The following is a 57,671-nucleotide window of genomic DNA, read 5'->3' on the forward strand; positions in this document are numbered from 1 at the left end:
AGGAGGAGACGCTCACCTGTGACCTGAACCAGGCGCGGCGATGGTATCGCTCCTACGCGGAAGAGGAAGAGGACATCGTGTGGGTCGCCGAGCAGAGGCTCGGCTGGGTCATGATGTTCACCGTGTCCGGATTGTTCCCGTGGCGGGCCCTTGAGTCGCTCCCGCAGCCGGGCGGCCGGGCCTATCATCTGCACTACTACGCGGGCGAAATCAGCGAACCTGCCTATGTCAATGGGGGCGAGTGGGAGGACATCCCCACGGAACACTGGGACCGCCCCATGGAGGAGGGAGCGGGCCTCGTCGGTTCCTCTAGCATCGCCCAAGAGATGAACTTCTACCTCGCCGCGCTGGCGTACACGACTGGCAGGTTCATCGACGGCTCCTGGTTCACCACGCCGGGGTTGCTCTGTCGTATTCCGGAAGGGGCGTGGCCGCGTGAGTGACCAGTGGGAGCTCCTGCTCGGCGCGGGACTGGGACGCGGATTTGCCGGCACCTGGGTCGAGTCGGGCGATGCCGATAGTGTGGCCGCTCTGCTCGGCGCGGATCTCGCCTCCCGCCAGGACTGCGACCTCGCCACCGCCATGGCCTGCTACCGGCCGATGGCCTTCACCGAACGCATATGGACCGGCCCGCACTCCGACGGCTGGACTCACGTCCTGACCATCAGCGGCCCACCCCCGGTGACCACGGGCCTGACGGAGGCGGGCCTGCGTTTCCTCCAGATCCGCACCTTGGACGGCTACGTCTACGATCTCTTCTACGGTGATGGCGTCACGACCGGCTGGGTGACCCAGCGGTGGTACGGGGAGATCATCGCTGAACCCGGCTCAATGATCGAGCCCTATGTCCGGGAGGTCGGCCCTCCCTCGGTCATCCCGGAGGTGGTGCGCTTCCGGCCCGAGGTCACCGAGCCCGAGAACCACGGGCGGGTCTGCCTGGAGGCCTATCTTTTCCTCGCCGGACGCATGAGCGGCCGATTCATCGACCGTGAGTGGTTGGGCGAGAAGAGGGCACTCTACACCGTCCTGCTCAGCGGGTGAATGACGATCCAAGGAAACCGAGAACCGAGATATGTCAGACCTGTCTGGCAGGCTCCAGGCATGGAGATGACACTGCAGCTGACGATCGACTGCGCCGACCCGCGGAGACTGGTGGCGTTCTGGAGCGAGGCTCTGGGATACGTGCCCGAGCCTCCGCCGGGGGGACATGCCACGTGGCGGGATTATTGGGCGGATATGGGGGTGCCTGAAGAGGAACTGTCCGCCGGCGCTGGCGACAGTCCGGAGTCGATCATCGACCCCATCGGGCAGGGGCCGCGGGTGTGGTTCCAGCAGGTTCCAGAACCCAAGGTCGCCAAGAACCGGGTGCACCTCGATCTGAAGGTGGGCGGCGGGCGCGACGTCCCATTGGCGATTCGCACGCAGCGGGTCACAACTGTGGTGGAACGGCTGACCACGGCTGGTGCCGCCGTGCTGCGGATCATGGATGAGCCGGACATGGAGTACTACGCCGTGGTGCTGCAGGACCCAGAGGGCAACGAGTTCTGTGTTGTCTAGGATTCGTGGCGCCCGTGTAGGCCCTGCCGCCTGCGGGGATGAAGGTCTATCGGAGTCGCCCGACAGGCCCGGACTGAACTCTAGTCTTCGCCGAGGTAGGCCTTGCGGACCTGGTCGTTGCCGAGCAGGGCCTGCCCATGGTCTTCGAGCACGATCCGGCCGGTCTCCAGCACATAGCCGCGGTCGGCGAGGGTGAGCGCGGCCTGGGCGTTCTGCTCGACCAGCAGGATCGTGGTGCCGGCCGCCTTGAGTTCGGCGACGGTTTCCATGATCTTCTGCATCATGATGGGGGACAGGCCCATGGACGGCTCGTCGAGCATGAGCAACTCGGGTTGGCTCATCAGCGCCCGGCCCATGGCCAGCATCTGCTGCTCGCCGCCAGAAAGCGTGCCGGCGGCCTGTTTGCGGCGCTCGCCGAGCACCGGGAACAGGTCGTAGGCCCGCTGGATGTCACGCCCGACCCCCGCGCCGTCACGGCGCAGGTAGGCGCCGAGCAGCAGGTTCTCCTCGATCGTCATGCGGGGGAAGATGTGCCGGCCCTCCGGTGAGTGCGCGAGCCCCAGTTCGACGATCTTGTGCGCTGGGGTGCCGTCGATCCGCCGGCCCTTGAACCTGATCTGCCCGCCGGCGGGCTTGAGCAGTCCGGACAGGGTCCGCAGCGTGGTGGTCTTGCCTGCGCCGTTGCCGCCGATCAGCGTGACGACCTGACCCTGCTCGACCCGGAAGCTGATCCCCTTGACAGCCAGGATGGTGCCGTAGGCGACCCGAAGGTCGTCCACCTCGAGCATCGCGGTCATGCCTGCTGCTCCGATCCAGCCGGTGTGCCGATGTAGGCGGCGATCACTCGCTCGTCGTGCTGCACCTGTGCCGGGCTTCCCTCAATCAGCTTGCGGCCCTGGACGAGCACGGCGACCCGGTCGCACAGCGTGAAGATGAACCGCATGTCGTGCTCGATCACCACCACGGCCAGGCCGCGGTCCCGGATCTTGAACACCAGGTCCTTCGTCTGCGCGGTTTCCAAGGGGTTCATTCCGGCGGTGGGCTCGTCCAGCAGCAGCAGGCCGGGGTCGCTGGCCAGGGCCCGGGCGATCTCCAGTCGCCGCTGGTCGCCGTAGGGCAGGTTGCGGGCCAGGTCGTCCGCCGCGTCGGCCAGGCCGACGAAGTCGAGCAGTTCCCGGGCCTGGGCCTCGGTCTCCCGCTCCTCCCGCCGGTACTTCGGGCCGCGCACCAGCGCCGAGAGCGCCCCGACGGTGGTACGGCAGTGCCGGCCGACCTTCACGTTCTCCACCACGGTCATGTTGGGGAACAACCGGATGTTCTGGAAGGTGCGGGCGACGCCGGCCTTGGTGACCAGGTCCGGCCTGCCCGACAGCGGCGTCCCACGGTAGATCACCTGGCCGGCCGTGGGCACGTACATGCCGGTCAGGCAGTTGAAGAACGTCGTCTTGCCCGCGCCGTTCGGGCCGATCAGCCCGACGATCTCCTGCTCGCCGACCGTGAAGTCGACGCCGTCGACCGCGGTCAGCCCGCCGAAGCGCATCGTCACCCCGGACACCCGCAGCACCGGCTTGTGGGGCGTGTCCCCGACGGTCGCCGTCATCGCGCCCCCTCCGCCCGGGCCTCCCGGCCGAGCTCCTCGGAGATCTCCTCCTCGTGGAACTCCGCCTTCCGGCGCTTGTTCGCGATCACGCCCTCCGGCCGGAACCGCATCACCAGCACCAGCGTCACACCGAAGATCAGCAACTTGTTGTCCTGGAAGAACCGGAACTTCTCCGGCAGCAGCAACAGCACCACGGACCCCAGCAGCGCCCCGGTGACCGTGCCCATTCCGCCGAGCACCACGGCGGCGACCAGGAACGCCGAGTTGAGGAACTGGTAGGAGTCGGGGGTGATGGAGGAGATGGCGTGCGCCTGGATCGTCCCGGCCATCCCCGCCAGCGTCGCGCCCAGGGCGAAGGCCAGCAGCTTCAACCGGAACGTGTTGATGCCCGCGGCCTGCGCGGCCACCTCGTCCTCGCGGATCGCCAGCCAGGCCCGGCCGAGCCGGGAGTTGTTCATCCGCGAGAACACCAGGATCACGAACGCCATCAGCACCAGTTCGAGGAAGAAGTAGTTCGCGAAATATCCCAGGTTCATGCCGAAGACCGTGTGGGACTGGCCGAAGTCGATCCCGAGGAACTTCAGGTCCGGGATCCCCGGGATGCCGTTCGGGCCGTTGGTCACCTGCGGGCCGGTGCTGCCGTCGAGGTTGTTCACCGTGATCCGGAAGATCTCGCCGAAGCCGAGCGTCACGATCGCCAGATAGTCGCCGCGTACCCGCAGCGTCGGCGTGCCGATGAGCACTCCGACGATCGCGGTGATCACCGCGCCGATCACCACCGTGACCGCGAAGGGCGGATTCCAGCCGATCGTGCTCGCCGCCGCCCCGGACAGCAGCGCCCCCACGTAGGCGCCCACGCCGAGGAACGCCACGTAGCCCAGGTCCAGCAGCCCGGCCAGGCCCACCACGATGTTCAGCCCGATCGCCGTCGTGGCGAAGATCCCGACGTTGACCATCACGTTCAGCCAGTGGTTGTCCGAGCCCTGGGTGAACGGGAACGCCGCGGCGACGAGGAACGCCGCGGTGACCGTCACCCCCCGGTGCCGCGTCCCCACCTCGGAGATCCATGAGACCAGTCCCAGCCGCCAGGCCGCCGTCAGGGCGCCGCCCAGGGCGACCAGGAAGCACAGGAAGATCTCCCACTCGGGGATCGCGAGCGCCTCCACGAAGGCGGCCAGCGCGAGGCCGAGCACCAGGGCGATGATCAGGAACTCCACCCAGTCCGGCAGGCGGTACGACCACACCGCCGGGCGGTCGTCCGGCAGCAACCGGCCGGCCACGACGAACACCGCGGCGGCCAGCAGGGCTGCCCAGCCGCCCCACTCGACGTTGATCAGCCCGCCCAGCTCGACGCCGATCGCGAGGACCGTGAACGCCGTGACCAGGAAAACACCTGACGCGAGCACGCGTACCGCGCCTCCGGCGCCGCCCGGTGCCAGCACCCGGCGCAGGGGACTGACCTCGAGCAGCAGCAGCACGATCGCGACCAGCGCCAGCACGAGCACGTAGACCTGCGCCCCGCCGGGATAACCGTAAATCGTCAGATTCCCGGGAAACGCGCTGCCGTACGACCAGGCCAGGAAGGTCGACGCGAGGCTCAGAACAGCACCCAGCAGCGCCGCCGCACGGGCCGTCGTGGCCGGTACGCGCCCCCGGGCCCTCTCGATCAGCCGCCGCCGCGCGGTGGTCACTCCGCTGCCGCTCATGCCCGGTCCGCCACTCGCTCACCCAGCAGCCCCTGCGGCCGGAACACCAGCACCAAGATCAGCAGTGCGAAGGCCCACACGTCCTTCCACGCCCCGCCGCCGAACTGGCCGGGGATGTACTGCACCGCCATCACCTCGACGATGCCCAGTGCGAATCCGCCCACCACGGCGCCCTGGATGTTGCCGATGCCGCCGAGCACCGCGGCGGTGAACGCCTTCAACCCGGCGATGAACCCCATCCGGAAGTCGATCTGTCCCAGGTACAGCCCCTGCGCCATCCCGGCCACCGCCGCCAACGCCGCCCCCAGCAGGAACGACATCACGATCACCCGGTCGATGTTGATCCCCATCAGCCGGGCGGTGTCCGGGTCCTGCGCGGTCGCCTGCATCGCCCGCCCCATGCGGCTCCGCCGTACGAACAGGGTCAAAGCCACCATGCAGATCACCGAAACGAGCACCACCACGACCGAGGCGCGGTCCACGCTCGCGCCGAACCCGATCGGGATCGGCGACCCGGTGATCAACTGCGGAAAGGCCAGCTTCGAGCGGGCATCGGGGTAGTAGAGCCGCACCGCTTCCTGCAGCGCGATCGACACCCCGATCGCCGTGATCAGCGGGGCCAGCCGCGGCGCGTTCCGCAGCGGCCGGTACGCGAACCGCTCCATCGCCACCGCCACCGCCACCGCGGCGATCATGCCGCCGAGCAGCATCAACGGCAGTGCGATCCACAGGCTCGTCCCGTCCGGCAGGATGTACCGGTACACCGTGAACGCGCCGAACGCGCCGATCATGAAGATCTCGCCGTGTGCGAAGTTGATCAACTGGATGATGCCGTAGACCATGGTGTAGCCCAACGCGATGAGGGCGTACATGGCACCGAGCACCACTCCGTTGGCCAACTGCTGCACGAACTGGGTGAGCACCCGAACCTCCGAGGACCCGTCACCACACCTGACGGACTACTTGAAGGTGTCGGTGTGGGCGGGGGCCCACTTGTCACCGTCGACCTTGTAGACCGTGAGGATCTTCGTGGTGTTGTCGCCGAACTCGTCGAACGCCACGTGCCCGGAGGTGCCCTCGAAGGAGATGTTCTGCACCGCCTGGATCGTCGCCTCGCGCACGTCCTTGTTGATCTCCGTCGCGTCCTTCAGCGACACCTTGAGCCCGTTGATGATGGCGTTCGCCGCGTCGAACGCGTAGGCGCCGTACGCGGAGTACGACTCGCTGAACCCGGCCTTGTCGTAGGCCTCCACGAACGCCTTGGCCGAGTCCAGCGACTCCACCGGCGCGCCCACACTCGTGCCGAAGTCGCCGACGGAGGTGTCGCCGCCGAGTTCGATGTACTTGGGGTCGACGATGCCGTCGCCGCCCATCAGCGCGACGTTAAGCCCGCGTGCCTTCATCTGCCGGCTCAGCGGACCGGCCTGGGGATACTCCCCGCCGTAGTAGAGCAGGTCCGGCTTGGCCGCGGCGACCTTGGCGATCACCGACGAGTAGTCCGTGTCATCCGGGTTGATCGTCTGCTCAGAGACGACTTCGCCGCCGAGCGCCTTGAACTCCTTGGTGAACTGCGCCACCAGGCCGACGCCGTACGTCTTCTTGTCGTTGATCGTCGCGATCTTCTTGATGCCCAGCGTGTTGTAGACGTAACGCGCGCCGAACGGTCCCTGGATCGCGTCGGTGGTGCAGGTGCGGAAGTAGTTGTGGTACGGCCGCTTCGGATTGTCCAGGTCCTCGCCCATGGTCAGCGCCGGACCGGTGTTGCCGGGCGACACCTGGACGATGCTCGCCTTGTCGAGCACCGGCATCACGTTCTGGGCCACGCTCGAGTTGTACGTGCCGACCACTCCGGCGACCGCCGTGTCGTCCGCCAGCGTGCTGGCCGCCTGCTGGCCCACCTGCGGGGTCGCCTGGTCGTCCTCCGCGCGCAGTTCGATCTTCCAGCCGGGGATGGCGTTCTGCTCGTTCGCCTGGCGGATCGCCAGATCGACCGAGTTGCGGATGCCCAGCCCGATCGCCGACAGGTTGCCGGTCAACGGGGCGATCACCCCGATCTTCACGACCTTCTGGTCACCGCCGGACCCGCTCCCGGTCTCGTCGGCCCGAGTCCCGCAGGCCGCCAGCGCCAAGGCGCCGACAACGAGCAGAGCACCACCTTTGACAACCGAGCGCCGACGCACCATGTCCTCCGGAAGTTCGATAGGGGAAAGGGAAAATCGCGACACGATGCCGAGGACGCTACTCGCGATGTCGGCCGACCTCGCGAGATCGTTCTAAACCGTTACTCTTGCGTTATTCCGCGCGATCGAGCACCTGTCCGTTGGGCGTAGGGTCTATCCGAAGGGGGTTCAGGTGCCGCGCGTCCGGGAGGTGGAGGTCTTCAGGATGACCCTGCCGTACGGCAGGCGTCCGGAGACCACGCTGGTCAAGCTCACGGACTACGGCGGCATGACCGGCTGGGGCGAGGTCGTCGGGCCCGCACCGCATGTGGAGCGGTCGCTTCCCGCGCTGATCGGCGTCGACTGGGAACACCCGGCCGAGCTCGGCCAGATCCCCGGCGGCTCGGCCGGCGACATGGCGTGCTGGGACCTGTGGGGCCGGATGAACGGCGTCCCGCTGGCGCACGCCCTCGGCGGAAGCCGTACCTCCCTCATCGGGACCGTGCGGCTGGCCGCCGACCGCTCGGTCGAAAGCATGATCGCACGGGTGAACCGGCACGTCTGCGCGGGCTACGGCCATGTGACGCTCGACATCCACCCGGGCTGGGACGTCGAACCGCTCCGGGCGGTCCGCGCCGCCTATCCCGGTCTGGCCATCGCCGTCGACGGGCGCGGCGCCTACGCCGGGATCAGCCAACTCGAGGCGCTGGACGCCTACGGCATCGTCGCCATCGAGCGGCCGTTCAAGGATCTGCTGACCAGCGCCGACCTGCAGGACCGGGTGGCCGCCGCGGTGGCGGTCGAGGTCGGTTCCGTGACCGAACTGGACGAGGCGGTCGGTCTGAACGCCGGTCGCGCGCTGCTGCTGCGTCCCGCGCTGCTCGGCTCGCTCGGCGCCGTACGGCTCGTGCACGACCACGCGGTCGCCGCCGGATGGGACATCATCTGCGCGGGCGGGCACGGCGCCGGTCTCGCCCGGGCCGCCACCGTCGCGGTGGCGAGCATGCCGGGCTGCTCGATGCCGAGCGACGTCGCCGAGCCGCCGCGGAGCGCCCAGGTCGTCCTCCCGCCCGTCGACGCCTCGGGCGGCGTCGTCGCCGTGCCGCTCACGCAGCCGGGCCTCGGCCACACCGTGGACGAGACGCGGGTACGGCGCCTGGCCCGCGAATCCTTCCGCGTTTAGGACACGACCTAGACGCCGCAGCCGTCGGAGATCGGGGCGGTGGTGGACGGGGCCGCGGAGAACGGCGCACGCCACCTGGGGGCGGGGCGGGCCTCGATCGCCTTGGCGGTGAGCTCGCGGATGCGGTCCCAGTCGGGATGGGCCGTGCTGATCATTGGCGGCATGAACTGCAGGCTCGTCACCCCGGCCTGCTTCACCTTCCAGGCGAGCGGCACCAGGTGCTCCAGCATGGGCCGGGGGATGTCGGTACGGACGACCCCCCGGGCGGCCGCGGCGATCCGGGTGAAACGTCGCAGCACGGTCGCCGGATCGGCCTGGGCGAGCAGCGCGTTGAACACGCAGCGCTGCCTGCGCATGCGGGCGAAGTCGTCGCTGTAGGTGCGGGACCGGGCGTACCACATCGCCTCGGCGCCGCTGAGCCGCCGGGTGCCCGCCGGGAGCACGCCCTCGTCGTACCGGCCGAACACGATGTCGTGGTCGACGGTGAGCACGAGGCCGCCGAGCGCATCGATGATCTTCGCGAACCCCCAGATGTTGACCAGCGCGTACCAGTCGATCGGGATGCCGAGTGTGTACGCCACGGTCTGCTTCAGCGTCTCGGCCCCCATGCCGCGGCGTCCGCCGAACAGCTCGGGGTGATCCTCCGCGTACTGCCACACCGAGAACAGCAGGTCCTCACGCCAGCCGGGTTTGGACTCGGGGAGCTCGAAACCGTAGGGGAAGCGCCGCTCCATCGGGCTGCCCGGGGGGAAACGGACGTGCTCCAGGTTCCTCGGCAGGCCCAGCAGCACGGTCCTGCCGGTGTGGACGTCCACGCTCGCCACGTTGATGCTGTCGGTCCGCATGCCGATCCGGTCGCGGCCCCAGTCTCCGCCGAGCAGGAGCACGTTGATCCGTCCCCGGCCCACCCAGGGATCGCCGGGCCGGCCCGGTCCGGTGTCCGACGCGCCGAAGACCGAGTCGAGCGTCTGCTGGGAGACGGCCAGATATCGGGCGGCGAGCGCGAACGGCGCCGCCATGGCCACCGCAAGCGCCCCCGCGATCAGCCCGGTGGCGATCTGCCCCGGGTACGGCAGCCGCCCCGGCCGCAGCACGAAATATGAATGAATGATCAGGGAGAACCACGCGACGGCGACGGCCCCCGCGACCGCGGCGATCTGACTCAACCAGTTGAGCGCCCGCCCGGCCAGCCCCGCGTCCGCGCCGGCGGCCACCAGGACCATACAGGTGACGGTGGACAGATAGGTGAGGAGCAGCACCGTCCCGGTGCGCCGCCACCCGGCCCGCAGGTGCGCGGCCCCCGGCAGCACGGCCGACAGCGCCACCCAGCCGATCAGCGCGGCGCCCCGCCCCGCCTCCTCAGTCGTTTCTCGCCCCTCAGTCGTTTCTCGCCTCGTGGACACGCCTCCATCGAAGCGGTCACGCCGGGGGAAAGCCCGGCTCGCTGAGCCGGGCGGGAGACTCGATACCGCCATTTGACGCTCACCAGGGAATGGCGAACAGCCCGAAGTAGGCGGCCGTGACCAGCAGCAGCGCGGTGCCGCCGAGCACACCCGCCAGCACGCAGCGCTGCCAGAGCGTCGGCTCCCACCCGGCGCGCAGCGCGGTCATGACGGCCGCCGCCGCCGTCACCTCCTGCACCAGCATCACCACGGCGAGCAGCCGTACGACCAGCCACCCGGCCTGCACGGCGGGCCACGCGCCGGCCTGGTTGACCGAGAACAGCACGATCAGCGTGATGAAGGCGATGACCGCGGCCAGCTCGCCCAGCCCGACCCAGGCCATCCGGCGCAGCCGCCGCCGGATGGCGGGCCACCTCTCGAGGTCCGTCTGGAGCCGGGGATCGCGGGCCCGAAGGCGGACGACCATCTCGGTGACCGGGGCGGCGACGTAGCCGACTGCGGCCAGGCAGAGGGTCAGCCACAGAATGGTGGTGTGGCCGTACCAGGGCGCGGACGGCACGTCGCTGGCCTCGAACCGCTGGACCGGTGTCGCCCCGGCCAGCGCCACCGCGGGTTCGGCCGTGCCGGGCAGGTCCCTGATCCAGTTGGCGAGCGTCGGCAGGTACGCGGGCGCGTACGGCCCGCCGCCGATCCGCATGGCGTGATCGGCGCGGGCGAGGAAGCGGATCGTGTAATCGGCGTTGCCGCCGTCCCGGAGGGCGTTGACGAGCGTGTCGGTGCTCTCCACGAACGGGATGGACGGGTCGTCGGTGCCGTACAGGGCCAGGACGGGCTGCCTGATCCCGCGCAGCGCGGGGACCCCGTCGTGGCGGAGGAACTCGAAGCCCACCCCGCCCATCGCGCGGGTGAGCAGGTCGCGCACGCCGGGCGGGGCGTGCAGGCGCAGCAGCTGCTCGTTCAGCGCCCAGGCGACCTGCCGCATCGGCGAGACGTTCGGCGAGGACACCAGGACGACGAAGGCCGCCTCCCCGGTGCCGGCGGCGATCGGCACGACCCAGCCGCCCTCGCTCACCCCCCATAACCCCGCCCTGGCGGGATCGACGTCGGGCCGCTGCCGCAGCACCCGCAGCATGCGCAGGGCGTCGTCGGCGAGCAGTGAGAAGTCGCGGTGCGGGAAGGAGTAGCCCACTGTGCGCTTGTCGTAGGCGAGGGTCACGATGCCCGCCCTGGCCAGCCACTCGGCCTGCTGGTCGAACTCCGAGCCGTTGCCCGACCCCGAGCCCTGCACGAAGACCATCGCGGGGTGTCTGCCGGACGTCAGCGGATATCTGATGACGGCCTTCAGCGTCTCGTCGCGGGCCGGCACCATGACCGTCCGGGTGTTGATCGGCGCGGTCGCGGCGACGGGCCGGGTCTCGTTCGCGGGCTGCGGCGGAAGGGAGTGGAAGCTCTCCGAGGCGGCCAGCGGGGCGGGGTCGAACGTCGGGGGCGAGAGCAGGTAGCCCAGAGTGGCCAGTATCAGCATCAGGATGCCGGCGATCATCCCAATCGTCCCCCGGCCGACGTTCATGAGCCCGCTCCCGGTACGACTTCGATACCGAGTCCAGATTAAGTCATTACTCGATTTCGGGCGTGGGTATATTTTCCGACCGTCGGGGCGACGGGAATGCCACGAACCTGTTAGCTTCCTGCGACATGCGTGTCTTGCACAGCTCCGACTGGCATCTGGGCAGGTCCTTCCATCGGGAGAGCCTGCTGGACGCTCAGACCGCGTTCGTCGACCACCTCGTCCGGACCGTACGAGACGAGCGGGTGGACGTCGTGGTGGTGGCCGGCGATGTGTACGACCGGGCGCTGCCGCCGGTGGACGCGGTGGCGCTGTGCGACGAGGCGCTGGCCCGGCTGAAGGAGCTGGGCGTGCACACCGTGCTGATCAGCGGCAACCACGACTCGGCCGTACGGCTCGGCTTCGGCTCCGCCCTCATGGAACGGGTGCACCTGCGCACCGACCCCGACAGGGCCGGGGAGCCGGTGCTCATCGACGACGTGGCGTTCTTCGGCATCCCCTATCTCGAGCCCGAACTGGTGAAGGACCGATGGGAGTTGGCCGAGCGCAGCCACACCGCCGCCATCCGCCATGCCATGGACAGGGTCCGCGCCCATCCGGCCCGGCGTAAGGTCGTGCTCGCCCACGCCTTCGTCACCGGCGGGCAGGCGAGCGACAGCGAGCGGGACATCAGCGTCGGCGGGGTGTCCCACGTGCCGCTGAACGCGTTCGACGGCATCGACTACGCGGCGCTCGGCCACCTGCACGGCCGGCAGACGATGAGCGAGACCGTCCGCTACTCCGGGTCCCCGATCGCCTACTCGTTCTCCGAGGCCGGTCACGTGAAAGGCTCCTGGCTGGTCGACCTTCCGGCGGAGGGCGCCGCGCGCGCGGAGTTCGTCCCCGCGCCCGTCCCGCGCCCGGTCGGCACGCTGCGAGGGCACATCGACGACCTGCTGACCGACCGGCGGTACGCCGATCGGGAGGGGCACTGGCTGCAGGTGACGCTGACCGACCCGGTCCGGCCCAGGGAGGCCATGGAACGGTTGCGCCGCCGCTTCCCGCACACCTTGGCGCTCTCCTTCGAGCCCGATGGCCCGTCCGACGCCCCCGCCCGGCCGGTGAGGATCGACGGGCGCGCGGAGATCGACGTGGCGCTCGACTTCGTGCGCGTGGTGCGAGGCGAGCCGGCCGATGAGGCGGAGGCGAGCGTGCTCGCGCAGGCCGTGGAGGCCTGCCGGATCGAGGAGGCGTCATGAGACTGCACCGCCTGCGGCTGACCGCGTTCGGCTCCTTCCCCGGAACCGAGGAGGTCGACTTCGACGCGCTCGGCGAGGCGGGGCTCTTCCTCATCCACGGGCCGACCGGCGCGGGCAAGACCACCGTGCTCGACGCCGTCTGTTTCGCCTTGTACGGCAGGGTGCCCGGGCAGCGGGACAAGGCGCGAACCCTGCGGTGCGACCACGCCCCGCCGGACCGCGGCCCCGCGGTCGTTCTCGACTTCACCATCAGGGGCCGCCGGCTGCGGATCACGCGGTCGCCCGCGTGGATGCGCCCCAAGCTGCGCGGCACCGGCCTCATGGAGGAGAAGGCCAAGACCCTGCTGGAGGAGCACATCGCGGGCGAGTGGACGGCCCGCAGCACCCGCAGCGACGAGGCCGGCCACCTGATCAACGACCTGATGGGCATGACCGCCGAGCAGTTCTGCCAGGTCGTACTGCTCCCGCAGGGCGACTTCGCGCAGTTCCTGCGGGCGAGCGGGGACCGGCGGGCCGAGCTGCTCGAGCGTCTGTTCTCGGTGCGGTTCTTCACCGACCTGGAGAAGTGGCTGGCCGATCACCGCACCGAGACCGGACGCCGGCGGCAGGCGCTCCGGGACGCGGTCGTCTCGGTGACCGACCGCATGCGTGGTGCGTCCGGCGCCGAACTGCTGGCGGCGCTCGATCAGGGGCTCGATCAGGGGCTCGATGCCGCCGATGAGGGTGACGAGGACGCGGCGGCGGGAACCGACCCGGCGGACGACCCGCTCGCGTGGTCCGCCGCGTTGCTCGCGGCGGCGGCCGAGATGGTCACGGCCACCGCGGCCGAGCGGTCCGGGGCGGCCGCCGCGCTGACGGCCGCCCGGTCCCGGCTGGAGGAGGGGCGGGCGCTGGCCGAGCGCCGCCGGCGGCACGCCGCCGCCCTGGCCCGGCGCGACGAACTCGCCGGCGCCGCTCAGGAACGGGCCGACCTGCGGTCGATGCTCGACCAGGCGGCCAGGGCCGACCGGGTGCTCCCGCTGATCCGCCAGGCCGGCCAGCGGGCCGAGGCGGCAGACAAGGCGCGGCGGCTGGCCGGCGACGCGGTCGGTCGCGCGCTTCCCCTCGTCGCCGGCGACTCCCCGACAGACGGCTCCCTTCGAGACCGGGAGCGGGAACGCCGGGCCGAGATGACCAGGCTGGAGCAACTCCTGCCCGATGAGTCGCGGCTGACCACCGTCCGGGCGGATCACGACACGGCCGAGCGCCGTCTGGTGGAGCTGACGGGGCTGGCGGCCGAGGCCGCCGCGCGCCTGGCCGTCCTGCCCGGTGAGCGGGAGCAGGCCGAGACGCGGCTGACGCAGGCCAGGATCGCCGCCGCCCGGCGGGCAGGGCTGGCGGCCGAACGCGACGCGGCCGAACGCGATCTGAAGGAGATCCGCCGCCGGGAGGCCCGCGCCGCCGACCTGGCCGACGCCGGAGCCGCGGCGGCCGCCGCCCTCGCGGCGTTGCCGACGGGCCTGTCCGCCGGGGACCTGTCCGCCGGGGACCTGTCTGCCGGGGACCTGTCTGCTGGGGACCTGTCTGCTGGGGACTGGGCCGCCGCCGACCTGGCCGAGGCGGAGCGGTCGCGCCGCGACGAGCTGGTCAAGCTGGAGGAGCGGGCGGCGGAGGAGACGCGTCTTCGTGAGATCGACGGCCTGCTCGCCGATGCGCGCCGCGAGGCCGAAGCGGCGGCCGAGCGGGAGGCCGCGGCGCTCGCCGGGCTGGCCGAGTCGCCCGCGGTGCTGCACGAGACCGAGGCCCGCCTGGGTGAGGCGCGGTCGGCCGCCGCCCGGGTGCCCGGCCTGCGGGCCGCCTGCGACAGGGCACGGGAGAGGTTCGAGTCGGCACAGGCCAGAGACACGCTGATGGCGGACCTGGCGGAGGCACAGGCGGCACGCCGGGCGGCGGTCGACGCGGCCCAGCAGGCGCGAGACGCGCTCCAGGACGTACGTCGCGCCCGCATCGACGGCATGGCGGCGGAGCTCGCCCGCGAACTGGTGCCCGGCAGTCCCTGTGTGGTCTGCGGATCCAGCGAGCACCCCGCCCCCGCCGCGCCGGCGGACTTCGCACCCACGGCCGAAGACGAGCAGAACGCGCAGGACGCGTTCGAGGCCGCCCGGCAGCACAGGGAGGCGGCCGAGACGCGGGTCGCCGGACTGGAGGCCCGTCTCGGCGAGATCGCCGGCAGAGCGGAGGAGCTGTCGCAGGACGAGGCCGCCGAGCTGCTCACCGGGGCGGAGTCGGAGCACACGGCGCAGCGGGAGGTCGCCGCCGGTGAACCGGTGCTGGCCGCCGAGATCCTACGGCTCGCCGCCGAGCTCGCGGAGCTCCGCGGGCAGGCCGAGGAGGCCGGCCACGCGCTGACCGGGCATCGAGCCCGCGAGCGCGAACTGCTGGCCGAGCGCGACCGCCTGTCCTCGCGCCTGGCCGACGCGTTGGGCGACGACCCCGACGTCCGTGCCCGGCGGGACAGGATCGAGACCGAGGTGGACCTGATCACGGTCGCCGTCGACGCCGTCGCGGCCGCCGCCGCGGCGCGCACGGCGTACGAGGAGGCCCTGGCCGCCGCCGGTCCACAGGAGGAGGGCACGGCCGTAGGTGCCCTCGAGGCGGCGCGGGAGGCGCTGCGCGCCGCGGACGCCGAGGCGGCGGAGGAACCCGAACTGGCCGAGGAGACGCGGCGGCTCGCGGCGGAGCTCGGAGAGGTGGAGGAGCGCGCCCGGACGGCGGAGCTCGAGACGGCCGAGACCAGGACGCACCGCGATCGGCTCGCCGAGGAGGAGCGGCGGCTGGCCGCGCTGCTCGACGCCCACCGCGGCGAGGACGCGTCCCTGGCCGCACGGCTGGACCGGCTCGCCGCCGAGGTCGCGCTGCTCCACGAGGCGGCCGAGGCGACGGCCACGGCCGAGATCGCCGAGCGGGAGCGGGAGAACGCGCTGGCCGCGGCGCGGGCCGCCGCGGCCGAGGCGGGGTTCGCGACGGTGGAGGAGGCCGGGGACGCGGCGCGGAACGAAGCCGATCGCGAGGCGATGGACGAGCGTCTGCGGCGGTTCGCCGCCGACGAGGCCGCCGTCGAGGCGCAGCTCGCCGATCCCGAGCTCGCCGCCGCCGCGGCCGCGCCGGACCCGGACGTGGCGGCGCTCGAAGCCGAACACGAGCGGGCGGAGCGCGATCATGAGACGCGGCTGTCCGCCGCCGACCGCGCCCAGGGGCGGTACGGCCAGCTCGCCGGGCTGGCCGGGGAACTCGGCCGCGCCCACGAGCGGTACCTGCCCGCCGCGGAACGGTACCGCCTCGCCCAGCGCCTGGCCGGGCTCGCCGCCGGCACCTCCGCCGACAACCAGTACCGGATGCCGCTCTCCTCGTACGTGCTGGGTGAGCGGCTCGGCCAGGTGGTCGCGGCGGCCAACGTGCGGCTCGACCAGATGTCCGCGGGGCGCTATCTGCTGGAACATCATCTCGGGCGGGTGGCGGGCGACCGGGCCCGCTCGGGCGGCGGCATGGCGCTGCGGGTGCTCGACGGCTGGACGGGTGCGGCCCGCGATCCGGCGACCCTGTCCGGCGGCGAGACGTTCGTGACCTCGCTCGCACTGGCCCTGGGCCTCGCCGACGTGATCGCCGACGAGGCCGGGGGTCCCGAGATGAGCACGCTGTTCGTGGACGAGGGGTTCGGCACGCTCGACGAGGAGACCCTCGACGATGTGCTCGACATCCTGGACGGCCTGCGCGAGGGCGGCCGGGCCGTGGGCATCGTCAGCCACGTCGCCGAGTTGCGTACGCGCATCCCGGCTCAGATCCGCGTCGTCAAGCGTCGCTCCGGTTCGATCCTCAGCGGGCCGTCAGCTCGATGAGGTGGCCGCCGATGAGCATGTAGCCGCCCGCGGCGAGGGCGGCGACGGAGACGAACAGGAAGAACACCACCCAGAGGCCGGCTGGGACACGGGTGAGCCGGGCGAGCTGGTCAGGATCGGAGTCCGGGGTGCGGCCACGCCTCCGCTTGGACCGCAGCTCCAGAATCGGGCGTACCCCGCCGAGCAGCAGGAACCACACCCCGGCGTGCGCGCAGGCGGCCCGAACCTCGGGCGGGGCGAACCAGGACAGCGCGAAGATCGCACCGCCCACGACGAGCAGCGCCACGGCGCCGAAGAAATTTCGGATCATCAGCAGCATGCAGGCCAGCAGCGCGAGCACGGCCCACAGCAGCAGCGTGACGTGTCCGGCGGCCAGCAGCCAGGCGGCGCCGAGCCCGATCAGCGAGGGCGCGACATAGCCGGCGGCCGCGGTGACGATCATGCCGGGGCCGGTCGGTCTTCCCCTGGTCAAAGTGACACCGGAGGTGTCGGAGTGGAGGCGGATGCCGCTCAGCCGGCGGCGGGTCAGGACGGCCGCAAGTGCGTGGCCTCCCTCGTGGGCAATCGTGATCAGCCCTCGGGTGGCGTGCCAGGCCGGGCCGTACGCCACGAGCGCGAGGGCGGCGCACCCGGACAGCACGATCAGCCACAGTGGGGGAGGAGGCTGGATCGCGGTCAGCTCATGCAGGTTCAGGGGGGTCACCTCCGCCCGAATCGTACGGCTTTCCGCGGCCGGCGTCCTAAACCCGACGGGCGCCCATCCGGAGACGGGCGCCCGCGAGGAGAGGCTTCAGCGCCTCAGTGGTTCATGAATTCAGCGCCTGACCCACACGTAATCCCGGTGGGAGTACGAGCGCTTGGCGTCGGCGTTGCCGGCGAAGACGACCCGCCAGGTGCCGGACCGCGACGCCTTCTTCTTGGTGTAGAACTTGCCGGAACCGTTGGTCCAGGTGTGCCTCACGGTCTTCCAGCGGTGGGTGCCCGCCTTCTTGAACTGCACGATGACCTTCTGGTGGCCGTAGCCGTCCCAGCCGCGATCCCAGATCTGGAGCGTGCCCCGGAAGTACATGGTCCGGCCGCGCTTGACGGGCTCGGGACCCGCGTTGAACTTGACGATGCGGGTGGCGGCCGACCGCGGGATCACCACTACCGGCGGCTCGGGCGTCCGCACGCGCACGTGGTCCGCCGTGCTCACCGAGCCCCGTACGCCGTACGAGCCGGCGTACTCGGCCCGCCACCAGCCGGAGGCCGTGGCCGTCACGTCGGCCTGGAACCGGCCGCGGTAGTCGGTGCGGTCAGAGGTGACGTACCGCCAGCCGTAGCCGCCGTCGGGCTTGAACATGATCTTCACCCGCTGGCCGCGGTGGCCGTCCCAGTCCCACCGGTCGCCGATCTGCAGCGTGCCGCGCAGGTGGAGGGTCCCGCCGTCGGCGACGGGCTCGGGGGAGGCGTCGAACCCGGTGATGCGGCTGTCGCGTGCCGAGGCCCTGACGTCGACGCGGTCGCTGTCGCTGACCGCGGCCTGGGAGTCGGAGGTCCCGGCGAACTCGGCCCGCCACCAACCGGACCGCCAGGCCCGTTCGTTCGTCCAGAACCTGCCGTGCGAGTCGGTGGTGACCGTCGCGACGCGGCTGTAGGAGCCGCCGAGCGGCTTGAACATGATGTTCACCCGCTGGTCGCGGTAGCCCTGCCAGGCGCCTTCCTTGACCTTCAGCGTGCCGCGGAGGTTGACCCTGTCACCCCGCCCGACCCGGTCGGGTGAGGCGTCGAAGTCCAGGCTCGTCGCCCGCTGGACCTGGACCTTGACCTGGAACGGCTGGGTCGCGCGGGTCGACTCGCCGTCCTTGGTCGCCGTCGCGACGAGCTTCCACCACCCGGGCCTGTCGGCGGACGTGAACGTGCGCGTCGCCGTGTAGGTGCCCGTCCCGCTGACGGTGAGGGAGACGTGGTGGCCGTGCGGGTCGACGAGCCTGGCCGATCCCGTGTCCGCGGTCTCGAAGGTGAACGTCGCCGTGGTGCCCGCGTCGGTGCTGACGATCACGGGGTTGGGCGACACCGCCAGGTGCTCCGGCGCCGGAGGCGCCGTGGTCGCGGCGGCGGGCAGCGCGATGAACATCGCGCCGCCCATGGCCACCGCCGCGACCAGGGCATGAATGCGTTTCAACATTTGCCGGCCTTCCTTGTGAGGGTGCTTGGTGCTGGCCAATGAGTAGACGTCCAAATAACGGCAAAGGTTCAGCCGTCTGACTTATTGTCATCAATCTGTGTCAAAAGGATCGGTCCACAAGCGAGAGCCGGTGGGCTGCGACATAATCAGGCGTGTGACGCGGGACGCTGTGGAGACGCACTTCGCCGAGGCCGTCGGGGCGCTGACGCCGGGGACGCCGAAAGATCCGACACTTCCGGTGCGGCCGGGCACGACACTGACCGGGATAATGTGCCGCGAGCTCTTCGCGGTCCAGCTCTCCAGCCGTCTCCTCGACGTCGCCGCCCGCGTGCTGCGCGAGCAGGACGAGGGCTTCTACACCATCGGGTCGGCCGGTCACGAGGGCAACGCCGCCGTCGCCGCCGCCCTGCGCGTGTCCGACCCGGCGCTCCTGCACTACCGCTCGGGCGCCTTCTACCTGGCCCGGTCGGCCCAGGCGGGCCGGCTGGCGGAGGAGGGGCTGCGTGACGTGCTCCTCGGGCTGGCCGCCTCGGCCGAGGAGCCGATCGCCGGCGGGCGACACAAGGTGTTCGGCCACCCGGACCTCGCGGTGATCCCGCAGACCTCCACGATCGCCAGTCATCTGCCCCGGGCCGCCGGCGTGGCCTTCGCGATCGAGCGGGCCCGGGCGCTCGACGTGCCGAGCGGGTGGCCGGCGGACGCGATAGCCGTCTGCGGCTTCGGCGACGCGTCGGCCAACCACGCCTCCGCGCTCACCGGGCTGAACACCGCGGCCTACGGCAGGTTCCGCGGCCTTCAGATGCCGGTCCTGTTCGTCTGCGAGGACAACGGGATCGGGATCAGCGTGAAGACCCCGCCGGAGTGGGTGGAACAGGCCAGGCACCCGCTGCTGGAGTATTTCCAGGCCGACGGCTGCGATCTGGCCGAGGCCTACGACGTGGCGCTGCGGGCCGTCGACCATGTCAGGTCCACCCGGGGCCCCGCGTTCCTGCACCTGCGCACCGTGCGGCTGATGGGCCACGCGGGCTCCGACGTGGAGATCGCCTACCGGACCCGCAAGGAGATCGCCCAGGACCTCGAGCGTGATCCCCTCGTCGGTACGGCCCGGCTGCTCGTCGAGGCCGGTCTCGCGCTGCCGGACGAGCTGCTGGACCGCTACGAGGCCGAGCGCGACCACGTGCTGAAGCTCGCGATGGAGTGCACACGCCGGCCGCGGCTGGTCTCGGCCGAGGAGGTGATGGCGCCCATCGCGCCGCGCCGTCCCGACGCGGTCGCCACGGAGGCGGCGCGGGTCGCCCCGGATCGGGACCGGGCTTTCGGCGGGACGATGCCGGAGCTCGAGGGCAGGCTGACGTTCGCCCAGGCCGTCAACCGGACGCTGGCCGACGCCATGGCGCTCGACCCGGGGATCGTGGTGTTCGGGGAGGACGTGGCACGCAAGGGCGGGGTGTACGGCGTGACGCGGGGGCTGCTGCGCAGGTTCGGCGCCGAACGCGTCTTCGACACCCTGCTGGACGAGCAGGCCATCCTGGGCCTCGCGCTGGGCGCGGGGGTGTCCGGGCTGCTGCCGGTGCCCGAGGTGCAATATCTCGCCTATCTGCACAACGCGCTCGATCAGATTCGCGGTGAGGCGGCGACGTTGCAGTTCTTCTCACAGGGGGCGTACCGCAATCCGCTCGTCCTGCGCGTGGCATCATATGCGTATCAAAAGGGATTTGGGGGACATTTCCACAATGATTCCTCACTTGCCGCATTGAGGGATATTCCCGGCATTATTCTCGCTTCGCCGGCTCGGCCGGACGACGCCGCCGCGATGCTGCGGACCTGCCTCGCCGCGGCCCGCGTGGACGGGAGCGTCTGCGTCTTCCTCGAACCGATCGCCCTCTATCACACCCGCGACCTGTTCGAAGAGGGCGACGGCGGCTGGCTCGCGCCGTACGCGCCACCGGCCCGCTGGGCGGAGACGCACGTGCCCGTCGGCCGGGCCCGCTCGTACGGCGAAGGCCGCGATCTGACCATCGTCACGTTCGGCAACGGGGTCAGGATGAGCCTGCGGGCCGCGGTGAAGCTCACCGCCGAGGACATCGGCTGCCGCGTGCTCGACCTGCGCTGGCTCGCGCCGCTGCCGGTGGCCGACCTGCTGCGCGCGGCCGAGCTCACCGGGCGGGTGCTGATCGCCGACGAGACCCGCCGCACCGGCGGCGTCTCGGAGAGCGTGATGGCCGCGCTGCTCGACAACGGCTTCACCGGCCCGATCGCCCGGGTCACCTCCCGCGACAGCTTCGTCCCGCTCGGCGCGGCGGCGCAGACCGTCCTGATGTCGGAGGCCGACATCGAGCGGGCGGCCCGTGAACTCCTCCATAGATAGAGCGGCGGGTGCGGCGAGTCACCGCCCGGGTGACCGGCCTCGACCTCCCTGGGAGGCTGGTGCGGGCGCTCGACGGGCGGGAGATCGCCTACGACACGCTCGTCGCTGTTGGCCACGAATAGCCCGATATGGAGCAGTAGCGTGCATTTAGTCCCTATTTCCTTTTGTGGACTGATCGGCATAATGGCTGGATGCACCATGCGGAACTCGGCGACGTCCCTCTTCCCCTCCAGGCCGTCGCCGGGCGCGCCGCGGGCCTGTCCGCGTCCTGTGATGTCGCCCTCGAGCCCGAGGGCGTCGGCGTGGTCGGGGCGAAAAGCTTCTCCACAATTTTCAGCCCGTTTGTCGGAAATGCGGCCGATCGACTGGTTGCCGAATGTTCGTGCCTGAAAGACGACCTCGACCTGGCCCAGATCCGTGACCGGTTCGCCGCTGACCTGTCTGCCATGCTGGTGCGGATCGCCGGCCGGGTTCTGGCGTTCGAACTCGACGCGCGACGAGCCGGAGGACGGTTGTCGGGCGCCACGCCGGCTGAACGCTTCGCCGACTTCGTGCGTCAGATGACCAAGGGCGGGCTGGACGCGTCCCTGAAGGCATATCCGGTGCTGGGTGAGCTGTTGGCCCAGGCGGCCGATCGGGCAGTAGACAGCGGACAGGAACTGCTGAAGCGGTTCGCGGCGGATCATCTGGGGATTCGCGAGTCGCTGGGGTGCGAGCCGGGAAGCCTGGTCGAGTTCACGGCCACGGGAGATCCCCATCTCGGGGGCCGGGCGGTCTCGGTGCTGACCTTCGACACCGGTGTGAAGATCGTCTACCGGCCGCGACCTGTGGAGGCTCACCTTCGCTTCAACGAGGTCGTGCGGTGGCTCAACGGCCGTGCGCCCGACCTCGGGCTGCGGACCCTGCGGGTGATGGGCGGAGAGCGGTACGGCTGGGCGGAGTTCGTCCAGCCGCGGCCCTGTGCCGATGTGGCCGAGGTGGAGGCGTTCTATCGACGTACGGGCGGGCTGCTGGCCCTCCTCTACACGCTCAACGCCGGCGACATTCATTACGAGAACGTCATCGCCTGCGGCGACCAGCCGGTGCTGGTGGACGTCGAGACCCTCTTTCATCCGGTGATCACCGGCACCGCCGTGATCGATCCAGCACTGCTCGCGCTGCACGACTCCGTGCAGCGCACGGCCATGTTGCCCACGATGTTGACCGGTGACCAGGGTTCGCTGGACGTGTCCGCACTGGGCGGAGACAAGGATTCGGTCTATCCGTTCTCCGCCGCCGCATGGCAGGACGCGGGCACGGACGAAATGCGGCTGGTGCGCGGGCCCGTCCGGTTCGCCGGGGCGGACAATCGGCCGCGACTGTGCGGTGTGGACGCCGACCCGGCTGATTACGCACCGAGTCTGCTGGCGGGTTTCCGCGAGGCTTACGAGGCCATCGTGAGTGGACGGGAGGAGCTGGCACGCGGGCTGCTACCCCGTTTCGGTCAGGTCAAGGTGCGGATGCTGTTACGACCGACGCGTGTCTATGACGAATTGCTCACGGAATCGACCCATCCCGATGTGATGGCGGACGCCGCCGGTCGCGATGAGGGCTTTTTCGAGCTGCTGCGGGCGATGTCCGTGGACGACTCTGCCCGATTGGCCGCGATACCCGCAGAGCGGGCTGATCTGCGGGCAGGAGATATTCCCTACTTCTGGGCGAGTCCCGGCTCTCGTGCGATCTACGGAGGCGACACCGGCCGATTGCCGTGGGAGTTGCCCCAGAGCGGCCTGGAGTCGGTGGCCGGAAAGCTTTCGAGGATGGGACCTGCCGACCGGGAACGGCAGGAGTGGGTCATAGCGGCGTCGCTGGCGACGCGGGTGGGTGGCCGAGGGCACGATCCCGGCGCACCGGTCGACGCGGGGCCGCTTCAGGCCGAGGAGAAGCCCCGTCCCGAGCTTCTCCTCGCCGCGGCCGACAGCATCGCCGACCGGTTGTGCCGGACGCTGTACCGGCAGGGCAGGGCCGTCAACTGGCTGGGGCTCGAGGCTCTGGACGATCGCCGCTTCACGATTATGCCGTTGGGCGGCGGATTGGCGACCGGATACCTCGGGGTAGCCCTGTTCCTGGCACAGTCGGGTCACGCCACCGGCACGTCCGGCCATATGGAGATCGCCCGGCAGGCGTTGGAGCCGATTCCCCGGCTGCTGGAGACCCTGGCGGCCCACAGGCCCCTCCTCGACGTCGTCGGATGCGGTGGTTTCGGTGGCCTGGGCGGCATGGCGTACGCGTTATCCCAGCTTGGAGACTTGCTCGGCGATGGTGACGTGGCCGGTTGGGTGGAGCCGGCCGTGGAGCTCGCCGGCGCCGCGGTCACCGACGAAAGCCCGCTGGACGTCTATGACGGCGTGGCAGGCTGTCTCGCCGCCATGCTCGCCGTTCACGACGTCACCGGGTCGCCTTCCGCCGCGCGTCTGGCCGGCGAGTGCGCGGAACGACTGGAGCCGGCGGCGCCCTCGGCCGACCTGCCGCCGGGATTCGCCTTCGGGCTGGCCGGGGTCGGCTGGGCACTCGCCAGATATGGGTCGAGAACAACCGGCGCCGACCTTCTCGAACGGGCCGCCCAGTCGGCGGAGGGGCAGACCTGGTGCCATGGACTGCCCGGAGTCTGGTTGGCGTTGGCCGACGTTCTCCCCGATGCCCTGGCGCTCCCCGATGACCCGGCGTCGTTGCCCCCTGTCCTCGACGTTCCCCTGGGTGGGCACGGCTTGTGCCACGGAGAGCTGGGGAGCCTGGAGGCGCTCAGCGTCCTGGCGGCTCGGGGAGATCAGGCGGCTCGGCGGTCCCTGCGCCGCCGCGTCGGCAGGCTGCTCACATCAGTGAACAGCGGCGCACGTTGTGGCACACCTGGCCACATCTCCACTCCTGGGCTGCTTGACGGCATGGCCGGCATCGGCCATGGGCTGCTCAGGCTCGTCGCACCCGAAAGCACCGCATCAGTGCTGCTGCTGCGGTCATCCTCTGAAAGGAGAGAAAAGTGAATGAGCAGGTGACATCGTCAGATGAGCGGGCGGAGCACCCGGTGAGGGGGAGGGCCGCCAGGTTGATGGCGACGGCCAGCCCCCTGACGCGTGCGTTGGTGCTGGCCGGGCTGACGACGGCGGCAACGCTCGTGCTCCGGTCGCCGGAGAGCGCCGCAGGCGCGGCTGTGGCGATGCCCCCGGTCGATGGCGACTCGGAAGGCTTCCTCCCCATCTCGTTCAGCATCCGGTGAGTGGCCACGAGAAACGTGACCGCTCACCGGGATAACGATGAGTCCGTTGACACGCGATCCCGGTGTACCGCATGGCGGTGGATATTCTGCCGCCATGCAGTACAATTCGCCACTCCTGATCGGTCGAGACCGTGAGGTTGATCTGCTCGATACGCACCTGGAGGCGGCCAGGAAAGGCCGGGGCGGCACGGTCGTCATCGTGGGCGATCCCGGTATCGGCAAGTCCCGGCTGACAGCGGAATGCCTTCACCGGGCCGGCGAGGCGGGTATGAGGACGCTGCGCGGACGCGGCAGCAACGTCAGCGCGGATGTCCCGTTCAAACCACTGAGCGAAGCCCTTTTCTCCTTCGCCAGGTCCCGGCGGCCGCCCAGCGATCCCACCCTGGCTCCCTACCTACCGGCGTTGACCACGCTGATCCCCGAATGGCGGCAGGACGGGGCCGCCACCCATCTTGAATCGAAGACGATCCTGGCCGAAGCGGTGTTGCGACTGCTGACGGTGATAGGTCGCGACACCGGTTGCCTGCTGGTCCTCGAAGATCTCCACGAGGCCGACGCCGACACGCTGGCTTTGGTCGAATATCTGGCCGACAACCTCGCCGAAGTGCCCGCCGTCGTACTCGTCAACCTGCGTGGCCACGCCGGCCCGGCCCTCACCCTCGCTTACGCGTGCGCGCAGCGACAGGTCACCGCAATGATCGAGCTCTCGCCGCTGTCGCCGCCGCAGACAAGACTGTTGGCCGCTGCCTGCCTCGACCCCCCTGGTGACATCCCGTCGCCGCTCATCCCACGTTTGGAGCGTGAAACAGACGGCGTGCCGTTCCTCATTGAGGAGTTCATCGGCGTGATGGTCGGCATGGGTGCGTTGCGGCACGACGGCGAGCAGTGGCAGCTGAGCACCGACACAGCGACCCAGGTGCCGACCACGCTGGCCCGAAGCATCAGCATGCGCCTCACCACGCTTGCGCCGAGCACTCGCGATCTGCTCCGGACGGCCGCCATGTTCGGGCTCCGGTTTCCGGTCCCGGTCATCCAGGAGGCCGTCGGACTGGGTGATCACGAAATGGCGGCGTTCCTGCGCTCGGCGACCACGGCGCGGCTCATCACACCGGATGATGGGTCCTCCGGCGAGTGGTATGCCTTCCGGCACACGTTGACGGCCGAGGCCCTGATCGCGTCGCTCATCCCCGCCGAGCGCGCGTCATTCGCGAAACGGGCGGCCGACGCGCTCGAGCGTCTGCATCCCGACCTGCCCGGCGAATGGTGCCAGATCGCGGCCACCCTGCGGCTGGCCGCCGGGGACACCGCGGCGGCGGCGGGCCTGCTCGCGGAGGCGGGCTCCCGGTATCTGAACAGCGGTGCCGCCAACCTCGCCGTGACGATGCTGGAACGCGCCTACGCCCTGGAGGAGACGGCGTCGGCCGATCTGCGGGCGCGCACCCTCCAGCAGCTCCTGCATGCGCTGACCGAAGGCGGCAGGGTGGACAGAGCCCTCATGCTGGTCAAGGGCCTCTCGCTCGCGGACGATCTGACCATGACCATCCGCCATGAGATCGATCTACGGACAAAGCTGGCCTGGGTGGCCGCGGAGACCGGCGAGATCAGCGATGGCCGCGCCCACGTGGCGGTGGTACGCAGGCTCCTGGGCGCCTGCCCCGATGAGGCCCGTACAGCCGCCATCGACGTGATCGAGGCTGAGCTCCTGATCCCCGACCATGGGGTGCTCCAGCACTGCACGCAGGAGATGACGGTCGCGGAGGGCCTCGCGAAGCGGGCGGCGGAGGTCGCCGAGCGCATCCCGCTGCCCGAGGTCGCCTGCCAGGCGTGGGAGCGCATGGCGATGCTCTCCCGAGTCCGGGGATTCGACGAGCCCGACCGGTGCCTGACCCGGATGCAGGCGATCGCGGAGGCTCACGACCTGACGTTGTGGAAGCTGCGCGCGATGCTGCGTCTGGCGGGCAACCATGGCATGCGCACCGGGGGCAGCGAGCCACTGGAAGAGGTGCGCCGGTCGGCGGCTCGGGCGGGTGCGATCAGCCTTGTGCACGGCGCGGAGGCCACGCTCGCGATGGCACGGGTGCTCCGCGGGGAGTACGCCGCCGCCGATGAGATCGCCGCTTCCTGCATCGAGACGACCATCCGACTGGGCCACACCGCCTATACCCAGTACCTGCTGCTGGCCCAGGCGACTCTCGCCGCGCATCAGGCCAGACGCTCGGACATGGAGCGCGCGCTGGTGGAGTTTCGCCGATGGGGCGGGGAGCAGAGCCTCCACATGCCGGTGGTCTACGGTCTGTGCCTGGCCATGTGTTCGCTGCTGGAAGAGGACCGCGACCGCTGTCGCGAGCTGCTGACGCGAGCCCGGGAGTGGGAGGACGAACATCCCACGATCTACTACATGACCGGCCGGTACGGCCTGGGCGTGCTGATGGACGCGCTCACCTCCGAGGTGGGTCTGGCCGAATGGGAGATCGCTGAGAAGGAGCCCGCCGCCGAGCTGAGGTGGAATCGCCATTTCCTCTACCTGGCCAAGGCGGTGTTGTTGGGCAGGCAAGGCGATGCCGAGGGCGCGATGGGCGCGCTGGAGGTGGCTCGCTCCGCGGCGGAGCCGTATCCGCTGGCAGGGCATCTGGGACTGCGGCTGATCGCGGAGCCGGCCCTGGCAGACCAGTGGGGAGAGCCGCTGGCCTGGTTGCGCACCGCCGAGGAGTATTTCCATCGGGCGCGAATAACCGCGGTCGCCGGAGCCTGCCGCTCACTCCTGCGCGAGGCGGGGGCCGCCGTGACCTACCGCCGGACCGGTCACGATGAGTTGCCCGCGCCCTTGCGCAACCGAGGGGTGACCGTGCGGGAGCATCAGGTGCTGATCCTGCTCGCCGAACGGCGCGGCAATGTCGAGATCGGCGAGAGGCTGTTCATCTCGCCACGAACGGTGGAAAAGCATGTGGCCAGCCTGCTGTCGAAGACGGGGCTGCCCGACCGGGCCGCCCTACGTGAGTACGCGGCCACGCTCGCGCGGTAGACCGCCCCGTGATGAGAGCGAGCGGCATGACGCGCCACGTGAGCGGTGGACGGCTCAACGGCCCCCGTCCACCGCTCAGGCGCTGCGGACTCAGTAGGTCCAGGTCCACGTCCAGGTCCAGGACACGGTGACGGTCAGAGTGATCGACTCGTTCGCGTCCTTGACGGCGGCGGTGTGCTGTTCGTGGAGGATCGCCTCGGTGGAGGTGTAGTTCGCGTAGCCGGCGATCAGTTCGTTCATCGGATTGCTCCTTGTCAGAAGGTGACGGTGGCGGTGACGACGGTGTAGGGGTAGGCGGTGATGGAGTAGGTGAGGCTGGGAACCTGGATCACCGCGATATCCGCCTGAACGGCGGCGTTCTGCTGTTCGTGGAGGATCGCCTCGGTGGAGGCGTAGTTCGCGTAGCCTGCGATCAACTCGTTCATCAGGCCATTCCTTGTCAGATGCTGACGATGGTGTAGGACATCGAGATCGTGAGCGAGAACGAGTTCGAGAACGTGATCAGAGAGACCTCCTGCTGAACGGCGGCGTTCTGCTGCTCGTGGAGGATCGCCTCGGTGGAGGCGTAGTTCGCGTAGCCTGCGATCAGTTCGTTCATCGGGCCGCTCCTCGTCAGATGGTGACGGTGATGGTGATGGTGAAGGTGAGCGTGATCGAGAGCAGCGCCTGCTCGTGCTGAACGGCGGCGTTCTGCTGCTCGTGGAGGATCGCCTCGGTGGAGGCGTAGTTCGCATAACCCGCGATCAGTTCGTCCGTCATCGAAACCTGCCTGTCGTTTGCGAGTAGGGCCGCGCCGAGGCACGGCCGGCCGGGTGCATTCCGGGTCCGGGCACTACCCAAACAAATCGCCACTCGGGGGGAAATGGCGAAAGTCTGCGTATTCCAGACTCGCCTGACCTGTCATAGACCTGCAGGACACTGCGGTTCTCCTGCTATTCGGGGCGCGAATGCCCGTCATGCCGGCAAGCTCTTGTCAGGCACCTGTCATATGCCTGCTGCCGGTGAGTTATTGCGATATCGCGTCACTCTGGAGCCTCCCTAGGGTTCCGGTCATGGATGTGAGAGAGGAAACCGGCCAAAAGACGCCGATGACGGCACGTCTGGTGCCGGCCAGGCCCATGAGGCGCCCGGCCGAATTCACGCGAACCATCGCCTCGGTCAGCGGCGCCACCCCGATCGTGGCTGACATGCAGAGCTTCGTCGGACGCAACGACAACTGGCGAGTCCCCACCGTCGAAGCGGGCGACCTGTTCGTGAAACGCCTGAGAGGCGATCGCGCTCACGTCGAGGCCCGGATGCGCCGGATGCTCGCGTTCCAGCAGGTGATCGCCGGGCACCGGGCAGACGAACTGCGTACCGTGCCGTTCCGCGGCAGTGACCTCGAGCACGGTCTGCTGGTCTTCGACTACGTGCCCGAATCGCGCACCGGCGCCGACCTGCTCGCCAGCGGTGAGCTGGACACCGAGAGGGCCTACCGGATAGGCCGGATTCTCGGCGAGATCCACCGGCTGCCCAGACCGGCGGCCGATCTCCCCGAAGGCGTCGAAGGCCGCAAGGCGACCGCCTTCTACGCGCTGAGCCCAGAGGACTACGCCAACTGCAGCGGGGGCGAGGTCGAGGCCTGGGCCATGCTCCAGCACGACAAAGTGCTGGTGGAGGCGCTGAACCGGCTGCACCGCACGTCGGCCGAGGCCCCGGCCACGGCCGTGCACGGAGACATCAGGCTCGACCAGTTCCTGTTCGCGGGCGACGACCTCTACGTGGTCGACTGGGAGGAGTTCCGCTACTCCGATCCGGCGCGTGACGTCGGCAGCTTCGCCGGCGAATTCGTCCACCACGCGGTGGTGCGCATGTTCGCCGAGCTCGACGTCGATCCCGGCCTTGCCCCCGGCGCCGCCCATGAGGCCATCGTCGCGGCCGGCGACCAGCAGCTGGCGAACGTGCGCGAGCACATCCGCCGCTTCTGGTGCGGTTACCGGGAGGTCGCGGAGATCGACGACGGTCTGGCGGTCCGCGCCACCGGATATATCGGCTGGCACTTCTTCGACCGCCTGCTCGCGGGTGCGGTGCACGGCGGCAGGCTCAGCGCCGTCGAGCGGGGCACGGCCGGGATCGGGAGGAACGCCCTCATCCAGCCTGAACGATTCGCCGCCACCATCGGCCTTGGAGAGGACTGACACCATGACGACCGTGCACACCGGCCTGCTCGACGAACTGGAGCAGACTCTCGGCGGCCTGCGCATCGACCACGAGCGCAAGAGCGTGACCGTCGGCGACGAGACGATCTCACAAGACAGCCAGACGCGCCTGGGCCAGGAGCTCGGCGGGGTGCTTTACCGGCACTGGCACTCCGGCTCCGGACGCCGCCCCGATGATCGTGACCCCCGCCGGGACTACGACTTCGAGGACCTGCTGCGTGAGGCCACCCCGCACCGCACGAGCAAGACGCCGGCGATCGTGAAGTCCGCCCTGCTCGACGGACCGTTCGGCCAGCACGCCCTGTTCGACGTGGGGCGGGTCCGCCTGCGGATCCCCGGGGCCGAGGTGCTGTCCCCGTTGCCCGAGATCGGCACCAGGACGACGCTCGACCTGCCCTCGATCCGCCCGGCTCTCTCCCCGGGTTTCTTCCTGGTCGACGGCTCGGCCGGCGGCCACGCGTCCGGCAAGCACGTCCTCCGGCTGTACCTGCACGTCGACGAGGCGTCGACGGCTCCGGCCGTGTGGCAGGCCGTACTCACGTATCTGGAGTCCCAGGGGGTGACCTATCGGGCGAAGGTCCTGGCCAGGGCGGGCTGGTACCCCCGGCGCGACGCGATCGTGGTCTACCTCACCGAGGAGTCATGGCACACGGTGGACGGCGTCGTCGACGCGGTCAGACACCTGCCGGGGCTGAATCCCGAGCACTCGGTCATGACCCGTCCGATCGCCGACGGAGTGGCCTTCGGCTGGGAGCCGCGAGACGCCCGGATCGGCTGGGGCCGCATGAGCCTCGGCCAGCACCGCACCGCCGTGATCGCCCACGCGGTCGCCGCGCACCTGTTCCAGGGCGTGGATCTGCCTACCGCGGTCGCTGACGCCTTCATCGAGGCCAACGTCGACCCGCGGGCGCCGTACCGCAACAACGACAGCCCCGACTGGGCTCCGACCACGTCGGGAGCGGTGTCATGACGTCCACCCGTGTGTCCTTCATGTTCCCGCAGCAGCCCACCGATCCGGACGCGATCGTGCCGTACGGCCGGCTCGTGCCGGAGATCGGAGCGGAACGGCTCTGGCTGGGCCAGTCGCTGCGCATCGAGTCGCATCCGGCCCTGGCCTACCTGGCGGGCACCGGCTGCCGGATCTCGGTGGGCATGGCCGTCGGGCTGATCGTCCTGCGGCACCCCTACGACGCCGCTGTGCAGGCGCGTTCTCTCGCCCGGCTGATGAACAATCCTGTCGCCATCGGCTACGGCGCGGCCTATCCCCAGTTCGTCAAAAGCGTGCGGGGAGCGCCCTACGCCAAGCCCGCCACCGCCGTGGGGGAGTTCATCGACATCGCCCGCAGGTTGGCCAACAATCAGGCGGTCGCCCATGACGGAGAGCACTTCAAGGTGCACGCCAGGCTCGCCCCGATGGAGACGCCCAAGGTGGAGATCGGGGCGGGTGTGCTTCGCACGGGGATGGCGCGGATCACCGGCCGGAGCGGCGACCTCGCGATGACGTGGCTGACCCCGCTGAACTACCTCGAGAACGTCGTGATGCCGGCGGTGGCCGAGGGGGCACGAGGGGTGCAGGCGCCGCCTCGCATCGTCTCGGTGGTCCATGCCGCGGTGCGGCGGCCCGGACGCAACCCGATGCTGCTCGCCCAGCATGGCAGCATCAGCCACCTTCAGGCCCCCCACTACACGGACATGCTGCGCAAGGCCGGCCTCGATGTGGACGCCTCCGACCCGGTCTCGGGCGCACGCGAACTCGTCCAGGAGGGGATCTACCTCTATGGCGACGCGTCCCACATAGCCGACGAGATCGCCAAGTTCCACGCGATAGGCGTCGACGAGGTGGTCATCAACCCCACCTCGGTCAGCAACATGTACGGCACGCAGGCGACCATCGAGGATCTCCGGGACATATTCGCCGCGCTCGCCGAGCGGCGAACCCGCACGACGCGGAAGGGAGAAGCCGATGTCACGTCGTCCGGAATCGCCGACGCTGCGGCTGCTGTCCCGGTCGGTTAGGTCCCGGCGTGGCCGGCTCTCGGCCGCCATCATGCTGGCGCTGCTGTCGGCGGCCTCGGGGGTCGTCGCACCCCTGCTGATCGCGCGCATCCTCAGCGGAATCGGCGGCCGGCACACCGACCTGACCGCGCCGATCGTCCAACTGGTCGTATGCGTGCTGGCCGGGGCGTTCGCCGGCGGCTGGTCGTCCTACCTGCTGAGTTCGGCCGGTGAACGCGCCATCGAGGATGTGCGCACCGCGGTGGTGCGCCACGCCGTCCGGCTGCGCGTCCCGGTGATCCGCCGCATCGGGGTGGGCGAGATCGTCTCGCGGATGGGTCCCGACGCGGCGCAGCTACGAGCGATCACCGATACGGGCGTCACCGTCCTGCCGGTCTCGGCGGTCATGGTGGCCGCTTACATCACGGTCATGGGGCTGCTCGACTGGGTGATGCTGGCCGTCACCGTCGGCACCTTCGCGGTCGCCTCGATCGCCATCCGCGCCTTCCTGGTCGGCATGCGGAAGGCGGCGCAGAGCCAGCAGGCGGCGCTCGGCCGCCTGGCGCAGTCCGCCCAGTCCGTGTTCACCATGATCTCTACCGTCAAGGCGTACCGTGCGGAAGACCGTGCGGTCGAGCCGCTGCGGGAGGCGACCGGCGCGGCGGCCACCTCGGCGATCCGGGCGGCCCGCGCGCAGGCGGCGATCAGCCCGCTCATGGGGCTCGGCCAGCAAATCGCGATCATCGGTGTTCTCGCCGTGGGCGGCATCCGCCTGTCGTCGGGCGCGATCGACATCGCCGGCTTCGTCGCCTTCCTGATGTACCTCTTCCAGCTGGTGAACCCGCTGATGACCCTCGCTCAGGGCGCCGGCAGGATCCAGGTCGGAAGGGCCGCCGCCACCCGGGTCGACGAGGTGCTCGGCGCGGAGGCCGAGCCGTCCGACGCCGGGCCGGCGCCCGCGCTGCCTCCGCAGGCGCCCGCTCTCCGGCTCCGCGAGGTGGATGTCACACTGGCGGACAAGCTCGTGCTCGACAATGTGTCGCTCGAAGTGCCGCGCACGGGCGTCCTCGCCGTCGTCGGGCCGTCGGGGGCGGGCAAATCCACCCTGCTGAACGTCGTCGAACGGTTCACGGAGCCGAGCAGCGGACATGTCGAGCTGCTGGGCGCCCCCCTGGACGCCTGGCCGATCGGTGAGGCACGGCGGCGGATGGCACTGGTCGAGCAGGACCGGACGATGCTCAACACGAGCATCCGGCGGAATCTCACCCTCGGCCGACAGGACGACCCGACCGACGAGCGGTTGCTGGACGCCCTGCGCGCGGTCGGCCTGGAGGAGACCGTACGGGCACTGCCGGATGGGCTCGACGCCGTCCTCGGCGAGGGCGTGCAGATGTCCGGCGGCGAAGAGCAGCGATTGGCCATCGCCCGTGCGCTGCTCACCGACGCGGAGATCCTCCTGCTCGACGAGCCGAGCGCACACCTGGACGGCGTCAACGAGATGCGGCTCGTCGACCTGCTGGCACGGCTGGGCCGCGAGCGGGCGGTGGTGGTCGTCACCCACCGTCCGTCCACGATCGCCGCCGCCCGATCCGTCGCCGTCATGGAGGCCGGCCGTGTGGTGGCCGTAGACGATCACGAGACCCTGCTGGCCACCTGCCCGGCCTATCGGGCGGTGGCCCACGATCAAGGCGAGGCCGTCATGGCGGCCGCGCTCTCGTAGCCGGCGAAGGAGCCGGCGGAACAGGAAACTCGACATGCTCATGACACCTGCGCGCCTGCCGATGGAGGTGGTGAGCCGTCGGCTCCCCGGCGGGGCGACCGTGATCGTCCGGCCCGACCCCCTGCTGGGGTTCGTGGCGCTCAACGTCTGGCACAGCACGGGCTCGATCCACGACCCCGCCGGGCGATCGGGGCTGGCGCACCTCGTCGAACACGTGATGTCCGACCCCGCCGAGGGCGCGGCCGAATCCGTTCAGCCGAGCGGATCCACCCAGGCGACCACCGCCTACGAATGCACCAACTACGTCGACACCGGGCCGCCCGAGACGCTGCCCGAGCTGCTGTCCAGAGCCGTGGAGCGGATCAGGCGCGGCAGGGCGGGCATCACGGCCGCAGGCCTGGAGCGGCAGCGCGGAATCGTGCGGGAGGAGATCCGCCAACGTGAGGAGTCCGGGCGGTTCGGCTCGGGGCTGCGGCGGAGCCTACGGCTGCTGTTCGGCGCGGACCATCCGTTCGGCAAGCCGCCGCTCGGGGACCCGGAAGAGATCGCCGAGATCACTCCGGTCGATGTCGAACGGTTCATCGAGTGCCACTACGGGGCCGCACGCCTCGTCGTGTCGATCGTCGGGTCCGTCCATCCCGAGCACGCCATGGAGTTGGCCGCACGCCACCTGGGCGGACTGCCCGCCGGACCCCGGCCCGAGACGCCCGTGCTCTCCGGGCCGGAGGCCGGCGGCTATCGGCGAGAGGATGTGCGGGAGGGGCAGCGGACCGGGATGTTGCGGTACGCCTTCGCCCTCCCCGCGGCGGGCGAGCACCTGTCGGCGGCGGGCGAAGTCGTCATGGCGGCCCTCGCGGGCGCCTCGTGGTCGGTGCTCGGAGCCGATCTGGCCGACTACTACCGGCTGCTGGGTTCCATGGCCCAGCATGGTCGCTGCGGCTGCGGCCCGTCGCTCGGGCTGATCAAGATTGTCGCGCCGGCGGGTGTCGACCTGTGTGAGCTCGAGGATGCGGTGACCACCCGCCTGGCCGACCTGGCCGGCACCGGCCTGCGCGAGGATGTGCTCGCCGCGGCGAAGGCCAAACGCGGCAAGGAGCAGTTGGCCGTGCTCGGCGGCGCCCGGACGTGCGCCGAGGAGCTGTGCCGTGAACAGGCCTGGTCCGGCGACCCCGCCGGGGTGACCGGCCGCCTGGCCGCCGTCCGCGCCGTGACCGCCGACCAGGTCGCGGAGATCGCCGCAGGATCGCTGGCGCGGCCGGCGGTCGTCGCCTTCCACACCGACCCTCTGGGGAACCCCACATGGATCGCATGACCGCCCCGCGAGCCTGGCGCTTTCCGGCCGCACGCACGTTCCTGCTCGACAACGGGATGCGAGTGAAGCTGGTGGACATGCCGGGCCGGTTCGTCGCATCGGTCGCCGTCGTCGTCGGCCTGCCCACCGCGGTGGAAACCCCTCGGACCGAGGGAGTGGTGGGGGCGTACTCCGCGATGATGCTCGCCGACGCGCCGCATGCCAAGGCCGGCCCGGTGAGCGACGTCGCGAAGGCCGGCGGAATGATCACCACCAAATGTGGTCATCGAGGCCCGGCGGTCCTGGCGGACTGCCCCGTGCTCGAACTGCCGCGGCTGTTCGAGGCGCTCGCGGCCATGCTGCTGCGCTTCGAGCCGACGGCCCGCTCCTTCGACGCCCACCGGCGTCTGGTCGCCGCCGAACTCGCCGTGGAATCGGATGACCCGGCCGGTTTGGCCAACAAGCTGCTGCACGAGTCCGTGCTCGACCCCGCGAGCCGGTACAGCCGCCCGATGAGCGGCACCGAGCGGTCGTGGCAACACCTGAGCTTGGCCGACGTCGTGGAGTTGTACGAGACTCAGGTCGGCCCGCGGCAGATGACCTTGATCGTCGTCGGCGATCTGTCGATGCTCGACGCGGCCAAGGCCGTCGCCGACGCCTTCGGCGGCTACCCCGGCCGGGACCGCCCCCCGGTGGCCGACCGACCGCCGACCCCCGGCGGCGGGCCGCGACTGCTGTGCCGTTCCGGGCGCGGCGGACCGCAGACCAGGTTGATGCTGGGATGCTTCGCGACAGACCGTCTGGATCCGCGGTGGCCCTCGGCCAGGGCCGCGGCCGAACTGCTCGGGGCGGGCCCGAACTCCTTGCTCAATGCGGAACTACGCGGCCGCATGGCCCTCACATACGGGGTCGAGGCGAGATTCCTGCCGTTCTTCTCGGGGGGAATGTTCGTGGTGAGCGGAGCGGTGGATGCCGAGCACAGTGAGCAGGCGGCAGCGGCGATCCTGCGGGTGCTGCACGAGGTCCGCCACGGCGCGGTGGACCCCGACCTGTTCGAGCGGGTCCGCCGCCGCATGATCAGCACCGCGGCGGAGATCTACGAGTCCACTCTGGCCGTCGCCCAGCAGTACACGGAACTCGTCTCATGCGGGATCGACGAGTCGTACATCGATGATCACCTCGACCGGCTCGGCTCTTTGGACGCGGCGCGGATGGCGGACGATTTCCGCGGTCTCGTCGATCCCGGCCGGCTGCACACCGTCGCCGTCGGCCGGTTCGACCCTCGTGCGCCGGCGCTGGCCGGGTCCGGACTCGACGGACTCGGGTGCGCCTGACCCGGGTTCGGCCCGGCGGGAGGGACACGACCTAGGGGCGGGTGGCCTCCGCCGGGGTGGCTGCGGATTCCAGGTCGTGCACCCAGCGCGCGACCTGCACCCGCGAGTTGCAGTCGAGCTTCCGCATGACCTGGCGGAGATGGTTGATGACCGTCCATTCAGAGATGCGGAGCCGACGCGCGATCTGTTTGTTGGTCAATCCCATGGCGACCAGGCTCGCCACCTCTGATTCGCGGGAGGTGAGCTCCGACCGCTCCTTGAGCAGGTGCGGATCCGCCGTTCCGAGGGGTGCCATGCCGGGGCGTCGAGACATGGCGGCGCCCGTTGGGTTGCCATTCCAGCGGCGCTGCAGGATCTCGCAGAGCAGATCGACGAGGTCGACGGAGGCGCCCGCCGCCGACCACCGCTGCAGCGAAATCGCGCCGATGCGGATGGAAAGCCGTCTGTCCGCCTCAGCCACGACCGACCACCACGCTGAGGCACCGTCAGTCCGATGCGCGCAGGTCCGGCTGATCGAGCCGGAGACCATCGCGAGATCGATGCCGTCCTGGTGCGGATCGCGAGGATGGTGGTCCTCGATCACTGTCGCGACCGCCGACATCGTCGCCGCCGGCCCGAGCGGCAGCAGTTTCGTCAGAGCACGCTCAAGGTAAGGACGCGTGTCGCCCAATCCGGTGGCGCACGCGGCCACCGCCCGCCACAGCAGCAGGGAACCGGCGGCGTACTCGTCGCCGTTGCGCATGGCTTCGAACAGTGCCGTGCGGCACTCGGCGTCGGCCCGCTCGAACAGCCGCATCCGGGTCAGACACGCGATGTACTCGCTGACCGACTCGCTCAGCCGGGTGAGATCTCCCCGCTTTCTGTCGGCGCTGACACATTCGGCCAGAGCCTCGGCCAGTTCCTCGGACCCGCGACCGTCGCAGACCAGATTGCCCAGCAGCGCGATCTCCGTTCTGTCCGGAACCGCGAGCCTCGACAGGTCCTCGAAGCAGACCTCGGCCGCCTCCTGCTCCCCTGCGGCGGCGAAGACCCGTACGGCCAGCTCAGCCAGCGAATACCGTTCCTGCGCAGTGGCCGGGACATATTCCCGGATGATGGGCAGGAGGTGCGGGAGCAGTTCGGTAACCCCGCAGGTGCGGGCGAGCAGCGGCAGGGCATCGCACATGAGTGCGACTGCCTGGGCATATCTGCCGTTGCCGACCAGCTCTGTGATCGCACATCGCATGTTGCGCTGCTCATACTGGAATTCCGCGAAAACGGTGCGCTGCGACTCGGCGAAACAGCCGGCGGCCATGCGTCTGATGTAGGCGGAGAGGTAGTCGGCCTGAGACTGCCGGATGGCCGCGAGCGACACCTCGGGTTGGCCGGCACACCAGCTCGCGACCGCGAACCCGGTCACCCGCAGGTGATAGCGGCCACGGGATTCGCCCTGGCCGGGCTCGGCGCCGAACACCAGGCCGCGCTCGACGAGCGAACGGGTCAGGCTGTCGATGTCGCAACGCGGCAGTGAATGCCGCAGGACGCTTATGCCGGCGCCGCCCGGCAGAGCGAGGATCGACGCGAGGACGACCATCTCGTCGCCGGTCAGGCTGAGGTGGGCGGAGTCTGTGTCGCCGAGGAGCTCGGCCAGACGATTGCGGGGGGTGTCCTCACTCACCGACTCGTGTACGGCCGTCAGGCCGTGCCGGGCGACGAGGTCGGCGAGCATGTCGACATCCGACGGGATGCCGAACGAGGCGGCGCAGATGCGCGTCACGCTGCCGATGTCTTCCGGAGCGAGAGTGAATGTCGGGTCGCGGCGCCGTAGGCGGCGGAGGAAGAAACGCACCACCTCACTGGAGTGCGCCGGATCGGCATCGGACGTGATCTGGTCCACCGGGCCGCTCAGTGGCCGTATCGGCAGGGTGAGCACCCCGTCCAGCTCGTCCTTGCGGTGCGTGGTGAGGACGATGCGGACCTGCGGGTGGCGATGCGGCAGCTCCAGCAGAGCGCGCCGTCGGCCGGGGTCCAGGAATCCGATGTCGTCGACCAGGACCACCAGGTGTGACCTCGGACCAATCGCGCCGATGGCCCTGTCCAAGTGCTCGAAGAGGTCACCTGACGGCTCCTGGTCTCCTGCGGAGGCGGCGAACACGGCGATGTCGTCGAATAGGGACAGATGTTCGCGCAGGCTGGCCAACAGCTTGGTCTTACCGATACCGGGGCAACCCGTCAGTGCCAGCGCCCGGGTGTCAGCAGAGAAGAGCCAGGTGCGGACAGTCTCGAGAGCGCCGCTTACCTGTGGGAGATCCAGGCTTTCCGCGTCCGGGCCAGGGTAGTCCGGCCACGGCTTCTCCCCGGTACGGCCGCCGACGAACCTCGCACGAGTACCTTTTGCCTGCTCACCGGCTCCGGTGGTTGTCCTTAGGTTCACGGAGGCCAGTATGGGGTCGCAGCTCGCACCCACACATGGGGGCAAAGCCCCCATAATCTGCCACGAGTCAACGTGGACAAACCGAGGGCACTCATGTGAGCCCTGGGGACGCGAGTGCGCCGCGGGCCATCTGGTGCAGCAGTTCGGCCATGGCTTCGGGCGGGAGCTCCCCGGCGCTGCGCGGGGTGGAGTTGAGCAGGCCGAAGACGGCGTGGGTGGCCGCGCGCAGGCGTGCCGGCGGGCAGGAGGGGTGCAGCTCGGTCAGCACGGTCACCCATTCCTCGACGTAGAGCCGCTGCAGCCGGCGGATCGCCCGGCGGGCGTGTTCCGGCACGTTGTCGAGTTCGCGCTCGTGGACGCGGATGAGGGCGGGCTCGCCCAGGGCGAACTCGATGTGCCCGCGCAGCAGCGCGTCGAGCGCGGCCTCGGCCCGGTCGGCCGTGGTGGCCAGCCGGGCACCCCGCTCGTGCAGCCGCTCGCTGATGTCGAGCAGCATCTCGGCGAGCAGCGCCTCCTTGCCGCTGAAGTGCCGGTACAGGGCGGGGCCGGAGATCCCCACCGCCGCGCCGATCTCCTCGATCCGGACCCCGTGGAAGCCGCGCGCGGCGAACAGTTCCGCCGCCGCCGCCAGGATCTCGGCGCGGCGATTGCGGGTAGGGGTGGCCATGGGCCCCCATGGTAGACGAAGCAAGTTAATGATGGTTAACATCCGGGCATGAGCGTGAATCCCTGGCCGGCGCTGGAGAGCCGGTGCGACCCCGGCGGCGAGCCGTACAAGCGGAACGCCGAGGCGAACGAGCGCCTCGCGGCGGATCTGCGCGAGCGGCTGGCGGCAGCGGCGCGCGGCGGCTCCGAGCGGGCCCGCGAGCGGCACGTCGGGCGCGGCAAGCTGCTGCCCAGGGACCGGGTGGACACGCTGCTCGATCCGGGCGGCCGGTTCCTGGAACTGTCGCCACTCGCGGCGACCGGGCTCTACGACGACCAGGCCCCGGCGGCCGGGATCATCACCGGCATCGGCCGGATCTCGGGCCGCGAGTGCGTGATCGTCGCCAACGACGCCACGGTCAAGGGCGGGACGTACTACCCGATCACGGTCAAGAAGCATCTGCGCGCCCAGGAGGTCGCGCTGCACAACAACCTGCCGTGCGTCTACCTGGTCGACTCGGGTGGGGCTTTCCTCCCCAAGCAGGACGAGGTCTTCCCCGATAGGGAGCATTTCGGCCGGATCTTCTACAACCAGGCCACGATGTCGGCCCGGGGCATCCCGCAGATCGCGGCCGTGCTCGGCTCGTGCACCGCCGGCGGCGCGTACGTCCCGGCCATGAGCGACGAGGCGGTGATCGTCCGCGGCCAGGGCACGATCTTCCTGGGCGGCCCGCCGCTGGTGAAGGCCGCCACCGGCGAAGAGGTCACGGCCGAGGAGCTGGGCGGCGGCGAGGTCCACTCCCGCGTCAGCGGCGTCACCGACCACCTCGCCGCCGACGACGCCGACGCCCTGCGGATCGTCCGCGACATCGTGGCCACCCTCGCCCCGCGTGCCCCACGCCCGTGGGACGTCGCCGCCACCGAGCCGCCGGCCTGCGACCCGCGCGAGCTGTACGGGATCATCCCCACCGACACGCGGACGCCGTACGACGTGCGCGAGGTGATCGCCCGGGTCGTCGACGGCAGCCGGTTCCTGGAGTTCAAGGCGGAGTACGGCCCGACGCTCGTGACGGGCTACGCCCGCATCCACGGACACCCGGTCGGGATCATCGCCAACAACGGCATCCTGTTCGCCGAGTCCGCGCTGAAGGGCGCCCACTTCATCGAGCTGTGCGACCGGCGCGGCATCCCCCTGGTCTTCCTGCAGAACATCAGCGGCTTCATGGTCGGCAAGGCCTACGAGCACGGCGGCATCGCCAAGCACGGCGCGAAGATGGTCACGGCGGTCTCCTGCGCTCGGGTGCCGAAGTTCACCGTGATCACCGGGGGGTCGTTCGGCGCGGGCAACTACGCCATGGCGGGCCGCGCCTACTCGCCGCGTTTCCTGTGGATGTGGCCGAACGCCCGCATCTCGGTCATGGGCGGGGAGCAGGCCGCCACCGTCCTGACCATGGTCGGCGACGCCGACGCGGACGAGATCAGGGCGCAGTACGAGCACCAGGGCAATCCCTACTACTCGACGGCCCGCCTCTGGGACGACGGGGTGATCGATCCGGCGGACACCAGGACCGTGCTCGGCCTGGCGCTCGGCGCCGCCGCCAACGCCCCGCTCGAACCCGTCGGCTACGGCGTCTTCCGGATGTGAGGCAGTGAGGCAGTGATGTTCGCGAGCGTACTGATCGCCAACCGGGCAGAGATCGCGGTCCGGATCATCCGGACGCTGCGGGCCATGGGCGTCCGCTCGGTCGCCGTCCACAGCGACGCCGACCGCGACGCCCGGCACGTGCGCGAGGCCGACCTCGCCGTACGGCTCGACCGCGGCTACCTCGACATCGACGCCGTCATCGAGGCCGCCCGGGCGACCGGGGCCGAGGCGATCCACCCCGGGTACGGATTCCTCGCCGAGAACGCCGAGTTCGCCCGCCGGTGCGCCGCCGCCGGGCTGGTGTTCGTCGGGCCGCCCGCCGAGGCGATCGAGGCCATGGGCGACAAGATCCGGGCCAAGGAGACGGTCTCCCGGGCCGGGGTGCCGGTCGTGCCGGGTGGGGCGGAGCCGGACGACGACCTCGTGGCGGCCGCGGCCGCGATCGGCTTCCCGGTGCTGGTCAAGCCCTCGGCAGGCGGCGGCGGCAAGGGCATGCTGCCGGTGTGGTCGGCCGGCGAACTGCCCGCCGCGCTGGAGTCGGCCCGTCGTACGGCGCTGGCCGCTTTCGGGGACGGCACGCTGCTGATCGAGCGGCTGGTGGAGCGGCCCCGGCACATCGAGATCCAGGTCCTCGCCGACGGCCACGGCAACGTGGTCCATCTGGGTGAGCGCGAGTGCAGCCTGCAGCGCCGCCACCAGAAGATCATCGAGGAGGCGCCCTCGCCCCTGCTCGACGCCGACACGCGGGAGCGGATGGGCGCCGCGGCGGTCGACGCGGCCAAATCCGTCGGATATGTGGGCGCGGGGACCGTCGAGTTCATCGTGTCCGGCCGCCGGGAGCACAGCGGGGCGCCGATCGGGTTCTCCTTCATGGAGATGAACACCCGGCTGCAGGTGGAGCACCCGGTGACCGAGATGGTGACCGGCCTCGACCTGGTGGAGCTCCAGCTCCGGATCGCCGCAGGGGAGCCGCTGCCCTTCGGGCAGGAGGACGTACGGCTGCGCGGCCACGCCGTCGAGGCCCGCGTCTACGCGGAGGACCCGGCCAGGGACTTCCTGCCCACCGGCGGCCGGATCCTGGCGCTGCGCGAGCCGGCCGGGACGGGCATCAGGGTGGGCGGTGCCTATGGCGACGGCGTTCGCGTCGACTCTGGACTGGCCGAGGGCATGGCGGTCGGTAGCGACTACGACCCGATGCTGGCGAAGGTCGTGGCCTGGGCCCCCGATCGGGCGGGCGCGCTGGCGGCCCTCGACCGGGCGCTCGGGTCGACCGTGCTGCTCGGCGTGACCACGAACGTCGCGTTCCTGCGCGGCCTGCTGGCCGATCCCGGCGTCACCGCGGGGACTCTCGACACCGGCCTCGTCGAGAGGCACACGGCCGAACGGCACACGACCGAGGCGGCCGTGCCCGACGAGGTCCTCGCGGCGGCCGCGCTCGTCTTCCAGGCGGGGACCGGCCATCCGGCCGGGGATCCGTGGGATGTCGCGGACGGCTGGCGGATCGGGGAGCGGGCGTGGACCCTCCACCGGCTCGGCGTGCCGGTGCGGGTGCGCGGCCCGGTGGACGACGCGGAGATCGAAGTTAATGGTCGTTCACTCGGCCGGGCGCGGCTCGTGCTGCGCGACGGCGAGGCGGCGGTCACGGTCGGCGGGGTCACCCGGCGGTACGCGCTGGCGCGGGACCACGGCGCGCTCTGGCTGGGCGCGCTGTGGCACGAGGAGGGCGGCCACGCCTGGCGGATCACCCGGGCCGAGCCCGGGCGGGACCGCGAGGCGACCGCTCACGCCGGAGACGGGGTGGTGCGCAGTCCGATGCCCGGGACCGTGCTGGTCGTGAAGGCGGCGGAGGGCGACCCGGTGACCGCGGGCCAGCCGCTGCTGATCGTGGAGGCGATGAAGATGGAGCACACGCTGACCGCGCCGGTCGACGGCGTGCTCGCCGAGCTGCGGGCGAGACCCGGCCAGTCCGTGGAGCTCGACGCGATCCTGGCGAGGGTGACGGCATGCGAGTGACGATCTATGAGGTGGGGCCGCGCGACGGCCTGCAGAACGAGTCCGTGACCCTGCCCGTCGAGGTCAAGCGGGAGTTCATCCGGCGGCTGGCCGAGGCGGGCCTGACGACCATCGAGGCGACCAGCTTCGTGCACCCCAAGTGGGTGCCCCAGCTCGCGGACGCCGCCGAGCTGCTTGCCGACATGCCGCGCGAGCCGGGTGTCCGCTATCCGGTGCTGGTCCCCAACGAGCGGGGGCTCGACCGCGCGCTGGAGCACGGGGTGACCGACATCGCGATCTTCGGTAGCGCCACCGAGTCGTTCGCGCAGCGGAACCTGAACCGGACGCTGGAGTCCCAGTTCGAGATGTTCGCCCCGGTCGTCGAGCGGGCGCTGGCGGGCGGCATGCGGGTCAGGGCGTACGTCTCGATGTGTTTCGGCGACCCCTGGGAGGGCCCGGTCGCGCCCGAGCAGGTGGTGCGCGTGGGCCGGCGGCTGCTCGATCTGGGCTGCTACCAGCTGTCGCTGGGCGACACGATCGGCGTGGGCACGCCCGGCCACGTGGACGCGCTGCTGGACGCCTTCGAGGTGGCCGGCGTGGGGCCGGACCGTCTCGCCGTCCACTTCCACGACACCTACGGCCAGGCTCTCGCCAACACCCTCGCCGCGCTGCGCCGGGGGATCACCGTCGTCGACGCCTCCACCGGCGGCATCGGCGGCTGCCCGTACGCCAAGAGTGCCACCGGCAACCTGGCCACCGAAGACCTGGTGTGGATGCTCGACGGTCTCGGCGTGGAGACCGGCGTCGACGTCAGGTCGCTGGTGGCCACCAGCCGGTGGCTCGCCGACCTGCTCGGCCGTCCGAGCCCGTCCCGGGTCGTCCAAGCTCTTTCCAAGGAGGCGTAGAAGATGCTCAACGACGAGCACATCGAGCTGCGTAAGTCCGTCGAGGAGTTCGCCCGTGAGGTGGTGGCCCCGGTGATCGGGGACTACTACGAGCGGTGCGAGTTTCCGTACGAGATCGTCCGGAAGATGGGCGCTATGGGGCTGTTCGGCCTGCCCGTCCCGGAGGAGTACGGCGGCATGGGCGGCGACTACTTCGCCCTCTGCCTCACGCTGGAGGAGCTGGCCAGGGTCGACTCCTCGGTCGCCATCACGCTGGAGGCGGCGGTCTCGCTGGGCGCGATGCCCCTTTTGCGGTACGGCACGGCCGAGCAGAAGGCGCGCTGGCTGCCGAAGCTGACCTCGGGGGAGATGCTCGGGGCCTTCGGACTGACCGAGCCCGGCGGCGGCACCGACGTGCCCGGCGGCATGCGGACGACGGCCGTGCTGGACGGCGGCGAATGGGTGATCAACGGGTCGAAGGCGTTCATCACCAACTCGGGAACGGATATCACCGGCTTCGTCGCGGTGGCCGCGATCACCGGTCGCGAGGGCGGACGGCCGGAGATCTCCACGATCATCGTCCCCTCGGGCACACCGGGCTTCACGGTGTCGAAGAAGTACTCCAAGGTCGGCTGGTCGGCCTCCGACACCCGTGAGCTGTCCTTCACCGACTGCCGCGTGCCGGAGGAGAACCTCCTCGGCGAGCGCGGCCGGGGCTACGCGCAGTTCCTGCGCACCCTCGACGAGGGCCGCGTCGCCATCGCCGCCCTGTCCGTCGGCCTGGCGCAGGGCTGCGTGGACGAGTCGCTGCGGTACGCGCGTGAGCGCACGGCCTTCGGCCGGGCGATCGGCGGCTTCCAGGCCATGCAGTTCAAGATCGCCGACATGGAGGCCCGGGCGCACACGGCCAGGCTCGCCTACTACCACGCGGCCGAGCGGATGCTGGCCGGCCTGCCGTTCAAGAAGGAGGCCGCCATCGCCAAGCTCGTCGCGTCGAACGCGGCGATGGACAACGCCCGCGACGCCACCCAGGTATTCGGCGGCTACGGTTTCATGAACGAGTTCCCCGTGGGCCGGTTCTACCGGGACGCCAAGATCCTGGAGGTCGGCGAGGGCACCAGCGAGGTGCAGCGCATGCTGATCGCCCGCGAGCTCGGCATGGACGCCTGAGCCGGTTGGAGCGTCAGATATAGTGCCGGTCTCGCCGTGGGCACGCGGGAATGGACGTTTTCCCCCGGGTAAACCTAGAGTCTTCCCATGACGTCTGGTCAGCTGATGCTCCGTAAGGCCGAGAAGTCCGACGCGGATGAGATCTTCGCGCTGGCGCGTGAGTTCGCTCTGACGTTCCGGCCGGAGCGTGCGCCGTTCGACGCGGCCTTCCCGCGGCTCCTCGAGAACGAGGACACGCTGCTGATCGTGGCCACGCTCGACGGGGCCGTCCGGGGCTATCTGCTCGGCTTCTCGCATCTCACGCTGTTCGCCAACGGCCCGGTCGCCTGGGTGGAGGAGGCGATGATCGACAGCGGCTACCGCCGCCACGGCATCGGCCGCAGGCTGCTCGTCGAGTTCGAGACATGGGCGCGTTCGCGGGGAGCCGGCTACGTCGCGATGGCCACCCGGCGGGCGGCCGAGTTCTACGGCGCCCTGAAGTACGAGGTCGCCGGCACCTACTACCGCAAAATGTGCAAGTAACCACCCCAGCCCCAGGTTTCCCTCCGAGTCCCCCCTCCCCGTGTTCGCAAGATCACGAGGTGAGGGAGGTGAGCTGGGCGTCGAGGCGGTAGCCGTCGACGGTCACGTAGACCGAGTCGCCTGGCTGGGCGTTGAGCCGCATCAGGACGGGCTGGAGGGAGTCGAACACCGGCTGCCGGTCCCGCCAGACAAGCACGACCGCGTTGTCGCCGGGCCCGGTGACCGACAGCAGCGTGCCTGGCCGCATGCCGAGCTGGGCGGCGTACCCCTCGGGGACCGCCACCGGCCCGCCCCGCAGGTGCTCGCTGGTGACGTCGATCCGCTGCCAGCGGCGCGGGTCGGAGGCGGGGCCGGAGGACGGGCGGGGACCCGGCACGAGATGCGGCCGGGGCTGCTGGCGCGGTTGCTGCTGGTGCGGTTGCTGCCGGGGCGCCCCGCCGGTGAGCGCGTTCAGCGCGGCGAGCGCGGTGGCCGCGTCGGGCCCGTTGTTCGCCTGCGAGGGGATCGGTACGCCGCCACGGTGCTGGTGGCCGTTCGCCCCGGGCGTGCGGCGGGGCAGCGGCGCGGGCTTTTCCGGCTGCGCGGCGGGCGCCTCCGGCCGGGGCATCGACTCCAGCCAGGCCCTGGCCGAGTGCGCCCGGATGCCGAGTCGGCCGAGCAGTTCGATGACGTCGGCGTCGGCGGGCTTGCCCGTCAGGAGCTGCCGGGTCTTGTCCCGCAGCCCGAACAGGTCGCCGACGACGAGCCAGCCGTCCTGGAGGCGGCGGTCGGGCATCAGCGTGACGAGCACCCGCCACAGCGGCACACCGAGGGCCGGCACCTCGACCGGGTGGGAGGGGTCGGCGGCGATGAGCTGGTCCTGGGTGGCGGCCGCGCCGAGCCACTCGGTCAGCCCGAACAGGTGACCGGTGAGAGGTGCGGAGTCTGAGGAGCGCAGCCACTGGAGCACCCGCTCTTCGGCGGCCCGCTGCGCGTGGGACAGGGCATCGCGGTCGACGTTGAGGTTGTGGGCGAGCTCGCGAAGGCCGACCGGCTCGGCCGCGAACAGCCGCTGGGCCGCGACGGCCCTGGTGAGCGGGTCCCAGCCGCGGAACAGTCCGTCCACGAGCACGACCATCGGGTGTTCGCTCGGCGGCGGCGGAGGCTCGGGTGCGGCCATGGGAGCAGCCGTGGGGGCGGCCATAGGGGCGGCCGTGGGGGCGGCCGTGGGGGCCGGTACGGCTGCCGCCTGGGCCGCGGCGGCGGGTTCCGCCCCGGAGGAGGCGAGGTGGCCGAAGATCTCCCGGAAGACGGTGGCGAGAATGACCTCGGGGGAGGCGGGAGCGGCGGGGGCCTGCAGGTCGCAGGGGGTGAGGCGGCGCAGCCGGTACCAGCCGCCCAGGCCGTTGACCAGCGAGCGGACCGGTTCGGGCCAGCCGGGCAGGGCCGGGTCCACGGTGTGCACCTGCAGTGCGGGAAGCAGGTCGGTGAGCGGGAGATGGTCCCAGCGGCCCACCGCCAGCCGGGCCAGCCGCTCGCAGAGCCAGTCGACACCGGTCGCCTCCATGGCCCGTCCGAGCGTGATTGAGGCCCACCAACCTCCGGGCAGGCGTGGGTCGGCCAGCATTTCGGCCACCTGCTGCGGACGGCTCCAGCGCAGGGCGGGAACCATGTCGCTCAGGCAGATCCTTGACTCGGCGTCCATCGGTTTGACCGAACCCTCCCGCGAGTGACGCATGGTGCTAATGGTGCAGCTTACGCCGCTGACGAGCAATTGGTGTCAATAGGATAAAGTTCGCGGCGACCGGTCGGCCACAGGTCGGCCGCCGACCTGCGCGACTGCCGCCGATCCCGCCTCGCAGCCCTTCCGGAGGGCGTCTTCGGGAGCCAGCCCGGACAGCAGGCCGGCGAGGAGGCCCGCCGCGAACGCGTCTCCCGCGCCCGTGGAGTCGACCACGGCCGCGGCGGGTGCGGAGGCACGCGCGATCACCCTCCCGCCCCGGGCGAGCAACGCCCCCTCGGCCCCCAGTTTCACGACGGCCAGGCCGTACCGGGTGCTGAGGACCTCGGCCGCCGTGTCGGCGTGCCGTTCCCCGGCGAGCAGCAGGGCCTCCTCCAGGTTGGGCACCACGATCCCGGCGGGGGAGGTCTCCCGGAGGAACCGCTCGGGCCCGAAGCCGCGCAGGAATCCGGCCGAGGCCGGGTCCACGCTGATGGTCACGCCGCGCCCGGCCGCCTCCCGCATCGCCAGCCGGGCCAGCTCCAGCCCCGGCGCGGCGAACAGCGTGTATCCCGACAGGTGCAGGTGCCCGACCCCGTCGAGCAGCGCGGGCGTCCAGTCGGCCACTCCGATGCGGCCGCCGGCGCCGCGGTTGGTGAGCATGGACCGCTCTCCCTTTCCCGGCCCGGCGGCGCCGTCGACCATCGAGATCACGATCGCGGTCGGCTGCTCGGGGTCGATCCGCACGTTCGGCCGCACCCCGGTCCGCGCCAGCTCGGCCGTGTGCCACTCGCCGGTGTCGCGGCCGGCCCGGCCCAGGAAGCGGGTGTCCACGCCGAGATGGGCCGCCCAGGCCGCGGTGTTCGCGCCCGAGCCGCCCGGACGCAGCGTGATGTCGGCGGGTGTGTCGGTGCCGGGGGCGACCGGGTGCGCGTGCAGCGCCACGACGTCGGTGACGACGTCGCCGATCACCAGCAGACCGGTCATCAGTTCCCCCCGACCATCAGATTCGCGCGGTCCAGGACGCCGCGATCTCGGCGGCGAGGCGGGTGTTTCCCCGTACGGCGGCCAGGTTGGCCTCCAGCGACGCGCCGCCGGTGCCCTCCACGAGGTACTCCAGCAGGAACGGGGTGATCGCCTGGCCGGTGACGCCCCGCTCGTCCGCCGCCCGCAGCGCCTCGGACAGCACATGATCGTGCAGCGCCGGGTCGAGCTGCAGTTCGACGGGGACCGGGTTGGCCACGATCAGCGCGGTCTCCGGGCCGTCCAGCGCGTCCTGGGCGCGCATGATGCCCGCCGTCTCGGCCGGCGTCTCGACGCGCCAGTCGACCGGCTCGCCCGAGCTGTGCAGGTAGAAGCCGGGGAAGTGGTCGGTACGGTAGCCGACGACGGTGACCTGCCTGGTTTCCAGGCGCTGCAGCGTCGCGGGCACGTCGAGGATCGACTTCACGCCCGCGCAGACGACGGTGATCCTGGTACGGCTCAGCATGTCGAGGTCGGCCGACTCGTCCTGCACGGCCGTCCAGCCCCGGTGCACACCGCCGAGTCCCCCGGTGGCGAACACCCGGATGCCGGCCCTCGCGGCGAGGAACGAGGTCCCCGAGACCGTGGTCGCGCCGCTGAGGCCCAGGGCCGCCGCCGGAGCGAGATCGCGGAAGCCGAGCTTGCGCAGGTCCGGCTCGGTGGCGATCCGCTCCAGGCCGGTCTTGTCGAGACCCACGTGCGGCACGCCGTCCAGCACCGCGATCGTGGCCGGCACGGCCTCCGCCTCCCGGACGATCCCCTCCAGTTCCAGGGCGACCTGGAGGTTGCGGGGCTGGGGCAGCCCGTGGGAGATGATGGTGGACTCCAGCGCCACGACCGGCCTGCCGTCGGCCAACGCCCCGGCGACCTCGTCGGATACCCGCATGACTCTCCTGTGTTTGAGGGAATTTGTCCGCTTCGGGACATTATGCCGGTCATGACGTCTTCTGGGTGAGTTGCCGGCCCCGGGGCTCAAGAACCGTCGTTCACTGGCCGCCGCGTACCGGTCCGTCCCCGTACAACGCCGCGAGGTCGACCAGGAGCAGGTCACGGCGTCGAGCCGCCGCCTGCTGAACATCTGGGTGGAAGCCGTGGAGGGAACACAGGACCAGGGAAGCGTCCTCAGTGTGGTGGCCCAGGCCCGCCAGCAGGTCCCGGATGTGTTCGAGGCGTCCCACGTCCCGTACACCGCGCGGCTGGATCGTCGCCTTCGCCTCGCCTATGAGAGTGATCCGGGCATGGGCCGACTGGGGACGCTCGCCTGGAGCGAGCGCGAGCACATCCACCTCATGCTTCGTCTTCGCCGCCGGGTCGGGCACCTCGGTGGAGCCCACCACACCGATTCGGAGAGCGGTCTCGTCGGGAGCGAAGGCGCGGGCCCACCGGCGGACGAGGTCCTCGAAGTGCGGTCCAAGAATCCTGGAGTGGAAGGTGGGGCGGGACTCCTGCCATGCCTGCCGGGCGCGGCCGTGCTCGACCATGTCCACGAGCGGCAGGGTGATCAGCTGGTTGAAGCGGATCACCGGATCGGCGACGGTGATCACTGGGTTGCGGGCCTTGAGGAGATCCTGCGCCTTGTGCAGGTAGCCCGCCGACTCGAGCACCTCCAGTGGGGCGATCACAGTTGAGCGCTGGCGTTCCAGCAGGCCACCGATCCGCGCCGGGGTGGAGGCGCCCTGTGCGACCGCGGACAGCAGGTCGTAGTAGAGGGTGCGATGGGTGATTCGCGGGTCCTCACGCAGCAGGAATTCCGCCTCGACCCGTGAGTAGAGGGCACGACCGGGGTCGAGGAGTGTGCGCTGGATCCAGTCGTCGAACTCCGCCGTGCTCTGCGGACTTCCACCGGGCGCGAGAGGCCGGTAGCCGGGAGCGCCGCCCACGCAGGCGTTCACCAGCAGCGCCACCTCGGGATCGTCGACGTGCCAGTGTTCCCGTGCTGTGCGGTAGTCGAACGCCTGCAGGCGCAGGTCGAGCATGGCCCGGCCGCGCAGCGGCTTGGTGCCCGACAGCAGCTCGTTCATCACGCTCATCGCCGAACCGCACAGGACGATCCGCCCGCCCGGCGCCTTTCCCGACTGCGAGCGGTCGTAGAGCAACTGCAGCAGTCCAGGGATCTCCGGGGAGTGCTGGAGCAGGTAGGGCAACTCGTCGATCACCAGCAGCGGAGCCCCGGGCGCACGGTTGACCACATCCAGCGCGGTGGTCAACACCTCCTCCCACCCCTCCAGACGCAACGCACCCGCGCGTACGCCCGCGTGCTCGGCCACGGCCTCGCTGAACCGCTGCAGGGCCAGGACCCGACCCTCCTCCTGCACGGCGGCCAGGTACAGGCCACCGGCCGCCTCCGTGAGGGCCTCCAGCAGGAACGACTTCCCGTTGCGGCGCCGCCCCGACACGATCGCCACGCGCAGCTGCGGTGCCGGATCCTCCATGAACTCCCGAAGCAGCGCCCACTCCCGGTCCCGATCCAGCACCCGGGTCGGCTTGCCCAGCTGTTCAGCCATGCACCTACCACTTTCGTCATGGTCGACCCATACGGATTCGGTTAAGGTCAACCATAACAAGCGAGGGTGCTGCTCAGCCGACCGTCCAGGAGGGAGGCCGCTTCTCCCGGAACGCCCGGATGCCCTCCTGGCCCTCCGCCGAGGTGAAGCGCTCTGCCGACAGGTCGGCCATGCGGCGCAGCCCCTCGTCGAACGACATCAGCGGCACCTCCCGTACGAGCCGCTTGGTCGCGGCCAGCGCTTCGGGGCCGCCGCGCAGCAGCATGTCCGTGTAGCGGGCCACCTCGGCGTCTAGGTCGCCGGCCGGCACGGCCCGGGTCAGCAGGCCGATCTCCACCGCCCGGCGGGCGTCGAAGACCTCGCCGGTCAGGAAGTACTCCGCCGCCGCGCGGGGGTCGAGCCGCCGCAGGCAGGTCACCGCGATCATCGCTGGGGCCACCCCGAGACGCACCTCGGTGAACGCGAACGACGCGGTGTCGGGGGCGATCGCGAAGTCGCAGGCCGCCACCAGGCCGAGGCCGCCCGCACGGGCGGTGCCGTTCAGCCGGCACACGACCGGCTTGGGACTCTCCCAGATCAGGCGCAGGACGTCGGGAAAGGACGCGGTGACCGGTGCGCCGCCGCTCCGCTGCTCCTTCAGGTCGGCGCCGGCGCAGAACACCGGCCCGGCGCCGGTCAGCACGATCACCCGGACCGACGGCTCGGCCAGGACCAGGCTCAGCGTGTCGTTCAGCTCCGCGAGCAGCCGGGCCGACAGGGCGTTGCGGTTGTGCGGCGAGTCGAGTGTGATCGTCGCCACCCCGCCCGCCTGCTCCCGGCGAACCAACGGTTCCATCAAGCCCCCTCGGTCAAGGAAAGATCGGCTGCGATGAAGGTCAACCGCAGTGCGACCACCCGCTGCTCCACGTGGTGGATCCGTACCCGCCGCCCCAGGTGACGCACTTGCGCGCCGCGGGCAGCCTGAGCGGTCCCGCGTACACGGTATAGGTGCCGGAGTCGGTGGCGGATCCGCCGTCCTTCACCTTCAGCACCGCACTCATCTTGATCTTCCCGGGGACCACGTGCTTCGACAGCGTGATCACGCAGTTCCTGCCGGTGGACGCGTCGTAGAGCAGGTAGGTGGTCGCCTGGCCGCCGTAGGCGTGCGAGTCGATCACCTTGAAGCCGGCCCCGCAGACCCCTGCGGCGGTGTACGGGTTCGGCTTCGGGGGAGGCGTGGGGGAAGGTTTCGGCGACGGTTTCGGCGAGGGCTTGGGAGCAGGCGTCGCGGACGGCTTGGGCGGAGGCTCCGGTGACGGCGTGGGAGAGGGCAGCGGCGACAGGCTCGGTGAGGGCTTCGGTGAGGGCTGCTGGGAGGGTTTTCGCGACGGGGACGGTGACGGCCCCCGCGAGGGGACTCGCGTCGGCATGGACGTCGGGTCGGACCGCCTGATCGGGGCGGCGGTATGCCGGGCACCGGGCGTGGGCCGCTTCCGGGCCGATGGAGAGGAAGACGGGGCGCGCGGACGGGACGGCACCTGAACGACATCCGCCGGTGTCCGGCCCGGTTCGGCCACGTCCGTGGTGAGCTTCTCCATGGTGGCCTGTCCGCTCTCGCCGCCGCTGAGCGACACCGCGGTCGCGGTTCCCGCCGCCGCCACCGCGGCAACGGCCGCCAGGGTCAGCGGCAGCACCGGCGTGCGCCGCCTCCGCCGCCTCGCGGGATGCCCGTCTTCCGCCGCACCGGGCCGTACGGGCGGCATGCGCACGGGCACGGTGGGCCCGCCGGTGAGCTGGGTGACGATCGCCTCGGCCGAGGGGCGCAGCGCGGGGTCCTTCGCCAGGCAGGCCGCGACGAGGTCCCGGAGCGGCGCGGTCAGCAGACCGAGGTCGGGCTCGGCGGTCAGAATGCGGGTGATCACGGAGGGGATGGAGTCCGCGCCGAACGCGGGCCGCCCCGTGGCGGCGAACACCATCGTGACGCCCCAGGCGAACATGTCGGCCGCCGATGTGGCCGTTCCCCCGCTGAGCAGCTCCGGTGCCAGGTAGGACGGCGTGCCGATGGTGGTGCCGGTGGCCGTCGCCTGGGGCGAGTCCAGTGCCCTGGCCACCCCGAAGTCGATCACGACGGGCCCCTCCGGGCCCATCAGCACGTTCGCCGGCTTGAAGTCGCGATGGGTGATCCCGGCCCGGTGGATGGCGACCAGCGCGGTGGCCGTGCTGATGGCGAGGCGTTCGAGGGCCGCGCCCCGGCGGGGACCTTCACGCTCCACCAGCTCACGCAGCGACGGCCCGGAGACGTACTCGCTGACGATGTACGGTCGGTCGCCGGCGAGGTCGGCGTGCAGGACCGGCGCGGTGCAGAAGCGGGCGACCCGTTGTGCCAGCGCCACCTCCCGCAGGAACCGCTGCCTGGCCTCGCGGTCGATGACGAACCGCTGATGCGGCAGCTTGACCGCGACGGGTTCGCCGGTCGGGCCGCGGCCCAGGAAGACGATGCCCTGGCCGCCCTCGCCGATCCGGTCGACCAGTTCGTACGGCCCGAGCCGGCTCGGATCACCTGCCTCTAGCGCCACCATTGCCCCCGTTTAGCACCAAACAATGTGACCTGGCCGGAAACGTTAGCAGCGGTCAGGGAGTGTCCCGTGAAACTTCGGCGACCGCGGGAGGAAAGAAGATCCACGGGACAGGACCTTAGATCGCCTTGCCCGGGTTCAGGATGTTGAGCGGGTCGAAGACCTGCTTGATGCCCTGGTGGATCTCGGTGACCACCGGGCCGGTCTCCAGGCCGAGCCAGCGTCTCTTGATCACCCCGACGCCGTGCTCGCCGGTCAGCGTGCCGCCGAGCGCGAGGGCGGCCCGGAACACCTCGTCGGCGGCGGCCCACACCTCGGGCGGCGGCTCGGCCAGGCCCCGCTCGAAGATGAACACCGGGTGCGTGTTGCCGTCGCCCGCGTGCGCGACGGTCGCGATCTTGACGCCGTGCCGGGCCGCCACGTCCTCGATGGTGGAGATCATGTCCGGCAGCACCGACCTGGGCACGCACACGTCCTCGACCAGGCACTGGCCGAGCCGCTCCTTCGCCTGGTAGGCCAGCCGCCGCAGGCCGATCAGTTCGTCGGCCTCCTCCGGGCTCGACGAGACGGCGACGAACGACGCCGCCTCGCACAGCTTGGCCATCTGGTCCGCCGAGCCCTCGGACTGGGCGATCAGCATCGCGCGGGTGCCCGGCTCCAGCCCGATGTTCTTCCACTCGTCGATGGCCTCCAGCGTGGTCCGGTCCATCAGCTCGAGCAGCGACGGGTTGCAGCCGGCCGCGATGATCGCGGAGACGGCCGACGCCGCGTCGCGCAGCGAGGTGAACTCGGCGGCGACCGTGGCGAGCTCGGCGGGTGCCCGCCGCAGCCGCAGCGTCGCCGCCGTGATCACGCCGAGCGTGCCCTCGGAGCCGACGAAGAGGCCGGTCAGGTCATATCCGGTCACGCCCTTGACGGTCCGGCGGCCGGTGTTGATGATCCGCCCGTCCGCGAGCACGACCTCGAGCCCCAGCGTGGAGTCGCGGGTCACGCCGTATTTCACGCAGCGCAGCCCACCCGCGTTGGTCGCGAGGTTGCCGCCGATGGTGGACACCTCGTACGACGACGGGTCGGGGGCGTACATCAGCCCGTGTTCGCGGGCCGCCCGGTCCAGGTCGGCGGTGATGACGCCGGGCTCGGCCACCGCGATCTCGTCCTGGGGCGACAGCTCGCGGATCCGGGTCATCCTGGCGAGCGAGAGGATCAGGCAGCCGTCGGTCGCGGTCGCGCCGCCGGCGAGGCCGGTGCCCGCGCCGCGGGGCACGACCGGCACCCGGTGCTCGGTCGCCCAGCGCATCGTCGTGACGACCTCGTCCCGAGACTCGGCGAGGACGACGCCGAGCGGCCTGCCCGGCGGCACGAAGGTCCGGTCTCTGGCGTACGACTCGGTCACGTCGGGGTCGGTGAGGACCCGCCCGTCCGGAAGTGCGGCGATAAGGTCTTCCACGCCTGGACTTTACGGCATGTTCCCGGCAGCGGTGGTAACCGGAACTTTACCTAAGTTTCCGGATAGATCACGGTTTTACAACCGTTATTGGTTCTCTTTACTTTTTCCCTTAAGGTCCCGATGCGCGCTCATCCCGGCGCGCCGAGCATGGGCGTCCGGGAACCCCGGACGGGAAGGGATCTCGTTGTCCAACAGACTCCGGCGTCTCGCCGCGATGGTGCCCGCGCTGGGCCTGGCGGCCGGTGGCCTGGCCGCCATCGGCGCGGCCACCCCCGCCGCCACCCCCACCGCCGGCTACCAGCCTTCGGCGAACGACTACTACATCAACTACGCCCCGCCCCGCATCCAGAGCGACACCACGCTCACCGAGGAGCGGGTCCCCGACAAGAGCGCCCGGCGCACGCTGGCCCTGGCGCACTCGGTCGACCGCAAGTTCGCCATGGGCAACCCCGTCGCCGCGCGGGTCCTCGCGAAGCATGAGCGGGAGGCCATCAGGACCGGGAAGAACCCGTGGGACTTCATCTACAAGAAGGCGAAGACCACCAAGAAGGCCAAGCTCCTCACGCTGCTCGTCGAGTTCAACGACCAGGCCAACGACGACTTCTCCGGCTGGTCGCACCCCAAGACGATCAATGACGTCAACGACTGCGTCACCGAGCCGCCCGGCACGAAGCTGAACGGGCCGCTGCACAACAACATCCCCGACCCGGCGCTCGCGGCCGGCGGGGGCAAGGACAACAACACGATGTGGGTGCCGGACTTCAGCACGGCCCACTACAACGACATGCTGTACAGCTCCAGGGGGATCACCAAGCGGGTCCGCACGGACCTGACCGACCCCCGGGACGGCCGAAAGGGCATCGACCTCTCCGGCCTCACGATGAAGAACATGTACGAGGAGCTGTCGAAGGGCGCCTACACCGTCACCGGCGAGGCGGTCGGCTGGATCAAGGTCCCGCACTCCGAGGCATGGTACGGCGCGGGCAAGTGCGGCACGATTCCGCAGGACATGTCGGGGCACCCCGACAACCCGCGTGGCCCCGCCCAGCTCGCCATCGACGCGGTCAACGCCCTCGCGGCCCAGAACCCGTCGTTCCCCTGGGCCGACTACGACAAGGAAGACACCTCCGACTACGACGGCGACGGCAACTATGACGAGCCGGACGGCGTCATCGACCACCTGGTGATGATCCACGCCGGTGCCGACAAGTCCGGCGGCGGCGGCGCCGAGGGGACCTACGCGATCTGGGCGCACTCCAGCAGCGTGGCCGGCGGCTACACCGTCCCCGGCACGAACGTGAAGATCTCCAACTACATCGTGCAGCCGGAGGACTCCGGCGTCGGCGTCTTCGCCCACGAGTACGGCCACGACCTCGGCCTGCCGGACCTCTACGACACCAGTGGCAACGGCGACTCGGCCGTGGACTTCTGGGACCTCATGTCCAGCGGATCCCACGCCGGGCCGATCATCCAGGCCATGCCCACTCACATGGGCCTGTGGGACAAGTGGGTGCTCGGCTGGGCCAACCCGAAGATCATTGAGCCGGGTGGGCGCAAGCAGATGATGGTCGTCGGCCAGACCTCGCGTACGCCCAAGGGCACCGAGGACGGCGTGCGCATCAACCTGCCGGACAAGCACGTGGTCATGTCCACTCCGCACAGCGGCGCCAACCTGTGGTGGTCCAACAACGACCAGTCGTGGGGCGACTCCAAGCTGACCAGGACGGTCGAGGTCCCGGCCGCCGCGGACGCGAAGTTCCAGTGGTGGAGCGACTGGAGCATCGAGCAGGACTGGGACTTCGGCTTCTTCGAGCTCTCCGCCGACGGCGGCGCCACCTGGACCGAGCAGAAGGTCTACTTCGAGGGCGGCGCGCTCGCCAGCACCGGCGACGACTACGACGACCCCAACAAGCGCCTGCAGGACTACGGCGGCAAGAAGTACGGCATGACCGGTGAGAGCGGCGGCTGGGTGCACCTGTACGTCGACCTCGCGCCGTTCGCCGGCAAGACCGTGCAGGTACGCTTCCGGTACGCCACGGACGCGGCGGCCATGGAGCGCGGCTGGTTCAACGACGACTTCTCGGTCACCGGCGGCGGCGCGACCGTCTGGAGCGACGACGTCGAGAACGGCGCGAACGGCTGGACCGCCACGAAGGGCACCTTCACCGACACCACCGGCGCGGGCTGGGTGGCCCACTCCGGTGAGCTGAAGGCCGCGCAGTACTACCTGGCCGAGTGGCGAAACCTCGACGGGTTCGACAAGGGTCTGCAGTACACCTACGACACGACCTTCATGCGCGACAGCGCGTGGAAGGTGGAGAGGATCAAGTACAACGCGCCCGGCCTGCTCATCTGGTACCGCGACGCCGCCCGCAACAACAACAACGTGTCGGACCCGGTGTTCGACCTGCCGTCGGTCGGTCCGAAGGGTCAGCTCCTCCTCGTGGACTCGCACTTCGAGCCGCTGCGCCGTACCGGCGAGGCGGCCGCGAAGGACGGGAGCGTCCTGAAGAACCTGCCGTCCCGCCCGCAGTCGTCCAACGCGGCGTTCAACTTCTTCGGCACCTACCCGTTCAAGGAGTGCATCGAGGGCGAGCCGTTCGCGGAGTACTGCACCTCGTTCGGCAAGCTGCCCGCGGTGAAGACCTTCACCGACGCCAAGGGCTGGTACCCCGGCCTGGAGATCCGGGACGGCGCGCTGTACTTCCGGCACCGTGACGCCTCGGTCGTCCTGCCGTCCAAGGACAACGAGCCGTACACGACCCGGATCGTCCACCCCGACGGCTCCCCGGCCACCGAGCTGTACGGCACCGACATCGGCGGCCCCATCCTCGGCACCGGCAACCCGGGCGACGCGGGCAAGCAGCTGGGCGTCCAGGTGCGGCTGCTCAGCCCGCTGCCGGGCAACACGGCCGCGCTCCTCTACGTCACGCCCGCCAAGAAGTGATGCCTGACAGGTAATGACAAGTGAAAGCAACGCCTAGCATGTGATCATGCGCACCAAGGCGGAGCACACGGCGGCCATCCACGACAAGCGGATGGCCGCCGTCGTCGTCAACACCAGGTCACGCCGGGGCCGTCGCCGCTACCCCGAGGTGCTGCGGCTGCTCCGGGCCGGGGGCTTCCGGCTCACCGGTGTGCACGCGGTGACCGACCCGGCGCGGCTGCGCGACACCATCACCGGCGCGCTCGTCGACGAGCCGGATCTGCTGATCGTCGGGGGCGGGGACGGCACGCTCAGCAGTTCGATCAAACACATCGCCGGTCGCGACGTCGCCCTCGGCGTTCTGCCGCTCGGCACCACCAACAACTTCGCCCGCAGCCTCGGCCTGCCCCTGGACCTGGCCGGCGCGATCAGAGTGCTGACCGGGGGCAAGGTCGCCGACATCGACCTCGGCATGTGCGGTGATCGGCCATTCGCCAACCTGACCAGCTTCGGCGTCTCCGTCGAGGTGGCCGGGACCGTGAAACCCCTGGTCAAGCGCGTCCTCGGCCGCGCGGCATACCCGCTGACCGCGTTGCGGATTCTCCCGCGC

General features: G+C 70.6%; 45 protein-coding genes (1 of these 45 running past the window's edge). 23 read left to right on the forward strand and 22 right to left on the reverse strand.

What is annotated here, in order from left to right; translation table 11 throughout:
- The 3 genes from Mth01_RS21720 to Mth01_RS21730 form a co-directional block, all read left to right on the forward strand.
- Positions 1-443: hypothetical protein (locus tag Mth01_RS21720; RefSeq protein WP_204017758.1), on the forward strand; the 443-nt coding region annotated here is incomplete at its 5' end.
- Positions 436-1,041 (forward strand): hypothetical protein, encoded by a 606-nt coding sequence (locus tag Mth01_RS21725; RefSeq protein ID WP_204017759.1) that lies wholly within the window; start codon positions 436-438, stop codon positions 1,039-1,041. The genes Mth01_RS21720 and Mth01_RS21725, both read left to right, overlap by 8 nt.
- Before the next feature lie 60 nt (positions 1,042-1,101).
- Complete coding sequence (locus tag Mth01_RS21730) at positions 1,102-1,557, forward strand: VOC family protein (RefSeq protein WP_239089887.1); 456 nt, start codon at positions 1,102-1,104, stop codon at positions 1,555-1,557.
- An 80-nt stretch (positions 1,558-1,637) separates the two neighbouring features.
- On the opposite strand, the gene Mth01_RS21735 is transcribed toward Mth01_RS21730, so the two are convergent.
- From Mth01_RS21735 to Mth01_RS21755, 5 genes are read right to left on the reverse strand one after another with little or no spacing between them, the layout of a single operon-like run.
- On the reverse strand, positions 1,638-2,354 hold the full coding sequence (locus Mth01_RS21735; RefSeq protein WP_204017760.1) for an ABC transporter ATP-binding protein: 717 nt from the start codon (positions 2,352-2,354) through the stop codon (positions 1,638-1,640).
- Complete coding sequence (locus Mth01_RS21740) at positions 2,351-3,157, reverse strand: ABC transporter ATP-binding protein (RefSeq protein WP_204017761.1); 807 nt, start codon at positions 3,155-3,157, stop codon at positions 2,351-2,353. The genes Mth01_RS21735 and Mth01_RS21740 overlap by 4 nt, the downstream gene beginning before the upstream one ends.
- Positions 3,154-4,863 carry a branched-chain amino acid ABC transporter permease gene (locus Mth01_RS21745; RefSeq protein ID WP_204017762.1) on the reverse strand — a complete coding sequence of 570 codons (1,710 nt, stop codon included), beginning with the start codon at positions 4,861-4,863 and terminating at the stop codon, positions 3,154-3,156. Before Mth01_RS21745 ends, Mth01_RS21740 begins: the two co-directional genes overlap by 4 nt.
- Positions 4,860-5,786 carry a branched-chain amino acid ABC transporter permease gene (locus Mth01_RS21750; RefSeq protein ID WP_239089888.1) on the reverse strand — a complete coding sequence of 309 codons (927 nt, stop codon included), beginning with the start codon at positions 5,784-5,786 and terminating at the stop codon, positions 4,860-4,862. Before Mth01_RS21750 ends, Mth01_RS21745 begins: the two co-directional genes overlap by 4 nt.
- A gap of 36 nt (positions 5,787-5,822) precedes the next feature.
- Complete coding sequence (locus tag Mth01_RS21755; RefSeq protein WP_204017763.1) at positions 5,823-7,046, reverse strand: branched-chain amino acid ABC transporter substrate-binding protein; 1,224 nt, start codon at positions 7,044-7,046, stop codon at positions 5,823-5,825.
- 169 nt (positions 7,047-7,215) lie between these two features.
- Here Mth01_RS21755 and Mth01_RS21760 point away from each other — a divergent pair, with 169 nt between their 5' ends.
- A complete protein-coding gene (locus Mth01_RS21760) occupies positions 7,216-8,205 on the forward strand; it encodes an enolase C-terminal domain-like protein (RefSeq protein ID WP_204017764.1) in 990 nt (329 codons plus the stop codon).
- Positions 8,206-8,213: 8 nt separating this feature from the next.
- On the opposite strand, the gene Mth01_RS21765 is transcribed toward Mth01_RS21760, so the two are convergent.
- The gene (locus Mth01_RS21765; RefSeq protein WP_239089889.1) at positions 8,214-9,608 is read right to left on the reverse strand and encodes an LCP family protein; all 1,395 of its coding nucleotides are present in this window, start codon (positions 9,606-9,608) and stop codon (positions 8,214-8,216) included.
- 79 nt (positions 9,609-9,687) lie between these two features.
- Positions 9,688-11,178: an alpha/beta hydrolase family protein gene (locus tag Mth01_RS21770; protein ID WP_204017766.1), complete on the reverse strand. Its 1,491-nt coding sequence runs from the start codon at positions 11,176-11,178 to the stop codon at positions 9,688-9,690.
- 125 nt (positions 11,179-11,303) lie between these two features.
- Here Mth01_RS21770 and Mth01_RS21775 point away from each other — a divergent pair, with 125 nt between their 5' ends.
- Both Mth01_RS21775 and Mth01_RS21780 read left to right on the forward strand, forming a co-directional pair.
- Positions 11,304-12,413, forward strand: a complete 1,110-nt coding sequence (locus Mth01_RS21775; protein ID WP_204017767.1) for an exonuclease SbcCD subunit D — start codon at positions 11,304-11,306, stop codon at positions 12,411-12,413.
- The gene (locus Mth01_RS21780; protein ID WP_204017768.1) at positions 12,410-16,288 is read left to right on the forward strand and encodes an AAA family ATPase; all 3,879 of its coding nucleotides are present in this window, start codon (positions 12,410-12,412) and stop codon (positions 16,286-16,288) included. The genes Mth01_RS21775 and Mth01_RS21780 overlap by 4 nt, the downstream gene beginning before the upstream one ends.
- Here Mth01_RS21780 and Mth01_RS21785 read toward each other — a convergent pair.
- Both Mth01_RS21785 and Mth01_RS21790 read right to left on the reverse strand, forming a co-directional pair.
- Positions 16,266-16,991 carry a M50 family metallopeptidase gene (locus Mth01_RS21785; protein ID WP_239089890.1) on the reverse strand — a complete coding sequence of 242 codons (726 nt, stop codon included), beginning with the start codon at positions 16,989-16,991 and terminating at the stop codon, positions 16,266-16,268. The two genes, Mth01_RS21780 and Mth01_RS21785, sit on opposite strands and share 23 nt — an antisense overlap.
- A gap of 111 nt (positions 16,992-17,102) precedes the next feature.
- Positions 17,103-18,455, reverse strand: a complete 1,353-nt coding sequence (locus Mth01_RS21790) for a hypothetical protein (protein WP_204017769.1) — start codon at positions 18,453-18,455, stop codon at positions 17,103-17,105.
- Positions 18,456-18,609: 154 nt separating this feature from the next.
- Here Mth01_RS21790 and Mth01_RS21795 point away from each other — a divergent pair, with 154 nt between their 5' ends.
- From Mth01_RS21795 to Mth01_RS21810, 4 genes are all read left to right on the forward strand, one after another.
- Entirely contained in the window at positions 18,610-20,823 is a 2,214-nt protein-coding gene (locus Mth01_RS21795) for a thiamine pyrophosphate-dependent enzyme (protein WP_204017770.1), read from the forward strand.
- A 191-nt stretch (positions 20,824-21,014) separates the two neighbouring features.
- The gene (locus Mth01_RS21800) at positions 21,015-23,843 is read left to right on the forward strand and encodes a type 2 lanthipeptide synthetase LanM family protein (RefSeq protein WP_204017771.1); all 2,829 of its coding nucleotides are present in this window, start codon (positions 21,015-21,017) and stop codon (positions 23,841-23,843) included.
- Positions 23,840-24,076 carry a hypothetical protein gene (locus Mth01_RS21805; RefSeq protein ID WP_204017772.1) on the forward strand — a complete coding sequence of 79 codons (237 nt, stop codon included), beginning with the start codon at positions 23,840-23,842 and terminating at the stop codon, positions 24,074-24,076. The genes Mth01_RS21800 and Mth01_RS21805 overlap by 4 nt, the downstream gene beginning before the upstream one ends.
- 94 nt (positions 24,077-24,170) lie before the next feature.
- On the forward strand, positions 24,171-27,098 hold the full coding sequence (locus tag Mth01_RS21810) for a helix-turn-helix transcriptional regulator (RefSeq protein ID WP_204017773.1): 2,928 nt from the start codon (positions 24,171-24,173) through the stop codon (positions 27,096-27,098).
- 90 nt (positions 27,099-27,188) lie between these two features.
- Here Mth01_RS21810 and Mth01_RS21815 read toward each other — a convergent pair whose 3' ends face one another.
- The 4 genes from Mth01_RS21815 to Mth01_RS21830 are packed head-to-tail and all read right to left on the reverse strand — an operon-like array spanning position 27,189 to position 27,857.
- Entirely contained in the window at positions 27,189-27,338 is a 150-nt protein-coding gene (locus Mth01_RS21815; protein ID WP_204017774.1) for a hypothetical protein, read from the reverse strand.
- Between the two features lie 14 nt (positions 27,339-27,352).
- Entirely contained in the window at positions 27,353-27,523 is a 171-nt protein-coding gene (locus tag Mth01_RS21820; RefSeq protein ID WP_204017775.1) for a hypothetical protein, read from the reverse strand.
- Between the two features lie 14 nt (positions 27,524-27,537).
- Positions 27,538-27,696 carry a hypothetical protein gene (locus tag Mth01_RS21825; protein ID WP_204017776.1) on the reverse strand — a complete coding sequence of 53 codons (159 nt, stop codon included), beginning with the start codon at positions 27,694-27,696 and terminating at the stop codon, positions 27,538-27,540.
- 14 nt (positions 27,697-27,710) lie between these two features.
- A complete protein-coding gene (locus Mth01_RS21830) occupies positions 27,711-27,857 on the reverse strand; it encodes a hypothetical protein (protein WP_204017777.1) in 147 nt (48 codons plus the stop codon).
- Positions 27,858-28,186: 329 nt separating this feature from the next.
- Between Mth01_RS21830 and lxmK the strand changes: the two genes are divergently transcribed.
- The 6 genes from lxmK to Mth01_RS21860 are packed head-to-tail and all read left to right on the forward strand — an operon-like array spanning position 28,187 to position 35,636.
- The gene (gene lxmK / locus Mth01_RS21835) at positions 28,187-29,275 is read left to right on the forward strand and encodes a class V lanthionine synthetase subunit LxmK (RefSeq protein ID WP_204017778.1); all 1,089 of its coding nucleotides are present in this window, start codon (positions 28,187-28,189) and stop codon (positions 29,273-29,275) included.
- 4 nt (positions 29,276-29,279) lie between these two features.
- Positions 29,280-30,266, forward strand: a complete 987-nt coding sequence (locus Mth01_RS21840; protein WP_204017779.1) for a T3SS effector HopA1 family protein — start codon at positions 29,280-29,282, stop codon at positions 30,264-30,266.
- Positions 30,263-31,312, forward strand: a complete 1,050-nt coding sequence (locus tag Mth01_RS21845) for an LLM class flavin-dependent oxidoreductase (RefSeq protein ID WP_204017780.1) — start codon at positions 30,263-30,265, stop codon at positions 31,310-31,312. The genes Mth01_RS21840 and Mth01_RS21845 overlap by 4 nt, the downstream gene beginning before the upstream one ends.
- On the forward strand, positions 31,260-33,011 hold the full coding sequence (locus tag Mth01_RS21850; protein WP_204017781.1) for an ABC transporter ATP-binding protein: 1,752 nt from the start codon (positions 31,260-31,262) through the stop codon (positions 33,009-33,011). The genes Mth01_RS21845 and Mth01_RS21850 overlap by 53 nt, the downstream gene beginning before the upstream one ends.
- A 34-nt stretch (positions 33,012-33,045) precedes the next feature.
- Entirely contained in the window at positions 33,046-34,323 is a 1,278-nt protein-coding gene (locus Mth01_RS21855; RefSeq protein WP_204017782.1) for a M16 family metallopeptidase, read from the forward strand.
- Positions 34,320-35,636: a M16 family metallopeptidase gene (locus tag Mth01_RS21860; RefSeq protein ID WP_204017783.1), complete on the forward strand. Its 1,317-nt coding sequence runs from the start codon at positions 34,320-34,322 to the stop codon at positions 35,634-35,636. Before Mth01_RS21855 ends, Mth01_RS21860 begins: the two co-directional genes overlap by 4 nt.
- Positions 35,637-35,667: 31 nt before the next feature.
- Here Mth01_RS21860 and Mth01_RS21865 read toward each other — a convergent pair whose 3' ends face one another.
- The gene (locus Mth01_RS21865) at positions 35,668-38,049 is read right to left on the reverse strand and encodes a LuxR C-terminal-related transcriptional regulator (protein ID WP_204017784.1); all 2,382 of its coding nucleotides are present in this window, start codon (positions 38,047-38,049) and stop codon (positions 35,668-35,670) included.
- A 91-nt stretch (positions 38,050-38,140) separates the two neighbouring features.
- Positions 38,141-38,716 carry an SACE_7040 family transcriptional regulator gene (locus tag Mth01_RS21870; protein WP_204017785.1) on the reverse strand — a complete coding sequence of 192 codons (576 nt, stop codon included), beginning with the start codon at positions 38,714-38,716 and terminating at the stop codon, positions 38,141-38,143.
- 48 nt (positions 38,717-38,764) lie between these two features.
- Here Mth01_RS21870 and Mth01_RS21875 point away from each other — a divergent pair, with 48 nt between their 5' ends.
- From Mth01_RS21875 to Mth01_RS21895, 5 genes are all read left to right on the forward strand, one after another.
- Complete coding sequence (locus Mth01_RS21875; RefSeq protein ID WP_204017786.1) at positions 38,765-40,339, forward strand: carboxyl transferase domain-containing protein; 1,575 nt, start codon at positions 38,765-38,767, stop codon at positions 40,337-40,339.
- Positions 40,340-40,354: 15 nt separating this feature from the next.
- Positions 40,355-42,352, forward strand: a complete 1,998-nt coding sequence (locus Mth01_RS21880; protein WP_204017787.1) for an acetyl/propionyl/methylcrotonyl-CoA carboxylase subunit alpha — start codon at positions 40,355-40,357, stop codon at positions 42,350-42,352.
- The gene (locus tag Mth01_RS21885) at positions 42,343-43,236 is read left to right on the forward strand and encodes a hydroxymethylglutaryl-CoA lyase (RefSeq protein WP_204017788.1); all 894 of its coding nucleotides are present in this window, start codon (positions 42,343-42,345) and stop codon (positions 43,234-43,236) included. Before Mth01_RS21880 ends, Mth01_RS21885 begins: the two co-directional genes overlap by 10 nt.
- Positions 43,237-43,239: 3 nt before the next feature.
- Complete coding sequence (locus Mth01_RS21890; RefSeq protein WP_204017789.1) at positions 43,240-44,385, forward strand: acyl-CoA dehydrogenase family protein; 1,146 nt, start codon at positions 43,240-43,242, stop codon at positions 44,383-44,385.
- Positions 44,386-44,472: 87 nt separating this feature from the next.
- On the forward strand, positions 44,473-44,907 hold the full coding sequence (locus tag Mth01_RS21895) for a GNAT family N-acetyltransferase (RefSeq protein WP_204017790.1): 435 nt from the start codon (positions 44,473-44,475) through the stop codon (positions 44,905-44,907).
- Between the two features lie 52 nt (positions 44,908-44,959).
- Here Mth01_RS21895 and Mth01_RS21900 read toward each other — a convergent pair whose 3' ends face one another.
- From Mth01_RS21900 to Mth01_RS21930, 7 genes are all read right to left on the reverse strand, one after another.
- On the reverse strand, positions 44,960-46,624 hold the full coding sequence (locus Mth01_RS21900; protein ID WP_204017791.1) for a hypothetical protein: 1,665 nt from the start codon (positions 46,622-46,624) through the stop codon (positions 44,960-44,962).
- Between the two features lie 42 nt (positions 46,625-46,666).
- A complete protein-coding gene (locus tag Mth01_RS21905) occupies positions 46,667-47,593 on the reverse strand; it encodes a carbohydrate kinase family protein (protein ID WP_204017792.1) in 927 nt (308 codons plus the stop codon).
- A gap of 16 nt (positions 47,594-47,609) precedes the next feature.
- Positions 47,610-48,515, reverse strand: a complete 906-nt coding sequence (locus Mth01_RS21910) for a pseudouridine-5'-phosphate glycosidase (RefSeq protein WP_204017793.1) — start codon at positions 48,513-48,515, stop codon at positions 47,610-47,612.
- A 100-nt stretch (positions 48,516-48,615) separates the two neighbouring features.
- Positions 48,616-50,133: an AAA family ATPase gene (locus tag Mth01_RS21915; RefSeq protein ID WP_239089891.1), complete on the reverse strand. Its 1,518-nt coding sequence runs from the start codon at positions 50,131-50,133 to the stop codon at positions 48,616-48,618.
- Between the two features lie 73 nt (positions 50,134-50,206).
- The gene (locus Mth01_RS21920; RefSeq protein ID WP_204017794.1) at positions 50,207-50,968 is read right to left on the reverse strand and encodes an enoyl-CoA hydratase family protein; all 762 of its coding nucleotides are present in this window, start codon (positions 50,966-50,968) and stop codon (positions 50,207-50,209) included.
- A 40-nt stretch (positions 50,969-51,008) separates the two neighbouring features.
- Positions 51,009-52,691 carry a serine/threonine-protein kinase gene (locus Mth01_RS21925; RefSeq protein ID WP_204017795.1) on the reverse strand — a complete coding sequence of 561 codons (1,683 nt, stop codon included), beginning with the start codon at positions 52,689-52,691 and terminating at the stop codon, positions 51,009-51,011.
- A gap of 115 nt (positions 52,692-52,806) precedes the next feature.
- On the reverse strand, positions 52,807-54,135 hold the full coding sequence (locus Mth01_RS21930; RefSeq protein WP_239089892.1) for an FAD-binding oxidoreductase: 1,329 nt from the start codon (positions 54,133-54,135) through the stop codon (positions 52,807-52,809).
- A 184-nt stretch (positions 54,136-54,319) separates the two neighbouring features.
- Here Mth01_RS21930 and Mth01_RS21935 point away from each other — a divergent pair, with 184 nt between their 5' ends.
- Positions 54,320-57,082, forward strand: a complete 2,763-nt coding sequence (locus tag Mth01_RS21935) for an immune inhibitor A domain-containing protein (protein WP_204017796.1) — start codon at positions 54,320-54,322, stop codon at positions 57,080-57,082.
- 46 nt (positions 57,083-57,128) lie between these two features.
- Positions 57,129-57,671: the 5' portion of a diacylglycerol/lipid kinase family protein gene (locus Mth01_RS21940; RefSeq protein ID WP_204017797.1), read on the forward strand. Its footprint extends 387 nt past the window's final position; 543 of the gene's 930 nt are visible here — the first part of the coding sequence; the start codon lies at positions 57,129-57,131; its stop codon lies off the right edge, out of view.

Origin of the sequence: Sphaerimonospora thailandensis (genome assembly GCF_016863115.1) — a bacterium.
In the GTDB taxonomy this organism is placed as follows: Bacteria; Actinomycetota; Actinomycetes; order Streptosporangiales; family Streptosporangiaceae; genus Sphaerimonospora; species Sphaerimonospora cavernae.

What these genes read in the sequence shown, in the direction of transcription:
- Mth01_RS21730 (WP_239089887.1), top strand. Translation starts at nt 1,102, where the DNA reads ATGGAGATGACACTGCAGCTGACGATCGACTGCGCCGACCCGCGGAGA.
- Mth01_RS21735 (WP_204017760.1), bottom strand. Translation starts at nt 2,354, where the DNA reads ATGACCGCGATGCTCGAGGTGGACGACCTTCGGGTCGCCTACGGCACC.
- Mth01_RS21740 (WP_204017761.1), bottom strand. Translation starts at nt 3,157, where the DNA reads ATGACGGCGACCGTCGGGGACACGCCCCACAAGCCGGTGCTGCGGGTG.
- Mth01_RS21745 (WP_204017762.1), bottom strand. Translation starts at nt 4,863, where the DNA reads ATGAGCGGCAGCGGAGTGACCACCGCGCGGCGGCGGCTGATCGAGAGG.
- Mth01_RS21755 (WP_204017763.1), bottom strand. Translation starts at nt 7,046, where the DNA reads ATGGTGCGTCGGCGCTCGGTTGTCAAAGGTGGTGCTCTGCTCGTTGTC.
- Mth01_RS21770 (WP_204017766.1), bottom strand. Translation starts at nt 11,178, where the DNA reads ATGAACGTCGGCCGGGGGACGATTGGGATGATCGCCGGCATCCTGATG.
- Mth01_RS21775 (WP_204017767.1), top strand. Translation starts at nt 11,304, where the DNA reads ATGCGTGTCTTGCACAGCTCCGACTGGCATCTGGGCAGGTCCTTCCAT.
- Mth01_RS21780 (WP_204017768.1), top strand. Translation starts at nt 12,410, where the DNA reads ATGAGACTGCACCGCCTGCGGCTGACCGCGTTCGGCTCCTTCCCCGGA.
- Mth01_RS21790 (WP_204017769.1), bottom strand. Translation starts at nt 18,455, where the DNA reads ATGTTGAAACGCATTCATGCCCTGGTCGCGGCGGTGGCCATGGGCGGC.
- Mth01_RS21800 (WP_204017771.1), top strand. Translation starts at nt 21,015, where the DNA reads ATGCACCATGCGGAACTCGGCGACGTCCCTCTTCCCCTCCAGGCCGTC.
- Mth01_RS21810 (WP_204017773.1), top strand. Translation starts at nt 24,171, where the DNA reads ATGCAGTACAATTCGCCACTCCTGATCGGTCGAGACCGTGAGGTTGAT.
- Mth01_RS21815 (WP_204017774.1), bottom strand. Translation starts at nt 27,338, where the DNA reads ATGAACGAACTGATCGCCGGCTACGCGAACTACACCTCCACCGAGGCG.
- Mth01_RS21820 (WP_204017775.1), bottom strand. Translation starts at nt 27,523, where the DNA reads ATGAACGAGTTGATCGCAGGCTACGCGAACTACGCCTCCACCGAGGCG.
- Mth01_RS21825 (WP_204017776.1), bottom strand. Translation starts at nt 27,696, where the DNA reads ATGAACGAACTGATCGCAGGCTACGCGAACTACGCCTCCACCGAGGCG.
- Mth01_RS21830 (WP_204017777.1), bottom strand. Translation starts at nt 27,857, where the DNA reads ATGACGGACGAACTGATCGCGGGTTATGCGAACTACGCCTCCACCGAG.
- lxmK (WP_204017778.1), top strand. Translation starts at nt 28,187, where the DNA reads ATGACGGCACGTCTGGTGCCGGCCAGGCCCATGAGGCGCCCGGCCGAA.
- Mth01_RS21840 (WP_204017779.1), top strand. Translation starts at nt 29,280, where the DNA reads ATGACGACCGTGCACACCGGCCTGCTCGACGAACTGGAGCAGACTCTC.
- Mth01_RS21845 (WP_204017780.1), top strand. Translation starts at nt 30,263, where the DNA reads ATGACGTCCACCCGTGTGTCCTTCATGTTCCCGCAGCAGCCCACCGAT.
- Mth01_RS21850 (WP_204017781.1), top strand. Translation starts at nt 31,260, where the DNA reads ATGTCACGTCGTCCGGAATCGCCGACGCTGCGGCTGCTGTCCCGGTCG.
- Mth01_RS21855 (WP_204017782.1), top strand. Translation starts at nt 33,046, where the DNA reads ATGCTCATGACACCTGCGCGCCTGCCGATGGAGGTGGTGAGCCGTCGG.
- Mth01_RS21860 (WP_204017783.1), top strand. Translation starts at nt 34,320, where the DNA reads ATGACCGCCCCGCGAGCCTGGCGCTTTCCGGCCGCACGCACGTTCCTG.
- Mth01_RS21870 (WP_204017785.1), bottom strand. Translation starts at nt 38,716, where the DNA reads ATGGCCACCCCTACCCGCAATCGCCGCGCCGAGATCCTGGCGGCGGCG.
- Mth01_RS21875 (WP_204017786.1), top strand. Translation starts at nt 38,765, where the DNA reads ATGAGCGTGAATCCCTGGCCGGCGCTGGAGAGCCGGTGCGACCCCGGC.
- Mth01_RS21880 (WP_204017787.1), top strand. Translation starts at nt 40,355, where the DNA reads ATGTTCGCGAGCGTACTGATCGCCAACCGGGCAGAGATCGCGGTCCGG.
- Mth01_RS21885 (WP_204017788.1), top strand. Translation starts at nt 42,343, where the DNA reads ATGCGAGTGACGATCTATGAGGTGGGGCCGCGCGACGGCCTGCAGAAC.
- Mth01_RS21890 (WP_204017789.1), top strand. Translation starts at nt 43,240, where the DNA reads ATGCTCAACGACGAGCACATCGAGCTGCGTAAGTCCGTCGAGGAGTTC.
- Mth01_RS21895 (WP_204017790.1), top strand. Translation starts at nt 44,473, where the DNA reads ATGACGTCTGGTCAGCTGATGCTCCGTAAGGCCGAGAAGTCCGACGCG.
- Mth01_RS21900 (WP_204017791.1), bottom strand. Translation starts at nt 46,624, where the DNA reads ATGCGTCACTCGCGGGAGGGTTCGGTCAAACCGATGGACGCCGAGTCA.
- Mth01_RS21905 (WP_204017792.1), bottom strand. Translation starts at nt 47,593, where the DNA reads ATGACCGGTCTGCTGGTGATCGGCGACGTCGTCACCGACGTCGTGGCG.
- Mth01_RS21910 (WP_204017793.1), bottom strand. Translation starts at nt 48,515, where the DNA reads ATGCGGGTATCCGACGAGGTCGCCGGGGCGTTGGCCGACGGCAGGCCG.
- Mth01_RS21915 (WP_239089891.1), bottom strand. Translation starts at nt 50,133, where the DNA reads ATGGCTGAACAGCTGGGCAAGCCGACCCGGGTGCTGGATCGGGACCGG.
- Mth01_RS21920 (WP_204017794.1), bottom strand. Translation starts at nt 50,968, where the DNA reads ATGGAACCGTTGGTTCGCCGGGAGCAGGCGGGCGGGGTGGCGACGATC.
- Mth01_RS21925 (WP_204017795.1), bottom strand. Translation starts at nt 52,691, where the DNA reads ATGGTGGCGCTAGAGGCAGGTGATCCGAGCCGGCTCGGGCCGTACGAA.